At 71.1% G+C, this 57,264-nt stretch carries 56 protein-coding genes, 1 tRNA gene, 1 rRNA gene and 1 pseudogene (1 of these 59 only partly in view); 27 read left to right on the top strand and 32 right to left on the bottom strand.

Annotation, left to right across the window (positions count from 1 at the left end):
- Positions 1-538, bottom strand: the 5' portion of a protein-coding gene (locus tag MED15_RS07210) for a helix-turn-helix domain-containing protein (RefSeq protein WP_181518559.1). It extends 686 nt beyond the left edge of the window; only the first 538 of its 1,224 coding nucleotides appear in the window; it begins with the start codon at positions 536-538; its stop codon lies off the left edge, out of view.
- Between the two features lie 138 nt (positions 539-676).
- Between MED15_RS07210 and MED15_RS07205 the strand changes: the two genes are divergently transcribed.
- The 12 genes and pseudogenes from MED15_RS07205 to MED15_RS07150 all read left to right on the top strand — a co-directional run bounded on the left by MED15_RS07205 (position 677) and on the right by MED15_RS07150 (position 8,769).
- Positions 677-997, top strand: coding sequence for a hypothetical protein (locus MED15_RS07205; protein ID WP_112681382.1), 321 nt, complete (start codon positions 677-679; stop codon positions 995-997).
- A gap of 230 nt (positions 998-1,227) precedes the next feature.
- A complete protein-coding gene (locus tag MED15_RS07200) occupies positions 1,228-2,166 on the top strand; it encodes a hypothetical protein (RefSeq protein ID WP_112735099.1) in 939 nt (312 codons plus the stop codon).
- Between the two features lie 82 nt (positions 2,167-2,248).
- The gene (locus tag MED15_RS07195; RefSeq protein WP_112735097.1) at positions 2,249-3,121 is read left to right on the top strand and encodes an FtsK/SpoIIIE domain-containing protein; all 873 of its coding nucleotides are present in this window, start codon (positions 2,249-2,251) and stop codon (positions 3,119-3,121) included.
- Positions 3,118-3,327 (top strand): hypothetical protein, encoded by a 210-nt coding sequence (locus tag MED15_RS07190; RefSeq protein ID WP_112735095.1) that lies wholly within the window; start codon positions 3,118-3,120, stop codon positions 3,325-3,327. Before MED15_RS07195 ends, MED15_RS07190 begins: the two co-directional genes overlap by 4 nt.
- An 87-nt stretch (positions 3,328-3,414) precedes the next feature.
- On the top strand, positions 3,415-3,855 hold the full coding sequence (locus MED15_RS07185) for a DUF6197 family protein (RefSeq protein ID WP_112735093.1): 441 nt from the start codon (positions 3,415-3,417) through the stop codon (positions 3,853-3,855).
- Positions 3,852-4,154 carry a hypothetical protein gene (locus MED15_RS07180; RefSeq protein WP_112735091.1) on the top strand — a complete coding sequence of 101 codons (303 nt, stop codon included), beginning with the start codon at positions 3,852-3,854 and terminating at the stop codon, positions 4,152-4,154. The genes MED15_RS07185 and MED15_RS07180 overlap by 4 nt, the downstream gene beginning before the upstream one ends.
- A gap of 20 nt (positions 4,155-4,174) precedes the next feature.
- Positions 4,175-4,555, top strand: a complete 381-nt coding sequence (locus MED15_RS07175) for an RRQRL motif-containing zinc-binding protein (protein WP_112735119.1) — start codon at positions 4,175-4,177, stop codon at positions 4,553-4,555.
- A 70-nt stretch (positions 4,556-4,625) separates the two neighbouring features.
- Entirely contained in the window at positions 4,626-5,330 is a 705-nt protein-coding gene (locus MED15_RS07170; RefSeq protein ID WP_112735089.1) for a hypothetical protein, read from the top strand.
- Positions 5,327-5,593 carry a hypothetical protein gene (locus MED15_RS07165; protein ID WP_112735087.1) on the top strand — a complete coding sequence of 89 codons (267 nt, stop codon included), beginning with the start codon at positions 5,327-5,329 and terminating at the stop codon, positions 5,591-5,593. The genes MED15_RS07170 and MED15_RS07165 overlap by 4 nt, the downstream gene beginning before the upstream one ends.
- Positions 5,593-7,395 (top strand): replication initiator, encoded by a 1,803-nt coding sequence (locus tag MED15_RS07160; RefSeq protein ID WP_112735085.1) that lies wholly within the window; start codon positions 5,593-5,595, stop codon positions 7,393-7,395. The genes MED15_RS07165 and MED15_RS07160 overlap by 1 nt, the downstream gene beginning before the upstream one ends.
- Before the next feature lie 27 nt (positions 7,396-7,422).
- A complete protein-coding gene (locus MED15_RS07155; protein WP_112735083.1) occupies positions 7,423-7,641 on the top strand; it encodes a helix-turn-helix domain-containing protein in 219 nt (72 codons plus the stop codon).
- Positions 7,638-8,769, top strand: a pseudogene (locus MED15_RS07150) (site-specific integrase). Before MED15_RS07155 ends, MED15_RS07150 begins: the two are co-directional and overlap by 4 nt.
- 238 nt (positions 8,770-9,007) lie before the next feature.
- Here the strand turns inward: MED15_RS07150 and MED15_RS07145 are convergent.
- Positions 9,008-9,277, bottom strand: coding sequence for a hypothetical protein (locus MED15_RS07145; RefSeq protein ID WP_112735080.1), 270 nt, complete (start codon positions 9,275-9,277; stop codon positions 9,008-9,010).
- A gap of 476 nt (positions 9,278-9,753) precedes the next feature.
- Between MED15_RS07145 and MED15_RS07140 the strand changes: the two genes are divergently transcribed.
- Positions 9,754-10,098, top strand: a complete 345-nt coding sequence (locus tag MED15_RS07140; protein WP_112735078.1) for a hypothetical protein — start codon at positions 9,754-9,756, stop codon at positions 10,096-10,098.
- Positions 10,099-10,387: 289 nt separating this feature from the next.
- On the opposite strand, the gene MED15_RS07135 is transcribed toward MED15_RS07140, so the two are convergent.
- Together MED15_RS07135 and MED15_RS07130 are read right to left on the bottom strand one after the other, a co-directional pair.
- Positions 10,388-11,380, bottom strand: coding sequence for a reverse transcriptase family protein (locus tag MED15_RS07135; RefSeq protein WP_112735076.1), 993 nt, complete (start codon positions 11,378-11,380; stop codon positions 10,388-10,390).
- A 127-nt stretch (positions 11,381-11,507) separates the two neighbouring features.
- Complete coding sequence (locus MED15_RS07130; RefSeq protein WP_146766696.1) at positions 11,508-12,209, bottom strand: hypothetical protein; 702 nt, start codon at positions 12,207-12,209, stop codon at positions 11,508-11,510.
- 332 nt (positions 12,210-12,541) lie between these two features.
- On the opposite strand from MED15_RS07130, the gene cutA reads away from it, so the two are divergent.
- Positions 12,542-13,099: a divalent cation tolerance protein CutA gene (gene cutA, locus MED15_RS34775; protein WP_244220402.1), complete on the top strand. Its 558-nt coding sequence runs from the start codon at positions 12,542-12,544 to the stop codon at positions 13,097-13,099.
- Positions 13,100-13,102: 3 nt separating this feature from the next.
- Here the strand turns inward: cutA and MED15_RS07120 are convergent, their stop codons facing one another.
- Positions 13,103-14,407: an NsdA family TPR-like regulatory protein gene (locus MED15_RS07120; RefSeq protein ID WP_112735115.1), complete on the bottom strand. Its 1,305-nt coding sequence runs from the start codon at positions 14,405-14,407 to the stop codon at positions 13,103-13,105.
- 226 nt (positions 14,408-14,633) lie between these two features.
- On the opposite strand from MED15_RS07120, the gene MED15_RS07115 reads away from it, so the two are divergent.
- The 10 genes from MED15_RS07115 (at position 14,634) to MED15_RS07070 (ending at position 22,459) form a co-directional block, all read left to right on the top strand.
- Positions 14,634-15,485 (top strand): hypothetical protein, encoded by an 852-nt coding sequence (locus MED15_RS07115; RefSeq protein WP_146766695.1) that lies wholly within the window; start codon positions 14,634-14,636, stop codon positions 15,483-15,485.
- Between the two features lie 68 nt (positions 15,486-15,553).
- Positions 15,554-16,018 carry a single-stranded DNA-binding protein gene (locus tag MED15_RS07110; protein WP_112735113.1) on the top strand — a complete coding sequence of 155 codons (465 nt, stop codon included), beginning with the start codon at positions 15,554-15,556 and terminating at the stop codon, positions 16,016-16,018.
- A gap of 14 nt (positions 16,019-16,032) precedes the next feature.
- Positions 16,033-16,872 (top strand): FtsK/SpoIIIE domain-containing protein, encoded by an 840-nt coding sequence (locus MED15_RS07105; RefSeq protein WP_425271074.1) that lies wholly within the window; start codon positions 16,033-16,035, stop codon positions 16,870-16,872.
- Entirely contained in the window at positions 16,869-17,201 is a 333-nt protein-coding gene (locus tag MED15_RS07100; protein ID WP_244220400.1) for a hypothetical protein, read from the top strand. The genes MED15_RS07105 and MED15_RS07100 overlap by 4 nt, the downstream gene beginning before the upstream one ends.
- Positions 17,202-17,291: 90 nt before the next feature.
- On the top strand, positions 17,292-17,690 hold the full coding sequence (locus MED15_RS07095) for a DUF6197 family protein (protein WP_112735070.1): 399 nt from the start codon (positions 17,292-17,294) through the stop codon (positions 17,688-17,690).
- Positions 17,687-18,367: a hypothetical protein gene (locus MED15_RS34665; RefSeq protein ID WP_341866339.1), complete on the top strand. Its 681-nt coding sequence runs from the start codon at positions 17,687-17,689 to the stop codon at positions 18,365-18,367. Before MED15_RS07095 ends, MED15_RS34665 begins: the two co-directional genes overlap by 4 nt.
- Positions 18,364-19,413, top strand: a complete 1,050-nt coding sequence (locus MED15_RS07085; RefSeq protein WP_112735068.1) for a hypothetical protein — start codon at positions 18,364-18,366, stop codon at positions 19,411-19,413. Before MED15_RS34665 ends, MED15_RS07085 begins: the two co-directional genes overlap by 4 nt.
- Positions 19,410-20,978: a replication initiator gene (locus MED15_RS07080; RefSeq protein ID WP_244220399.1), complete on the top strand. Its 1,569-nt coding sequence runs from the start codon at positions 19,410-19,412 to the stop codon at positions 20,976-20,978. Before MED15_RS07085 ends, MED15_RS07080 begins: the two co-directional genes overlap by 4 nt.
- A 57-nt stretch (positions 20,979-21,035) precedes the next feature.
- Entirely contained in the window at positions 21,036-21,260 is a 225-nt protein-coding gene (locus MED15_RS07075) for a helix-turn-helix transcriptional regulator (RefSeq protein ID WP_112735066.1), read from the top strand.
- 173 nt (positions 21,261-21,433) lie between these two features.
- A complete protein-coding gene (locus MED15_RS07070; RefSeq protein ID WP_244220404.1) occupies positions 21,434-22,459 on the top strand; it encodes a tyrosine-type recombinase/integrase in 1,026 nt (341 codons plus the stop codon).
- Positions 22,460-22,485: 26 nt separating this feature from the next.
- Here the strand turns inward: MED15_RS07070 and MED15_RS07065 are convergent.
- The 9 genes from MED15_RS07065 to ald all read right to left on the bottom strand — a co-directional run bounded on the left by MED15_RS07065 (position 22,486) and on the right by ald (position 31,318).
- A tRNA-Pro gene (locus tag MED15_RS07065) sits at positions 22,486-22,559 on the bottom strand.
- Between the two features lie 235 nt (positions 22,560-22,794).
- A complete protein-coding gene (gene der / locus MED15_RS07060; protein WP_091407237.1) occupies positions 22,795-24,201 on the bottom strand; it encodes a ribosome biogenesis GTPase Der in 1,407 nt (468 codons plus the stop codon).
- Positions 24,198-24,878 (bottom strand): (d)CMP kinase, encoded by a 681-nt coding sequence (cmk, locus tag MED15_RS07055; protein ID WP_112697919.1) that lies wholly within the window; start codon positions 24,876-24,878, stop codon positions 24,198-24,200. The genes der and cmk overlap by 4 nt, the downstream gene beginning before the upstream one ends.
- A 198-nt stretch (positions 24,879-25,076) precedes the next feature.
- Positions 25,077-25,847 (bottom strand): pseudouridine synthase, encoded by a 771-nt coding sequence (locus MED15_RS07050; RefSeq protein WP_112584277.1) that lies wholly within the window; start codon positions 25,845-25,847, stop codon positions 25,077-25,079.
- Complete coding sequence (gene scpB / locus MED15_RS07045) at positions 25,834-26,994, bottom strand: SMC-Scp complex subunit ScpB (protein ID WP_112735105.1); 1,161 nt, start codon at positions 26,992-26,994, stop codon at positions 25,834-25,836. Before scpB ends, MED15_RS07050 begins: the two co-directional genes overlap by 14 nt.
- Positions 26,987-28,054, bottom strand: a complete 1,068-nt coding sequence (locus tag MED15_RS07040) for a segregation and condensation protein A (protein ID WP_425271073.1) — start codon at positions 28,052-28,054, stop codon at positions 26,987-26,989. Before MED15_RS07040 ends, scpB begins: the two co-directional genes overlap by 8 nt.
- 41 nt (positions 28,055-28,095) lie before the next feature.
- Positions 28,096-29,019: a ParA family protein gene (locus MED15_RS07035; protein WP_030487987.1), complete on the bottom strand. Its 924-nt coding sequence runs from the start codon at positions 29,017-29,019 to the stop codon at positions 28,096-28,098.
- Between the two features lie 179 nt (positions 29,020-29,198).
- Entirely contained in the window at positions 29,199-30,164 is a 966-nt protein-coding gene (locus MED15_RS07030) for a site-specific tyrosine recombinase XerD (protein ID WP_112735062.1), read from the bottom strand.
- Between the two features lie 38 nt (positions 30,165-30,202).
- The gene (gene ald, locus MED15_RS07025) at positions 30,203-31,318 is read right to left on the bottom strand and encodes an alanine dehydrogenase (protein WP_112584275.1); all 1,116 of its coding nucleotides are present in this window, start codon (positions 31,316-31,318) and stop codon (positions 30,203-30,205) included.
- A 292-nt stretch (positions 31,319-31,610) separates the two neighbouring features.
- Here ald and MED15_RS07020 point away from each other — a divergent pair, with 292 nt between their 5' ends.
- Positions 31,611-31,886 carry a TM2 domain-containing protein gene (locus tag MED15_RS07020; RefSeq protein ID WP_181539390.1) on the top strand — a complete coding sequence of 92 codons (276 nt, stop codon included), beginning with the start codon at positions 31,611-31,613 and terminating at the stop codon, positions 31,884-31,886.
- Positions 31,887-31,970: 84 nt separating this feature from the next.
- Here the strand turns inward: MED15_RS07020 and MED15_RS07015 are convergent, their stop codons facing one another.
- The 9 genes from MED15_RS07015 to recN all read right to left on the bottom strand — a co-directional run bounded on the left by MED15_RS07015 (position 31,971) and on the right by recN (position 44,713).
- Positions 31,971-32,576, bottom strand: coding sequence for an NUDIX domain-containing protein (locus MED15_RS07015; protein ID WP_112735060.1), 606 nt, complete (start codon positions 32,574-32,576; stop codon positions 31,971-31,973).
- A complete protein-coding gene (locus MED15_RS07010) occupies positions 32,573-34,324 on the bottom strand; it encodes a CTP synthase (RefSeq protein WP_091407255.1) in 1,752 nt (583 codons plus the stop codon). The genes MED15_RS07015 and MED15_RS07010 overlap by 4 nt, the downstream gene beginning before the upstream one ends.
- A gap of 163 nt (positions 34,325-34,487) precedes the next feature.
- Positions 34,488-36,902: a hypothetical protein gene (locus tag MED15_RS07005; RefSeq protein WP_112735103.1), complete on the bottom strand. Its 2,415-nt coding sequence runs from the start codon at positions 36,900-36,902 to the stop codon at positions 34,488-34,490.
- Positions 36,902-38,071 carry a glycosyltransferase family 4 protein gene (locus tag MED15_RS07000; protein WP_112726152.1) on the bottom strand — a complete coding sequence of 390 codons (1,170 nt, stop codon included), beginning with the start codon at positions 38,069-38,071 and terminating at the stop codon, positions 36,902-36,904. Before MED15_RS07000 ends, MED15_RS07005 begins: the two co-directional genes overlap by 1 nt.
- Complete coding sequence (gene murJ, locus MED15_RS06995) at positions 38,068-39,753, bottom strand: murein biosynthesis integral membrane protein MurJ (protein WP_112734063.1); 1,686 nt, start codon at positions 39,751-39,753, stop codon at positions 38,068-38,070. Before murJ ends, MED15_RS07000 begins: the two co-directional genes overlap by 4 nt.
- A gap of 1 nt (position 39,754) precedes the next feature.
- Positions 39,755-40,621, bottom strand: a complete 867-nt coding sequence (locus tag MED15_RS06990) for a hypothetical protein (RefSeq protein ID WP_112735058.1) — start codon at positions 40,619-40,621, stop codon at positions 39,755-39,757.
- 67 nt (positions 40,622-40,688) lie between these two features.
- Complete coding sequence (locus tag MED15_RS06985) at positions 40,689-41,630, bottom strand: copper transporter (RefSeq protein ID WP_112584269.1); 942 nt, start codon at positions 41,628-41,630, stop codon at positions 40,689-40,691.
- Between the two features lie 27 nt (positions 41,631-41,657).
- Positions 41,658-42,836 (bottom strand): putative cytokinetic ring protein SteA, encoded by a 1,179-nt coding sequence (gene steA / locus MED15_RS06980; RefSeq protein ID WP_112735056.1) that lies wholly within the window; start codon positions 42,834-42,836, stop codon positions 41,658-41,660.
- A 119-nt stretch (positions 42,837-42,955) separates the two neighbouring features.
- Positions 42,956-44,713 (bottom strand): DNA repair protein RecN, encoded by a 1,758-nt coding sequence (gene recN, locus MED15_RS06975; RefSeq protein ID WP_112700463.1) that lies wholly within the window; start codon positions 44,711-44,713, stop codon positions 42,956-42,958.
- Between the two features lie 89 nt (positions 44,714-44,802).
- Here recN and MED15_RS06970 point away from each other — a divergent pair, with 89 nt between their 5' ends.
- Positions 44,803-45,822: a helix-turn-helix domain-containing protein gene (locus tag MED15_RS06970; RefSeq protein ID WP_112601172.1), complete on the top strand. Its 1,020-nt coding sequence runs from the start codon at positions 44,803-44,805 to the stop codon at positions 45,820-45,822.
- A 79-nt stretch (positions 45,823-45,901) separates the two neighbouring features.
- On the opposite strand, the gene MED15_RS06965 is transcribed toward MED15_RS06970, so the two are convergent.
- From MED15_RS06965 to MED15_RS06940, 5 genes are all read right to left on the bottom strand, one after another.
- Positions 45,902-49,618, bottom strand: coding sequence for a S8 family serine peptidase (locus tag MED15_RS06965; protein ID WP_112735054.1), 3,717 nt, complete (start codon positions 49,616-49,618; stop codon positions 45,902-45,904).
- A gap of 158 nt (positions 49,619-49,776) precedes the next feature.
- Positions 49,777-50,661 carry an NAD kinase gene (locus MED15_RS06960; RefSeq protein WP_091407282.1) on the bottom strand — a complete coding sequence of 295 codons (885 nt, stop codon included), beginning with the start codon at positions 50,659-50,661 and terminating at the stop codon, positions 49,777-49,779.
- A gap of 109 nt (positions 50,662-50,770) precedes the next feature.
- Entirely contained in the window at positions 50,771-51,631 is an 861-nt protein-coding gene (locus tag MED15_RS06955) for a TlyA family RNA methyltransferase (RefSeq protein WP_112601174.1), read from the bottom strand.
- 38 nt (positions 51,632-51,669) lie between these two features.
- A complete protein-coding gene (locus MED15_RS06950) occupies positions 51,670-51,945 on the bottom strand; it encodes a hypothetical protein (protein ID WP_244220397.1) in 276 nt (91 codons plus the stop codon).
- Positions 51,942-52,532 (bottom strand): phasin family protein, encoded by a 591-nt coding sequence (locus tag MED15_RS06940; protein WP_112700461.1) that lies wholly within the window; start codon positions 52,530-52,532, stop codon positions 51,942-51,944. Before MED15_RS06940 ends, MED15_RS06950 begins: the two co-directional genes overlap by 4 nt.
- 110 nt (positions 52,533-52,642) lie before the next feature.
- Here MED15_RS06940 and MED15_RS06935 point away from each other — a divergent pair, with 110 nt between their 5' ends.
- Entirely contained in the window at positions 52,643-52,981 is a 339-nt protein-coding gene (locus tag MED15_RS06935; protein WP_088947517.1) for an SCP2 sterol-binding domain-containing protein, read from the top strand.
- A 12-nt stretch (positions 52,982-52,993) separates the two neighbouring features.
- Here the strand turns inward: MED15_RS06935 and MED15_RS06930 are convergent, their stop codons facing one another.
- The 4 genes from MED15_RS06930 to rrf form a co-directional block, all read right to left on the bottom strand.
- Entirely contained in the window at positions 52,994-54,025 is a 1,032-nt protein-coding gene (locus MED15_RS06930; protein WP_112735052.1) for an HAD-IIA family hydrolase, read from the bottom strand.
- The gene (locus MED15_RS06925; RefSeq protein WP_244220396.1) at positions 54,022-55,035 is read right to left on the bottom strand and encodes a tetratricopeptide repeat protein; all 1,014 of its coding nucleotides are present in this window, start codon (positions 55,033-55,035) and stop codon (positions 54,022-54,024) included. The genes MED15_RS06930 and MED15_RS06925 overlap by 4 nt, the downstream gene beginning before the upstream one ends.
- A 20-nt stretch (positions 55,036-55,055) precedes the next feature.
- A complete protein-coding gene (locus tag MED15_RS33400) occupies positions 55,056-56,774 on the bottom strand; it encodes a hypothetical protein (RefSeq protein ID WP_167457617.1) in 1,719 nt (572 codons plus the stop codon).
- 316 nt (positions 56,775-57,090) lie between these two features.
- A 5S ribosomal RNA gene (gene rrf, locus MED15_RS06920) occupies positions 57,091-57,207 on the bottom strand.
- Positions 57,208-57,264 lie beyond the last annotated feature (57 nt).

The raw sequence follows: 57,264 nt of genomic DNA, 5'->3' as shown, positions 1-57,264 counted from the left end.
GCTTGGTGAGCAGGACTGCGGTCGCCTGGTAGGTGAGCGCCAGAAGTGCGAACGACTGCTCCTGGTCCTCGCCCTCGTGAGTTTGGGTCGCGGCTTGTCCGGCTGCGAGCGCCTGCGGCAGTCGCGCGACGACGTATCCGTATCGAGAGGCTTGATACGCGTCCCACACTTGGGTGACTTCCGTACGCAGTTGGGCCACGCCTGGTGCCTCCGCAACAGGCCCCGGGACGAACGGCGAGAGCTGCCGATAGTTCAGGAGAGCATCCCGCAGAGCGGAGACCGTCTTCGTCCCGCTGTCGGCGTTCCAATCAAGGAGGGTTGGTTCTCCAACGAGATCGCCAATGCTGACGTCCAACGCACCAGCTACCGAACGAATGACAGACAGTCGGTCGAGATCAATCCGGTTGTTCTCGACCTTACTAAGCCAGTCGACGGTGCGTCCGACGATGCCTGCCAACACTTCCTGTGACATGCCCCGCCGGCGGCGGTACCACGCTATCCGTTCGCCAACCGTTAGATCCTGACCGATGCCTCGCATGCGTCCAGTGTCTCATGTCGACGGCCCTCGACCCCCGGAAAAGTATTCCGGGTTTGGCCCGCAACCTGGCCCTACCTTGGGTTCAGCACCGAGCAATCGTCCAAAGGGGACGCGCTCAACAACCCTCGGAGGTATCTCGTGAAGCTGTACGTGGACACCCAGAGCAAGCAGGTTCAGGTGACGAAGGACCCGGAGCCGAAGAACGACCAGAACGGCAACCAGCGGTCGGAGAAGAACACTGGCCGGCTCATGTGGTCGACCCAGGTCTTCGTACTCGACGAGACTGGCGGCGAGATCATCACCATCACCACGGCGGGTGAGAAGCCGGGCGTGACGGTGGGACAGCTCGTCGCTGTCGAGCAGTTGGAGGCTATTCCGTGGGCGACCAACGGGCGTAACGGCGTCGCGTTCCGTGCGATCACGCTGAAGCCGAAGGCTGGTAACTCGGCGGCTAAGTAGGTCCCTCGCTCACCGCACTGTGTGAGCCCTGGTGTCTGAGGCACGAAGCGGCCTGATGGTCCGCTGAGATTCATGGTCCGGGAGTGGTTCCGACTCCTACATTCCCGGCCCGTCACCACCAGTGGTGGTGGCATCCCCGCAAGAGCTGGCGCGGGGTCGGTCCGACTCCTACATCTGCCGACCCCGTGCCCTCCAACTCATCCAACCCAATGTGTTTGGGAGGACTCGTCATGTCCAAGTCTAGCCCCCGCCGCTTCGGCGGCAGGTCAACCGGAACGGTGACGGTCATCGAGGCCAAGGTCCACCGTTCCTCCGCACGCAACGCCCGCATGGCGTTCATCCTCACGGCGGTCATCGTCGGCCTTCTCTCGGCCGTGGTGGCCGCGTCCTCCATTCACCCGATCCTCGCCGTGTTCGTCGGCGCGCTGATCGGCGTCCCGACCGGTGGCCTCGTCTGGCTGCTTGTTCGCGTCTGGCCGGTAATCCGGCTGCTGTGGTGGTGGACCCCGGAAACCATCCTCGGCGTTCTGCTGCTCACCGCGTGGGTGCAGCTCGCCAACCACACCCCAACCCTGGTGACTCTGCTTGTGGTCGCCCTGGTCGTCGGCGTCCCCGCCGCTATCCGCCCGGTTCGCCGGCAGGTCATCGCCTGGACCTGGTGCCTCGTGGTGAGGCATCGGCTGCGCGTGTGCTTCGCGCAGTTCATCATCGCCAACCAATCCGGCAGCCTCCCGCTGATCCTCTGGGCCAAGCCCACCCCGGTCGGCGAACGGGTCTGGGTCTACCTGCGCCCCGGCCTGTCCGCCAAGGACCTGGAAGGCCGCCTCGACAAGATCGCGGTCACCTGCCACGCCTCCACCGTGCTCATCGAGCGCGCCTCGGAGAACAACGCCGCCTACCTGCGGTTCGACATCAAACGCCGTGAGGTGCTGACCGCTCACGTCGGTTCTCCACTGGTCAATGTGATCGACCCTGCGGCACCGGTTTCGGCGTCACCGCTGACGGTCCCCACCGCTCTGGACCTGCCGGACGTCGAGGCTCCGACGATCACTCTCCCGGCCCAGGGCAAGCCCGCCGGCAAGAAGCCGGCCGCGTCTACGGCCAACGGCAGCAAGCCCGCGGCTTCCTCCGCGTCGCCCGAAGCGGACGACGTCTCCGACTGGATCTGACCCCAACCCAACCCGGACGCGAGGAGCCATTACGGCTCGATCGTGTGGCTCCTCGCGCCCACAACGCCCAGGAGGGCACCTCATGACCACCACGATTCCCACCACCGCCGCTGCGGTTCCGGTGGGTCCTGGCCTGTCGATGTTCGACCCGATCTTCATCGGGATCGACGAGTTCGGCCAACCCGTCTACCTGGACGTCATCTACCGCAACCTGCTCACCGCAGGCGAACCCGGCGGCGGTAAGTCCGGCCTCATCAACAACATCTGCGGCCACGCCGCCCTGTGCGACAACACCCGCCTCGTGCTCTTCGACGCCAAACTCGTCGAACTCGGCCCCTGGCGCGACCTCGCCGACGCGTTCATCGGCCCCGACATCGACCAGGGCATCGACGTCCTACGTCGCCTCCTGGTCGTCGCCACCAACCGCTACGCCTGGCTCCTGGCCAACCGGCGCCGCAAGCTCGCCGACGGCGATGGCATGTCCGTCATCGTCACCATCATCGACGAACTCGCCATGTTCTCCACCGTGCTCGGCACCAAGCAACAGCAGGAAGAGTTCTCCACCCTCCTGCGAGGCCTCGTCTCCCTCGGCCGGGCCTGCGGCATGCCCGTCGTCGCCGCGACTCAGCGCCCGTCCTGGGACATCATCCCCGCCTCGTTGCGGGACCTGTTCGGCTACCGGGCCGCGTTCCGGTGCACCTCGCTGAACAGCTCGAACATCATCCTCGGTCAGGGCTGGGCCGAGCAGGGCTACACCGCCTCCGACATCTCACCCACCAACCAAGGCGCGGCCTACCTCCTGGCCGAAGGCGGCGTTCCCCGCCGCATCAAGGCCGCCTACCTCACCGACACCGACATCTACAACATCGCTGATTACGCCGCCTGGACCCGCCGCCCCACCACCGGCACCAGCACCCCGGCGGTCAACCCCACCGAGTGGGAGATGGCGGCATGACCACCCGCGAGCGCACCTACGCCAAGGCCAACAACCAACGCGCCGCGCAATTCACCGAGATGTGGATCGTCGGCTCCCCCGAGGACCTGGCCGCGATGCTCCACGCCGCCGCCCAGACCGGGCGACTCGTCTACGTCTCCGCTCCGCGCCTCATGGGCGGCGACGACACCCGCCACCGCCGCTACCTGCGGCTGCGCACTCACTAATCGGCCGACAGGACCAGGTCACCGCCTGCCAGCAGAGCTGGTCCTGCCGACCACCAACCGACAGCCCCCCGAAAGGACGTGGTTGCCATGAAGGCTACCCAAAACCCACCCACACAGATCCAGGTCACACCTGCTGATCTGCTGCGGATGGCTGCCCTCTACTTGCGCCGGCACGGCTGGCACCAGGGCACCTACTACGCCAAGAACCCCGACACCCTCACCCCGCCGGCCTGCGCCGCCGGGGCCATCGGAATCGCCTGCTCCGGACACACCGTCGAGCACTTCTCCCAGCTCGACCCCGACGCCCTCGCCGACTACCTCGCCACCCTCGGCGCGTTCGTCGACTACCTCGACACCACCGCTCCGATCTTCCACATCGATGAGGACGGCTACCTCCTCGACGAGCACACCTCCCCCTACTCGTGGAACGACGACCCGACCCGCACCGCCGAGCAGGTCATCACCGCCCTTACGGCGGCTGCCAACGAGTGGGACTCCCTCCGCAACGCGGAAGGGGAGACGCGATGAACACCGCCAAGAAGTCCTTGACGCCGAACCTGCCCCGGCAGCGGCGTCGGGACGTCGTTGAGAACGACCAGTTCGCCGGCTTCGCCAGGCGCATCATCCGCGCTCACGGCCGACGAGTCGCCACCGGAGACGTCGAAGCACTCCGCGACCTCATCGCCCTCTCCACCGTCATCGACGACGCCATCGGGGAAGCCGTGATCGGCCTACGGGCCTTCGGCTACTCCTGGGCCGAAATCGGCTCCCGCCTCGGCATTACCCGCCAAGCCGCCCAACAGCGCTGGGGCGGTGACAAGCCATGACCGACCTCCGCGCTGTCGACCTGGACAACCTGGCCGAGCGCACCGGCATTCGAGTCGAGTTCTACGACCCGCTCGGCACCCGCTACGGGTTCCCCACCTTCCCCTACCACTGCGCCCCTCATGGCCTGGCCACCCTGCGGCAACTCCGCGCCGCCGGCCTCCGCCCCGGAGGACACGACCCGGTCGCCCAGATCTATTGGCGACACCGCAAAAACCGGCGGGTCGCCTACCTCTACCGCACCGACCTCGCCAAGGCGAAGCGCACCGCCACGCCCGCGCAGCGGGAAGCCATCGCCAAAGCCCTGCTCGCCCGCCGGACCTGCCGGCACTGCGGGCAGGTGAAGCCCTACTACATCCCCCGCCGCTACGGCTGCTGCCTCGACTGCCACGGAGGCCACTAATGGCTGTCCTGATCACCTTCGCCGTCATCCTGCTCATCGGCATCGCCATGGCCTACATGGGCGGAATCCGATGAACCGCGAACCGGCCGGCACCCGCCTTGAGGGCCTGGTCCTGGTCCTCATCCTCATCATCGTCGGCGGCTCCGCCGGGGCCGCCTCGTTCACCCACGTCCACGACTGGACCATGGCCAACAGCCCCGACAACACCCCGGGATGGTTCGGCTGGGCCAACGCCGTCATCTCCGAACTCGTCCCCATCGCCGCCCTCCTCACCATCCGCCGACGCCGCCGCACCGGCGCTCCTATCGGCTACCCAATGGTCCTGCTCATCGCCGCCGCCGGCCTCTCCCTGGCCGCACAGTTGGCGGTTGCCAAACCCGGCCCGTCCGGGTGGCTCCTCTCGGCGGTTCCCGCGCTGGCGTTCATGGCCCTGGTCAAACTCGTCCTCGCCCCCGCACCCACCACGCAACCCATGGCACCGGCTCCTGAGCCGATGGAGCCGATCCGCGTCCAGGCGGCCGAGCAGGCCACCACCGAGCCGACACCACCGGCCGCCATCACCCCGGCACCCGAGCCAACCCCGGCCGTCACCGCACCGGCCTCGGAGCCGGTCGACGTCCCCGCCCACCTGCTGCCTACCGCCCGCTTCGCGGCCGTGCAGCACGAACAGGCCACCGGTCAACCCATCACGCCCGCCGAGCTGGCCGACCGCCTCGACGTCAGCACGGTCGTCGCCGGGAAGCTGCTTGCCACCATCCCCCGGGGTGCCCGATGACCATCGTCTTGGTCGACATCGAGCAGGTCACCCACACCTGCCCCGCCTACCCCGACGCCCACCCGTTCGACACCCGCCGAACCCTCATCGACGTCATCCCCGGCGGCCCCTGCCGGGCACCGGTCACCATCCACTGCGGCGACACCACCGCCCTGATCCCGTGCCGCCGGCACGAACCGGCCAAGCGCCAGTGCGGCGCCTGCCGGGTCATCGTCACCGAACACACCATCACCACCCGCCACCTCACCGAGGTACGCGGCTGATGGCCTCGACGCTGGACCTCACACCCCGGACCGCTCTGGCCCGGGGTGTGGGCTCGAACGCCGACACCATCCCCATCCACGACTACACCGCCACTGGTTCCGCCTTCACCCGCGCCACCCAACCCGACTACTTCGGTTGGCTGGAACACGTCCGCGCCGCCGCTGGCTGCACCCGCCCCATCCGCCTCGCCGGCCAGCTGCTCACCGTCGACTCGTCAACGGGCAGGGTCCTGGACCAGCGGCACACCGACGCCATGCCCGATGCCGCGATCTACACCGCCTGCGGCAACCGCCGCGCCACTGTCTGCCCCGCCTGCGCTGGCGTCTACCAGCGCGACGCCTACCAACTCCTGCGGGCCGGCCTCATCGGCGGCAAAGGCGTCCCCGACACCGTCGCGCAGCATCCGGCGGTGTTCGCCACCTTCACCGCACCGTCCTTCGGGACCGTGCACACCCGGGCGGTCAAGCGGCACACCTGCGGCAACCGCAAACGCTGCGACTGCCGGGCCGACCCGTGCCACGCCCGCCGCGACACCGGTCTCTGTGAGCACGGCCAACCGGCCGTTTGCTGGGCCAGGCACGAGACCGGGGACCAGGTGCTCGGGCAGCCGTTGTGCCTGGACTGCTACGACCACACCCACCAGGTCGTGTGGAACCTCTTCTCGGGCGAGCTGTGGCACCGCACCAAGCAAGCCGCGGACCGCTGGCTGGCAAAACTCGCCCGCCGTCGGGGCATTCCCCGCGTCCACGTCGTCACCGCCTCCGGCAACATTCGCACAGTCCCACCGGTCCGCCTGTCGCACGGAAAGGTAGCCGAGTTTCAGGCACGCGGGGCGGTGCACTTCCACGCCCTGGTGCGCCTCGATGGCGTCCACCCCGACGATTCGACCGCCGTCATCCCACCACCCGCCGGGTTCACCGTCGCCGACCTCGACGACGCGATCCGGGCCGCCGTCGAGCAGGTCGCCTTCACCACCCCGGCCCATCCCGACCGGCCCGACGGTTGGCCGATCGCGTGGGGTGACCCGGGTAAGGGCCTCGACATCCGACCCATCAGCCTCACCGGAGACGGGGAGGTCACCGACAGCATGGTCGCGGGCTACCTTGCCAAGTACGCCACCAAAAGCACCGAGGTAACCGGGCACCGCTCCGTCAGGCTCGACGCCGATTCCATCGGCGACTACGCCGACCCCGACGGCGACCACACCGCCCGCCTCATCAACGCCTGCTGGCACACCGGCCGACCCACCGGAACACCCGTCCCCCTCTCACAGAGGCCCCGGGACCACCGGCCACGGCCCGGCTTCGTCGACCGCTGGGAGTGCCCCGACTGCGGCACCCACACCCGCTACGCCGCCTGCCCCGTCTGCATCGCAGCGCGTCAATCCGCCCTTGACACCCAACCGGCCAGCAGACCACAGGCCACCAATCCCTACGCCCGGCTGCGCCGCTGGGCGCACATGCTCGGCTTCGGCGGCCACTTCCTCACCAAAGCCCGCCGCTACTCCGTCACCTTCCAACTCCTGCGCGACACCCGCGTCACCTACCGACGCCACGAGCACGAGGACCACGCCGACGAGCAACCCGGCACCCTCCGCGCCGTCGACCACCTCGACCAGGACAACACCACGCTCATCGTCGGCACCCTCACCTTCGCCGGCGTCGGCTGGCACACCACCGGAGACGCCCTCCTCGCCAACACCGCCGCCGCCCTCGCCCGCGAGCGACGAACCACCGGCCGCGAAGAAATCGCCCACGAACTCGAGGGCGACCCCGCTGGCACCGTGTCAGCCGCCGCTTGAGCGGCACCAACCAAACGGAGGATTCATTTGACCGCAACTACCATCCCCGCGCCTAGCAAGGCGCTCTACCGCATCCCGGAGGCTATGCGGCTGCTCAGCCTAAGCCGCTCGGTGATCTACGAGCAGATTCGCGCCAAGCGGCTTCGCACGGTTACCCAGGGCCGCACTCGCCTCGTACCTGCCGCTGCGATCACCGCCTATGTCGCCCTGCTCGAACACGAAGCCCAGAAAGGAGGCACCCGATGACCACCCGCCGCGCCAGAGGAGAAGGCGGCCTGCACTGGGACGAAGCCCGGCAACGCTGGATCGCCACCATCACCGTCGGCTACACCCCAGCCGGCAAACGCATCGTCCGCAAAGGCAGCGGCAAAACCAAGACCGAAGCCCGCACCAAACTGCGGGAGAAGATCCGCGACTACGAAGACGGCCTCGCCCTGGTCCAAGACGGACACACCGTGGCCGACGCTCTCGCCGACTGGCTCACCTATGGCCTGAGCAACCAGTCCGAGAGCACGAAGGCCAACTACACCACCCTTGTGCGCTCCCACATCATCAGCGACCTCGGCGCGAGGAAGCTGCGGGATCTCAGCGCGACCGATGTCGACCGCTGGCTCATGGGCAAAGCCCAACGACTGAGCACCCGCACCCTGCGGCTCCTGCACTCGCTGCTCAACTGCGGTCAATCGAGCCATGGCGCGAGACAGGGTCAAGCGCAACGTTGTGGCACTCTGCGAAGTGCCCACAGGTCGCGGCGGCCGTCCCTCGAAGTCGCTGACGCTCGACCATGCCAAGGCGCTTCTGATCGCTGCCGAGAGCAGCTCGTTGCACGCCTACATCGTCGTCTCATTGCTGACCGGCGCTCGCACCGAGGAACTGCGAGCCCTCACCTGGTCACACGTCGACCTCGCCGGCAAGCCGGACACCGATCCCCCGGTGCCGCCATCCATTCAGGTCTGGCGCTCCGTCCGCGCCGACGGAGACACCAAGACCAAGAAATCGCGCCGCACCCTGGCTCTGCCGGCCCGGTGCGTCACCGCGCTCACCACCCACCACAAGCGCCAAGGCCAGCCCACCGCTGACCGTCTCGTCTTCGCCTCTACCGCCGGCACGGCCCTCGATCGGCACAACGTGCTTCGGGCCTTCCGCCCCGTCGTCGCCAAAGCGGACCTCGACCCGCGCGATTGGACTCCCCGCGAACTGCGGCACAGCTTCGTGTCCCTACTGTCGGACAGCGGCATGAGCCTTGAACAGATCGCGGACCTCTGCGGCCACTCCGGCACGACGGTCACCGAGAGCGTCTACCGGCACCAACTACGGCCGGTGCTCCTGGGCGGTGCTGTCGCCATGGATCGGATCTTCGACGCTGAGGCGTAGTCACTCAGTTAGTCACCCAGGTACGACAAAGGGGCCGTCTCGATCTTCCGAGATGGCCCCTCACCTGCGTCGGGACGGCCGGATTCGAACCGACGACCCCTTGACCCCCAGGACGTCGCGGTACGCATCCACGCACGTCAGCAACGGTGCGCGCGGCGGCATGATGTCTGCGCGGACGCTGTCCGTGTCCGTCCGGGTTGGACGTGTGGTCCCCTGCTGGTCCCCGGCCGTCGTCTGTCTACCGGTCGCCGTCGGCGCAGCCATCGGTCATGGAGTGGAACGGCCCTGAGTAGTCGTTGCCGATCGGAACATCCCGGAGCGGCGCGAGCCCTCCAACTCGGTAACGGGTCGTGTCACCTTCGGCCTTCGCCTTCGCGTTCAAGCAGTCGACGTACGCCTGCGTCTGTTCGCGGTCGGAGTAGAAGGTGTCTCCTGACGGCACTGCCAGCCCATTGTCGTAGACCTTCACGGGTACGTATGCCACGCAGCCATCGTCCTCGTAGCTCACGCCTCGTCCTCCTCCGGTTCAACTTCACGGGTCGGCATGCCGCTGCTTACTGGCTGTGGATTCTACGGGTGACCGGCGCGACGGGCTGTCGCTCAGACAGTAGGCCGCCCTGTATGGATCTAAAGTCTCCTATGCTCCGCTACAAGCCGGATCCGGCATCCCGTCGCGCAGGCTCCGCCCTGCCGGGCCGCGCCGACCTGGTCCAGGTGGAGCGCCCCACTGGACGAACGACCTGGACCAGGTCGGCGCGGTCTGGTGGCCTCTGGTGGGCGACGGGCCCCCGGTCGCGGCCGAGGCATCCCAGAGTCGCCGAGGGTCCGGGGCGAGTAGCCCCGGCCGCCGGAGGCCATCCCCGGGTCGTAGGGCCGGAGGCCCTGCCCGCCGGAGGCGAGGCTCTCGCCGGGCGGGACGTCCAGGTGAGCTCACGTCACGATCTGTGCTTTCCTGCTCACGGTAGCGTCGTTACCTTGATACGCATGGATGAACCGGACTGGGACGAGCAGGAGCGGAGTGAGCCCGATTGGGTCTACGACCCGCCGGCCGAGGAGGACGGGTACGACTTGGCGGACGCGGGTACCGTCCCCGAGAGCCACCCGCCTAAGATCGCCGGGATCCGGCAGCGTCACCCGCAGGCGTACGACCGATGGACGCGTCAGGCTGACTCGGACCTAGTGAAGGGCTACCTGGCCGGCCGCAGCATTGACGAGCTGGCGGTGTCATTCGAGCGGCAGCCGAGCGCGATCCAGCGACGCCTTGAGCGGCTGGCCTTCGCCGAGATGAGTCGGCATCGCGCTGAGCCGGGTGCGCCTGAGGCGGGCTGACCCGACCGATCCCCCATGCCCTGCGCTGAGTTCCAAGCGGCGCAGGGCATCTTTGCGTCCGACTGCCGGTCCGCCGTTGCCGCAGGCATAAGGCGGAACCGGCAGGGGTCGGACGACGCGGCCCGAAGGGCCGCCTTGAAAGACGTATGGAAAGTTCTCACCGGGACTGCACTTAGCTGCACTCAACATGGTTCCGCGTTGGGTGACAGTGAACCGGCCCCACAACGCATCAAGTGAAGCTGGGCAACGAAGCCCGGAACAGACGCATGCGAGTAGGATTGCCGTGGCGCTAGGGAAGGTCGTCTATGTCGTTTATGACGTGGAGCAAGCCAGCCATGTCGGCATATCCGTTCGAGTAGTACCCCTCCGGAATCAGGTCATCGAACTTCCGCAGAAGATCGAAACCTAGGTCTGGTTCGACGGCTGCGATATAACACGCCCAACCTAGTAGGCGATTTCGGTACATCACCTGATCCTCGCCGCCGAAGTCTTCCATATAGGTCTCGTAACCGAATTTCGAAATTTTGTGCAGGATCCATCGCATCCGGCGCTTAGCCTTTCGCGGGATTCGTGGTCCGTCCGCTTCTCCGACGTATAGGCCGGTGACATACTGCGGCCCACCTCGGCGCATGAAGGCCGTCTTGCGTGTATTCACAGACCAGCCAGCATCGTCGAGGATGCGCGTGATTTCTGCCAAATGACGGTCAACAACCATGCCGGAGAAGGTCAGGTCATCCACATATCGCGTGAATGACAGGCCCTCCCTTTGCGCATATTCTGCAAGGGAGCGGTCTGTGTCCCAGAAGACCAAATTCGACAAGAATGGAGATGTGCTTATCCCGACCGGCAGCTTGCCGGCGATGGTCACGATACCTACAGCAACGTCCGCAGCCTTTTCACCATAGCCCTGGGCTTGCAGAGAAGCTTTCACCATCGCAGCTCTAATCGACGGATAGAAGTCTTCTAGGTCTACCCGTAGCACGCACGCTTTTCCAAGATGCTGACTCGCATTGGTTATCGTGGAGCGCCCTCGAACAAATCCATGAACATGGTCGGGCGCTTTGTATGGCAAAAGATCAGTAAAACTTCGGTGCAGGTTCTTCGTAATAGCGTCGAACGGAGAAAGCGGCTTGAAGACTTCGCGTATGCCGCCGTGTTTCTTACGCGATGTCCACGCCCGGTAGAGTGGTCCCTCGCCGAGCGGTAGCGCCGACGATAGCACTTCTAGAACCTCTGCGGATACGCCCGCGTGTTGCGCGAGATCCTCAACCGAGAATGGCACCTGTCACTCCGGGCGTGAAAATTTGGCGGTGGGGTCGCACTCGCTGTCCTAGGGCTATCAAGCAACGCGTGCGAACTCGCACACAGGGCTGACTGCGGCCCCACCTTGAATGACAGTCTAGCATGCGTCAATGAAGCGGCTCTTTTCGGCTGGAGATGCGGCCCTGCTCGAACGAATAGAGCAAAGAGACAAAGGGTTCGATTTCGCGGAACCCCCTATAAGGCCAATCTTTCGGGCTCGTGGGACGGCCCGCTTGGAGCCACCTAGTTGTGGCTGACATTACGTAGTCAATTATCGCCATAGACATGCAGTCCGACTTGGCGACCATCACGATCTTTAGCTGCGGTAAGGATGCCACCTTCCCCAGCGTTTTGAACGCCTGCCTGCTAGCGCTGTCAGGAAGCCGGCGGCTAATAGCACTCATACCTTCACTCTGCTCTATCTTGCAAAGCAGCTCTGTTTCATTTCGATGTCGGATCAAGAGGTCGCTGAGCAACTTCACGTACATGAACTCAATCCGCTCAGCTTCAGTATTGCCAGAAACGCCCGTGCGGTTCGTCTGAACCATGTACGCCCTGAAGAAAAGGCCCCGGATCAATTCTAGGAATGGTGCCGAGACATCCAATGGGTCAGTCGAGCTATGGAATCCACTCTTGCGAAATTCGTCAAAGCCTGGATGTCCGACGAAACTACTCTTAGCGGATAGGCGCTCATACAGATTTCGGACTCGTTGCTCTACGTCATCTGCGTCGTCGCCCAGTTCAACCGCTCCGACGATCAGTGGCTGGGAAGCATTTCCGTTCCCCGACTCGTCCATGAGTAGCCTCATCGCGGCAATCCTTTCACGATGTCCGGTCGTCTCACCGCAACCACCATTTTGCGGCACCAGCAGTTGCGGGCTTGCATCCTCAATTACGTCAGCTCAAGTTCTGGCGTCGGTCACGTTCCGCCGATCGCAGACAAGTTCTACTCCGTCTTTCATCCGGTCATTTCGGGCAACTTTGGGGCAGACCCTTCAGGAGAACCTCGCCTCGGTCGAGCATCGCCACTCCACGAGTTCAGCATCATGGGAGACCAAGCGTCTGAGCGCCGGCAAGCGCCTCCAAGGTGCCACGGGATGCGCAGGTGCGTTGATCGCCCAACACGGGCAGAATGGCATACGTGACGAGCCCTGATCCAGACGCGGAGTGGTGGACGACGTCGGAGGTCGCCGAGTACCTCGGCGTCCAGGTCGGCACCGTGAGTTCCTACCGGAACCGCGGCCAGATGCCGGAGCCTGACAAGACGTTCGGCCGCACCCATCTATGGCGCCCGCGAACCATCGTGTCCTGGCACGAGGGTCGCCCCCGGCTCGGAAGTCGCGCCGCTGACGCGAGCCACGATCAACCCTGGACCGTCTTGCAGGTCTCCACAGCCGTTGAGACGCGTGAGGCGGCCGTCGAGCTGGCGCGCCTCGTTGTGGAAGCGAGGCTTGCGGCTGGCGCGCAAATCGCCGGGCCTGTCGTCTCGGCCTTCTGGCACCAGGGTGAGTTCGGCACCGGCGAAGAGTGGCAGCTTCTCCTGAAGACGCATGCCCAGCGCTTCGAGGATCTACGAGCCTTCCTCCAAGACCATCACCCTTGGCAGAACCCCGAGATCGCGGCCGTGCCGATCGTGATGAGTTCGGACGAGTATGCCGCTTGGGTTAGCGGGACCCTCCTGCTGGACGTGGAGCCGTAAGGGCTACGCCCTGGCGCGCTCCAACACCTCTCGCACCCCTGGCACGGCCGCGTGGTCCCTCAGTCGTTCTAGGACCGGGCTGAGACGTTGGCGCGGTCGCACGGAGGCGACACCTTCGGAGAGGTCCAGCACACGACCAGCGACCCGCGCGGCCTCCTCCGGCTCCCCCGCCGTGGCGTAGGCGTCCGCCAGCCAGCACGAGTACAGGGCCTTGTCTCGGGCGTGGGCGTCGTCGAAGCCCGCTAGTACGTCCTCCAGGAGAGGAACGGCGCGCAGCGGCCGGCCAAGCTCTGCCCAGCATCGGCCGGTCATGATGGTCACCTCCTGGTCGTCAACCCACGTCGACCAATCGGGTTCCTCGGTCGCGTTGCGACGCTCCAAGGCGGCGCGCGCCGTTGCGAGTGCCACGTCAGTCTCACGGGCGTTGCCGACGACAGCATGCGCCCACGCTCGACGCTCGTGCAGCAGAGCGGTGACGGTGGCCGGGGAGTCGTCGCCGGCTGCGGCGCAAGAAGCCTCTGCGATCGCCACGGCTTCGCGGGGGTCGCCGCCGACTGTCTGATATGCCAGGAACGCCAGAGCGTTTCCAGCGAGGTGAGGCGCGTGCGCTTGATTCGCGATCCCGTGGCTTTCGCCGTATAGCCGCTTCGATAGGTCCAGGTTCCCCGCGTCGAATGCAGCCCATCCAGCTTGCTGCGCCTGTTCCGCAAGAATTGCGAGCAGTCGCTGTTGAATCGTCTCGGTGTAGGTGCCGCCCGCCACGAGTTTCTTGGTCATCTCGTATTCGGATAGATACAGGCGAACGGTGTCGCCTCCTCCAAGGACGTCATCGAGGCGACGGAGCCTCGCAGTCCGTCGCGCGAGTACCTTCGGCAGTCCCTCGCCGAGGCGTCGTCCGGAGGACAGGTCTACGACGTCAACAGCACCGAGCAGGGTGCCGGCACCGACGGCAGATACGCGCAGGAAATCACGCCGATTCACGGTCTCACCTCGGGCATCTTGGGCCATCGCTTGGCTGGCCTCCCAGTCTCGGGGAGCCAAGCCCAGCATATGCCCCGGAATTCGCATCGCATCCGCGATTAGGCTGATCTTTTCGTATGTTGCGATACTGCCCTGTCCACGGGCAAGCGCGCCGACTCTTTCAGGCTTTATCGAGCATGCTTCCGCAATTCTCGAATAGCTGATACCAGCCCATTTTCGAGCCAGCATGAACACTGTCCCGAAGTCATGCCGCGCGAGTGCGGCGCGCATATCCTCGCGCTCCAAGAGATGACGCGGGATAGCAATCCGGCTGACTCGCTGCGACATGTACGCCTCCACCCCGTCGGTCGCTCCCCATCCACATCCGTCAGTGGCATACCCATCATGGGTACCCCCTTCGGAGGGTCGAAAGAGCACTTACCAGCCTCGCACTCTTACACCCAGGGATCAACACAGCGCGATGCGTCATCTCCTTGATCTGTACCGAGTGACTCAGTACAGTCAAGTCGGTACAGAGTCGCACGGCTGTCCCACAGACAAGGGGAGGTTGGGCATGGCGAAGTCAGGGATGTTCGGGGAGCGCCCGGTGGGCGCGGTGACGCTGGTGGAGACGCCGGTGTCGCGGTCGTACGCGCAGAAGGCTCGGGTGGCGTTCCTCGTCGTGGCGGCGTCCGTCGCCCTGGTGGTGGCCGCTACCGCGTCGGTGGCGCTGCCGCTGGCGCTCGCGGTGGTGGTCGGGCTGTTGTCCGGCGGGGTGTGCGGCTTGGTGGTCGCATGCCTGGTGCGGGTGTGGCCGGCGCTGCGGGTGCTGTGGTGGTGGGCGTTCGAGATCGTCGCTGCGGTCACGGTGTTCGTGGGCATGGCGTACCTGTCCCACGGGACGTACCCGGCGGTCCCGTTGGTGCTCCTGGCCCTGGTGCTGGGCGTGGTCTTCGGTGTCGGCCGGCTTCGTCGGCGGGTGTCGGCGTGGGTGTGGTGCGTGGTGGTGCGGCACCGGCTGCGGTTGTGCTTCGCGGAGTTCATTCGGTCCGCGTCGCGGCTGCACCCGGGTCGGTTGCCGCTGATCCTGTGGGCGCGGCCGACGCCGGCCGGTGAGCGGGTGTGGGTGTGGCTGCGGCCGGGCCTGGATCTGACGGACCTGGACGGTAAGGCGGACAAGCTCGCGGTGGCCTGCTGGGCGGGTGAGGCGCGGATGGTCCGCGCGTCGGCCAAGCATGCCGCGCTGGTGCGGGTCGACATCACCCGTCGTGACCCGCTGACCGGTCTGGTGGCGTCGCCGCTGTCGGCCTGGGTGGCGTGGATGCGCGACGAGGACGCCCCGGTGTCGCCGGCCGTGCCGCCGTTGGGCTTGGACCTGCTCGACGTGCCGGAGCCGGCACCGGAGCAGCGCAACCCGCGCCGCTGAAACCAAGGCTCACACGCCCTGACCGGGGTGTGTGCGGTGACCGCCAACAGGGCGGTTCACCTCCAACAATCTCGAAGGAGATCGCAATGGCAAACGACACGACCGTGACGGTGGTCGGCAACCTGACCGCCGACCCGGAGCTGCGGTTCACCCCGGCGGGGGTGGCGCTGGTGAAGTTCACCGTGGCGTCCACGCCTCGTGTGTTCGACCGCAACTCGGGTGAGTACCGCGACGGTGACCCGCTGTTCCTGACCTGCACCGCGTGGCGGGACCTGGCGGAGCACATCGCCGAATCGCTGGCCAAGGGCACCCGTGTGGTGGTGGCCGGCCGGCTGCGGCTGTCGCGGTGGGAGAACGAGGAGGGCGAGAAGCGCTCCGCGTACGGCCTGGACGTCGACGAGGTCGGCCCGTCGCTGCGGTTCGCCACGGCGACGGTGAAGAAGATGGCCCGCACCCGCAACGGGGACGGGTTCACTCCGGAGACGCCGGCGGATGACCCGTGGTCGACCGCCGCGCCCGCGTCGGCGGCCTGAGCGGCGGTGCGCTGATGTCGACGCTGACCGTGCCCGCCGTACCGGGTGGCATGCCCGCTGACCCGTCCGTGTCGATCTTCGACCCGGTGCATGTCGGGGTGGACGAGTTCGGCCACCCGGTGCGGGTCCCGCTGATCTACCGCAACTTGTTGATCGGTGGGGAACCGGGCGGCGGCAAGTCGACCCTGCTGAACCTGATCGTGGCTCACGCCGCCCTGTCCCTGGACTGCCGGCTGTGCCTGCTCGATGGCAAGCAGGTCGAGTTGGGCCAGTGGAAGAGCTGCGCTGACGTGTTCGTCGGCCCGGACATCATGCATGCCCTGGCCACGTTGCGGCGGATGCAGATCGTGATGGACAACCGGTACGCCTACCTGGAAGTCGCTGGCCGCCGGAAGACCCAACGCGATGACGTGTTCAGCCCGATCCTGGTCGCCATCGATGAGATCGCCTACTTCTCGGCCACCGTAGGGGACAAGAAGACCCGGGAGGAATTCGCGGGTCTGCTGCGGGACCTGGTAGCTCGGGGCCGGGCGGTCGGCATCATCGTCGTCGCGGCGACGCAACGCCCCTCGTCGGACATCATCCCGACGAGCCTGCGGGACCTGTTTGCCTGGCGGTGCGCCTTCCGGTGCACCACCAACGTGTCCTCCGACATCGTGTTGGGGCACGGGTGGGCGGACCGTGGCTGGTCGTCCAACACGATCAGCCCGACCAACCCCGGCGTGGGACTGCTCATCGCCGAGGGTGGCACGCCGCAACTGATCAAAGCCGCGTACCTCGATGACGCGGCCTGCGCCCGCATCGCCATCCACGCCGCCCGCTTGCGGGCTGACCGCAAGGAGCGTGCGGCGTGAGTATCCGTATCCGACCCCGGCCGGCCACGTCGCCCACCTGGCCGACCGCTACCGATGACCACCTGACTCATCCGGAGTGGTGCGCCCGAGGGCACGCCTGCGGCCTGGGCGAGCACCGGGCGCAGCCGGTGACCCTGCGGGTTCCCGGTCGCGGTGTGGTGGTCCTGACCCGGGTGCTGGCCGCCGACGGTAGCCAGCACGCCGAGATCCGCACCCGCATCAGCCTCGCGGCCGGCGACACCAACGCCCGGTCGCACCTGATGCGGATCGTCACCGAGTTCGACGCGGCCCTGCGGCGGATGGTCCGCCCTCAGCGCCGAACGCCATAGAAACGGGCCGGCAGCACCGGGATCAGCCCTAGGAAAGCAACCCGGACGGCGCCGACCCGCCCCATCAACAGCCCGGAAGGAGCTGCCGTCATGCACGCTACCCAAAACACGGTCGCCGAGCAGGTGACCACCCCGGCCCGCACGCTGCGGGACGCCGCCCTGTACCTGTCCCGCCACGGCTGGACGCAGGGCGCCTACTACGACGCCACGTCGGGGTCGTTCACGCCCCCGGCCTGTTTGGTCGGCGCGGTCGGCATGGTCTGCTACGGCGGCCCGGTCGACGCCCCGGCGCAGATGTTCGACGCCCCGGAGTTCGTTGACTTCGACGCGGCGGTGACGCTCCTCGACGTCTACCTGCGCGAGATCCACCCGTGCGACATCGGTGTGTACAGCTTCAACGACACGCCGGGCCGTACCCGTGACGAGGCCATCGCCGCGCTGAACGCGGCGGCCGACGCGTGGGACCGCGCCAACGGTGGTGCGGTATGAACACGAACACCGTCAAGCCCGGCTTGACGCGCACTCGCACCAAGCGCGCCAAGCGGTCGGTCGAAATCACCGAGTTCGACGCGTTCGTGCGGCGCATCTTGCGGGCGTATGCCCGTCGGGTCGCTGCCGGCGACATCGAGGCGCTGCGGTCGCTCGCGGCGCTGTCCACCGATGTGGACGCCATGACCCGGCTCGCTGTCACCGGCCTGCGTCAGCCTCCGTACCGGTACTCCTGGGCGGAGATCGCCGATCGGCTGGGCGTGTCTCGGCAGGCGGTGCAGATGCGCTACGGCGACCGCGCCGACCGGATTGCCCTGGACGAGCGGCTGATCCGCGCCGGCCTCGGCGTCACGGTGGCGACCCTCGCGCAGGTGTTCGCCGATCACCACCCTGGTAGCCCGGCACGGTCACTGTGCCCGGGCTGCGGCTTCCGCTACCCCGACGGGGTCACGGACTGCCCGACCAACGCCACCGTCCGCCCGCTGCTCTACCGGCGGCGCGGCGAGGACAAGCAGGCGCTCAGCGTCCTGACGCCTGACCAGTTCGCCGACCTGCACAACCTCAAGACCGCCCGGTCCAACCGGACGGCATCCCGCAGGGCGGCCCAACCCACGCCGCTGCCTTCCGGTGAGGAACCGACCCTGTTCGGCCTCGCTGAGGGGAGGGCCACGGCATGACCACCAACCCGACCAACCTTCGACCGGCGGCCGGGGAGCCCCGGTTGGCGTCGATCGCCTCGTGGGCGGTGCTGGCCGCGTCGTTCGGCCTGTCCGCCTCCACCTGGATCGCGCTGGCCGAACTCGCCGGCTTCACCGCCCGTATCAAGGTCCCCGGCACCTCGGTCAGCCTCGCCCTGGCCTGGCTGATGCCTATCGCGGTCGACGGCTACGTGGTCGTCGCCCTGGTGCTGTGGATGGCTCCCGTGCCCGCACGGGTCGCCGCATTCGCCAAGAAGAACACATACGGTGCGGCCGGCATCGGCATCGCTGCCCAGTCGGCGTACCACCTGCTAGACACCATGTCCACCAACGTCGAACCCTGGCGCGTGGTCCTGGCCGCGATCGTCGGGGCACTGCCGCCGGCCGTCGCCGGCCTGGCCGTGCACATGCGTGCCCTGCTCCGCCGGGAAAGCGGCCGAACCCTGACCGCCGCCACCGGCACCCTCCCGGCACCCGCCGAGACGCCGACCCCAACCGTGACCGTTTCCGCCGTCCCGGCACCGACGCCGGTCCGGCCCGAGCTGTCCACCGTCCCCGACATCGAACCCGCCGCACCGGCACCGACGCCGGCCCGGCCCGAGATCCCGACCCCGGCGCAACTGGTCGACCGGATCACCACACCGCGACCGGCCCCGACCCCGGAGCCGTCGACGCCCCGGCCCGCTGCCACTGCCCGCCCCGCCCGTCCCCGACCGAGCAAGCCCGAGACCGCCCCGGCACCGACGTTGGCACCGTCCACCACTGACACTCCTGTCACCGCGTCTGACGCTGCCCAACTTCCGCTGCCGATCGTGGCCCCGGACCTGCTCGCCCGAGCGACCCGCGTCGCGAAGCAGTACCGCACCGAGCACGGCACGCCGATCACCCCGGGCCAACTGGCCGTCCGCCTCAAGGTGACCTCCGACGAGGCCACGCAAGCCCTCGCGGTCCTGGACCTCGACCCCAACACCGACAACCGCCCCGTCCGATCCGCCAACGGCCACCCTGTGAAGGCGACCCGTTGACTGTCTCGACGCTGACCGTCGTACCCGAAGCCTTTGCTTCGGGTACGGCCCCGTGCGCCGAGCCGACCGCCCCGCCCTGGTACGCCACCTCCGCCGACCTCCGACGGCAGGCCGCTGCCCGGCTGACCCAACCCGACTTCGCCGGCTGGCTGCGCCATGTCCGCCCGGCCGCCGGCTGCACGCGCCCGGTCCGCCTGGTCGGCACCATGGCCACCGTCGAGGCCGCCACCGGCCGTCTGCTCACGGAGCGGTCGACGGCTGACATGCCCGACGGTGTCATCTACAAGCCGTGCGGCAACCGCCGCGCCGCTGTGTGCCCGACCTGCTCCAAGCTCTACCAACGCGACGCCTACCAGGTCGTCCGCGCCGGCCTCGTCGGCGGCAAAGGCGTACCCGAGCAGGTCGCGCACCACCCGGCGGTGTTCCCGACCTTCACCGCCCCGTCCTTCGGCGAGGTCCACACCCGCTACGTCAAGCGGCACACCTGCACCCGGCGCACCTCGTGCGACTGCCGGCCCGAACCCTGCCACCCCCGCCGGGAGTCGACCATGTGCCCGCACGGCGTGCGGCTTGTCTGCTTCGCCCGCCACGAGGAGACGGACGCCCGGTTGGGCACGCCGTTGTGCCTGGACTGCTACGGCCACGACGCGCAGGCGGTCTGGAACCTCTCGGCCGGGGAGCTGTGGCGGCGCACCACCATCGCGATCAACCGTTACATGCACCGGTTGGCCACCGCTCGTGGCATTCCCGACATCCCCGTGACCTCGCCGCGTACCGGTAAGACCCGGTGGGTGTCCCCGGTGCGGCTGTCGTTCGGGAAGGCCGCCGAGATGCAACGACGCGGCGTCGTGCACTTCCACGCCATCATCCGGCTCGACGGCCGCGACGCGGGCGACCCGGACGCCATCGTGCCGGCCCCGCCGCAGCTCGACGCCGCCGACCTGGTCGCCGCCGTCGACCACGCCGCCGCCACCGTCGGCTTCACCACCGCCGATCACCCCGCCCGCCCCGGCGGCTGGCCGATCACTTGGGGCACGCAGGTGCTCACCAAGGTAATCACGGTGGCCGGCCGGGGCGAGGTGACCGACGCGCAGGTCGCGGCGTACCTGGCCAAGTACGCCACCAAGTCGACCGAGGTCACCGGCCATGCGTCCAACCGGCTGACCGGCGACACCATCGACATCTACGCCGACCCGGCCGGCAGCCACGCCGAACGCCTGATAGACGCGTGCTGGATGCTCGGCACGCCCCGGGACTGGCGGCGGCTGCGCCGCTGGGCGCACATGCTCGGCTTCGGCGGCCACTTCCTCACCAAGTCCCGCCGCTACTCGATCACCTTCGCCCTGTTGCGCAACCAACGCATCGTGTTCCGCCGTGCCCAGAGCAGCGGCCCGCAGGAAGCCGCGGCCGGCACCGAGCCGACCACGCTGGTGGTCAATTTCCTGCAATTCGTGGGCGCCGGCTGGCACACCACCGCTGACGCAATGCTCGCCAACGCATCCGCCGCGATGGCCCGAGAGCACCAGGACGCGGCGCGCGAGTACCTACAGACCCTCGTCGCCTGACGCGCGATTCAGCGTCAAGCCCGCCTTGACAGTGAAACCGACAACCATGGGGATCCGATGAGCATTGATGTACCGGCAGCGTCGGGCGCGCTGCTGACCACAGAGGAGCTTGCCCGGCTCGTGAAGGTCGACCCGTCCACCGTGCGGCGGTGGCGCACCGCCAGCCCCGTCCAGGGGCCGGCGTTCATCCGGCTGTCCGCCCGGGTCGTCAAGTACGACCCGGAAGACGTGCGGGCGTGGCTGGGGCGGCACCGCACTGATCCCGAGGAATCGGCTCGGTGACCACTCCCCTGCTCCCGATCGGCGTCGGCGTCTCCACCGACGTCGAGCACCGACCCGGCCGGCCGAACCCGTACCGTGCCCGGGTCCGGTGGGTCGATCCGGCGTCGGGCCGACGCCGCTCCAAGTCGCAGGCGTTCGCGGACGTCGAGCAGGCGCAAGCCTGGCTCGACGCCATGCAGCGCGCGGCGAAGGGCGGCGTCGACCCCGACGCGGCGTCGATGCGGCTGGCGCAGTACGGCGAGAGCGTGATGCGCCTGGCCCTGCGTGGCCTGGAGGGCAAGACGCTCGACCCGTACTTGGCGGGGTGGCGTAGGCGGGTGGTGCCGACGCTCGGCCACCTGCCGGTCCGGCTCATCACCAATGGTGCGGTGGACCGGGCCGCGCACGGCTGGATCGCCGAGGGCTGCGGCCGGTCGACGGTGAAGAACAGCCTCGCCGTCCTGGTGCGGGTCATGGAGCAGGCGGTGCGGGACGGTCTGATCGACCGCAATCCGGCGCGGCTGACCGGGTGGCAGCGGGAGTACCAGCGGGCCGAGGACGAGTTGGACAACCCGCGTTCCCTGGCGCTGCCGGACTGGACCGCGCTGGCCACCCTGGCGGCGGCGTTGGTCGAGCGATCGCACGGCCGCTACCCGGGCTGGGGTGAGGTGGTGATGTTCGCGGCCGGCACAGCGGCCCGGATCGGCGAGGTGTCCGGCGTGCGTAAGGGCGACATCGATCGAGACTCGTGGTTGTGGACGGTGCGCCGGCAGACGACCACCGGGCTGGGCGGCCTGGTCGACAAGGGAACCAAGGGCAAGCGGGCTCGGCAGGTGCCCATCATCGAGGAGTTGCGGCCGATGGTGTCCGCGAAGCTCGACCGGATCGCCGAGGATAACGGCCGGCTCTTCGTTGGCCCTCGCGGCGGTCGGATCAGCACGGCGGTGCTGCGTGACGCGACGCACTGGGATGAGGTGGTCGGATCGCTGGGCTTTGAGTACCTGCGGCGGCACGACCTGCGGCACACCGGCCTGACCTGGATGGCGGATGCTGGCGTGCCGGTGCACGTCCTACGAAAGATCGCCGGCCACGGCTCGCTGATGACGACTCAGCGGTATCTGCATCCGGATCGTCAGTCGATCCGGGCCGCCGGTGAGGCGCTGTCTTCGCACCTCACCGGCCTGAGGTCCCCAAATGGTCCCCAGGAGGGCATCGCATGATCGCGAGAAATGCCCCTCTACCTCTGTCGGGACGGCCGGATTCGAACCGACGACCCCTTGACCCCCAGTCAAGTGCGCTACCAAGCTGCGCCACGTCCCGCCCCCGCGCGGTTTCCCCCGCGGCAGCCGGTACAGCTTAGCGCAGCAGCTCCAAGTCCTCCGCACAGGCCCCACCGGCGTCGCGACGCGACCGAACCACCCAGTGAGCAACCCCCGCCGACGACCATAAGGAGTCACCGCACATCCCCTAAAGCGTCCTAGGAGGGTGGCGTCGGATAGGGAAATGCCGGATGGGCACAGGTGCCCATCCGGCATTTCGGCAGAACTGGACCGCGTCAGCCGTGCGCCTTGCCTCGGCCGCCGGGGCCGAGCTTCTTGCGCGGGCGGACCGAGATCTCGATCGGGCTGCCCTCGTACCCGAATTCCTCGCGGAGCTTGCGCTCGACGAAGCGCTGGTAGCCGGCGTCGAGCGGGCCGGTGGTGAAGAGCACGAACCGTGGCGGTGCGACACCGGCCTGCGTCGCGAACAGGATCCGCGGCGCGCGCCCACCACGTACCGGGTGAGGGGTGGCCTGCACCAGCGCGGTCAGCCACTGGTTGAGGTGCGCGGTCGGCACGCGGGTTTCCCAGCTGGCCAGCGCCTTGTTCAGGGCCGGGGCCAGCTTGTCCACGGCACGGCCGGTCATCGCCGACAGGTTCAGCCGGATCGCCCAGGGGATGCGGCGCAACTCCCGGTCGATCTCCTTGTCCAGGTAGTACCGGCGGTCGGCGTCGACCAGGTCCCACTTGTTGAACGCGATGACCAGCGCCCGGCCCGACTCGGTCACCATCGACAGGATCCGCTGGTCCTGCTCGCTGATCGGTTCGCTGGAGTCCAGCAGCACCACTGCCACCTCGGCGGCCTCGATCGCGCCGGCGGTACGCAGGCTGGCGTAGTACTCGGTGCCGCTGGCCTTGCCGACCCGCTTGCGCAGCCCGGCCGTGTCGACCAGTTGCCAGGTCTGACCGCCGATCTCGACCAGGCTGTCCACCGGGTCCACAGTGGTGCCCGCCACCGAGTCGACGACCGCCCGCTCCTCGCCGGAGAACCGGTTGAGCAGGCTCGACTTACCGACGTTCGGCCGCCCGACCAGCGCCACCCGACGCGGCCCGCGCGGACGGTTCTCCACGATCGCCGGTGCCTCCGGCAGCGCGGCGAGGATGGCGTCCAGCAGGTCGCCGGAGCCGCGTCCGTGCAGCGCCGACACCGGGAACGGCTCACCGAGACCGAGCGACCACAGCGAGGTGGCCTCCATCTCGATGGAGTTGTTGTCGGCCTTGTTGGCCACCAGGATCACCGGCTTGGCGCTGCGCCGCAGCATCTTCACCGCGGCCTCGTCCACATCGGTGGAGCCCACCATCGCGTCGACCACGAAGAGCACCACGTCGGCGGTGACGACCGCCGTCTCGGCCTGCGCCGCGATGGCCGCGGCCCGGTCCTTCGCGTCCGGCTCCCAGCCACCGGTGTCCACCACTGTGAACGCCCGGCCGTTCCACTGCGCGTCGTACGGGACCCGGTCGCGGGTCACGCCAGGGACGTCCTCGACGACCGCCTGCCGGCGGCCGATGATCCGGTTGACCAGCGTCGACTTGCCCACGTTGGGGCGGCCGACCACGGCCACCACCGGCTGCGGGCCGGTCGGTTCCTCGACGGCGACGTCGGGCTCACGCAGCTCGACCCAGCCACCACCATCGCTACTCATGCCACACCTCGCTCGGTGAGCAGGTCGCGCATCCGCGCCACGACCTCGTCGATGCCCAGCTCGGTGGTGTCCAGCACCACCGCGTCGGGCGCCTGGGCCAGCGGGTTGACCTTGCGGGTCGAGTCGAGGCGGTCCCGCCGGGCCAGGTCGGCGGCCGTGGCCGCCACGTCGGCGGCGTCCTCGGCGCTGCGCCGGGCGGCACGGGCCGCCTCGGAAGCGGTCAGGAAGACCTTCAGGTCGGCGTCCGGCGCCACGACAGAGCCGATGTCACGACCCTCGACCACCATCCGACCAGCGTTGGCGATCATCTCGCGCTGCCGGGCGACGAGCAGCTCACGGACAGCCGGCACGGCGGCGACGGCGGAAACCGCGCCGGTCACCTCGGTGCCACGGATGTCGGCGTCCACGCCGACCCCGTCGATGGTCACGGCGTACCCCTGCGGGTGGGTGCCGATGCGCAGGTTGACCTCGCCGGCGACCTTGGCCACCGACGCGGTGTCGGTGAGATCCACGCCGGAGCGCAGCACGGCCCACGTGATCGCCCGGTACATCGCCCCGGTGTCCAGGTAGCGCGCACCGATGCTCGCGGCGAGCCGCCGCGACACGGTGGACTTACCCGATCCGGACGGCCCGTCCACAGCGACCACACATCGCCCGGTCCGTACGTTTTCCTCCACCGTGTCCTCCTCAGCCCGTACCTCACGGATCGCCCGGTGATCTGGCGCCGCAAGCGGTTGTCAATCGTCATCAATCATGCCCGGGTGCGTTAACGAACCCGCGCGCGACGCCGCCGGAGGCGACCCACGCCACCACCCGGGCGGCCGCGTCCCGGCCATCGGTGGAGCCTACCGGCTGCCGTACCCCGAACTCGGGGGTCAGTCACCCACCACGTTGAACAGGGCGGCGACCTCGGCGTTGGTCAACCGCCGGATACGCCCGGTCCGCAGGTCACCGAGCCGGATCGGCCCGATCGAGGTACGCACCAGCCGGGTGACCGGGTGACCGACCTCATCCATCAGCCGCCGGACGATGTGCTTGCGGCCCTCGTGCAGGCTCAGCTCCACCTGGGCGGATTTGCCGAGAGTGTCCACCACCTTGAACGAGTCGACCTTGACCGGCCCGTCCTCCAGCTCGACGCCGGCCAGCAGCCGCTTGCTCAGGTTGCGCGGGATCGGCCCGACCACCTCGGCGAGGTAGGTCTTCAGCACCTGGTACGAGGGGTGCATGAGCTTGTGCGCGAGGGTGCCGTCGTTGGTGAGCAGCAGCAGGCCCTCGCTGTCCGCGTCCAGCCGCCCGACGTGGTAGACCCGCTGCTCCAGCCGGGCGCCGATGAAGTCGGCCAGCTCGTTGCGTCCCTTTTCGTCCGCCATGGTGGTAACCACCCCACGCGGCTTGTTCATCGCCACGTAGACCAGGCGAATGTCGACCTGGAGGCGCTCCCCGTCCACGTGGATCACGGAGGTTGCCGGGTCGACCTTGTCGCCGAGCTTGGCGACCCGCCCGTCCACCGTGACCCGGCGGCGGAAGATCAGGTCTTCGCAGGCACGCCGGGAACCCACGCCGGCGGCGGCGAGCACCTTCTGCAGGCGCTCAGCCCCCTCGTAGACGGGCGCGTCGGGTTTCGGGGAACGGTTATCGGGTCGCATCAGCAAGCTCTTCTACGTCGTCGGGCAGGAAGGGTGCGAGGGGCGGCAGCTCGTCGACGGTGTTCAGCCCGAGCTTCTCCAGGAACAACGTGGTGGTCCGGTAGAGGAACGCCCCGCTGTCCGTTTCGGTGCCGCACTCCTCGATGAGGCCGCGGGTGACCAGCGTACGGATGACCCCGTCGCAGTTCACACCCCGGATGGCTGAGATTCGTGAACGGGTCACCGGCTGCTTGTAGGCGACCACGGCGAGCGTCTCCAGCGCCGCCTGGGTCAGCCGCACGGACTGCCCGTCCAACACGAACCGCTCAACGTACGTAGCGTATTCCGGGCGGGTGTACAGCCGCCACCCGCCGGCTGCCCGGCGCAGCTCGAACCCGTGCCCGGCCGCTGTGTAACCGGCGGCGATCTCGTCGAGCATCGGCCCGACCCGTTCGGCGGGCTGTTCCAGCACCTGGGCCAGCACGAGCTCGCTGACGGGCTCGTCGACGACCAGCAGGATCGCCTCCAACGCGCCGCGCAGCTCGGCGTCGGACAGCTCGGGCGCGGGCTCCGGGGCGACCGTCGCCCGCCGCCGCCCCGCCAGCTGCCGCCGGGGTACGTCCCCAGCGCCACCCGACTCCCCCGCCGTGGCCTGCGTCACGGCACCGAGGTCCGGCCCCGCCGAGCCCACCTCGTCCGCAGCCGCCTCAACGCGGTCCGGCTCACCCGGGCCCGCCTCGTCCGAGGCCACCTCAAGGGGATCGGGCCCACCCGGGCCGACTTCGACAGGGGCTGGCCCACCCGAGGCCGCCTCGACAGAGGCTGGTCCACCTGCGGCCACCTCACCAGGGCCTGATCCACCCGGGCCCAGGTCGACCGGGCTCGGCCCATCCGGGTCAACCCGCACCGAGCCCGACGCGGCCACGTCCGACTCGGCGGAATCGGCGGCAGCGTGAGGTTCCGGTCGGCGCGCCGCCGCTTCGGGCGACGCCTCGGCCAACGCGGCCCGATCGGTGGTCGGCTCGGCCAGCTCTTCGGTGTCCGGTGGTGCGGCTGAGTCGTCCGGCGGTGTGGGGGTGTCGGCGGCGGGCGGGCGGGGGCGGTCCCACGGGGGAACCCAGGCGGCGGCCTGGTCGGCCAGCGAGTCCCGACGTTGCTCGTCACTCATCCCGCGCACCCTCCGTCGTTCCCGTCCCGTCCGGCCCGCCGGCCTTCCCGGTCGGCACAAGGTCAGCCCCCGCCAGCTCAGGCCCCGCCAGCTCAGGCCCAGCCCTCGCAGGTTCTGCCCCCGCCGGCTCAAGCTCAGCCCCCGCCGGCTCAGGCTCAGTCCCCGCTGGCCCAGGCCCAGGCCCCGCCAGTTCAAGCTCAGACGACTCCGGGTCGGCCGGGGTGCCGGCGTACTCGTCGACGTGCAGCTCGGTGTCGCCGTCGGTCGGGCCGGTCCAGCGCACGGTCAGCTCCTCCAGGGCCTGCTCCTGCACGAACGACACCAGGCCCTCCCGGTACAGCTCCAGCAGCGCGAGGAACCGGGCCACCACCTCCAGGGTGGCCTCGCAGTCGGCGCAGAGCAGCGAGAACGTGGCGGTGCCGGCCCGGCGCAGCCGGGCCGCGAGGATCGCCGCGTGCTCCCGGACACTGACCCGGACCATGTGCACGTGGGCGATGGAGACCTCCGGCACCGGCTTCGGGGTCATCGCCTTCACGGCCAGCTTCAGCAGCCGCTGGGGGCCGATGCCGAGCACCAGGTCGGGCAGCGCCTCGGCGTAGCGGGGCTCCAGGCTGACGGCACGCGGATAGCGTCGGCCGCCGACGGCCTCCAGCTCGGCGATGTGCGCCGCCGCCTCCTTGTACGCCTTGTACTGCAACAGCCGGGCGAAGAGCAGGTCCCGGGCCTCCAGCAGGGCGAGGTCGGCTTCGTCCTCCACCTCGGCGGCGGGTAGCAGCCGGGCCGCCTTCAAGTCGAGCAGGGTCGCGGCGATGAGCAGGAACTCGCTGGCCTCGTCCAGGTCCCAGTTGTCGCCCATCGCCCTGATGTAGGCGATGAACTCGTCGGTGACCGTGTGCAGGGCCACCTCGGTGACGTCGAGTTTGTGCTTGCCGATCAGTTGCAGCAGCAGGTCGAACGGGCCGGTGAAGTTGGCCAGCCGAACCGTGAACCCGGCGGGCTGCACACCGTCGACCACGGCCGCAGCAGCGGTCTCGGGTGGGTCGAGGGGTGGCGCGGTCACCGGACGACCGTAGTCCACGAGGCGGGCACCGGGCGTTCCGGCTACCGCTCCGACTGGGCGGCGATCACCTCGCGGGCCAGCTGACGGTAGTTACGTGCCCCGGAGGAGGCCGGGTCCATCGTCGTGATGGGGGCACCGGCCACGGTGGACTCGGGGAACTTCACCGTCTTGGTGATGACCGTCTGGTAGACCTTGTCGCCGAACGCCTCCACCACCCGCTGGAGGACCTGGCGGCAGTGCGTGGTGCGGCTGTCGTACATGGTGGCGAGGATGCCTTCGAGTTCCAGGTCGAAGTTGAGTCGCTCGCGCACCTTGTCGATGGTGTCCAGCAGCAGTGCCACACCGCGCAGGCTGAAGAACTCGCATTCGAGGGGGATGAGCACGCCGTGGGCGACGGTCAGCGCGTTGATCGCCAGCAGGCCGAGTGACGGCTGGCAGTCGATCAGGATGTAGTCGTACTCCTTGCGGACGGTGCGCAGGACCCGGGCCAGGGCCATCTCCCGGGCGACCTCGTTGACGAGCTGGATCTCGGCGGCGGAGAGGTCGATGTTGGCCGGCAGCAGGTGCAGCCCCGCGACGTCGGTCTTGATGACGACGTCCTCGGCGATGATGTCGTCCTGCATGAGCAGGTTGTAGATGGACAGGTCGAGGTTGTGCGGGTTGACGCCCAGGCCCACCGAGAGGGCGCCCTGCGGGTCGAAGTCGACGAGCAGCACCTTGCGGCCGTACTCGGCGAGGGCGGCGCCCAGGTTGATGGTGGTCGTGGTCTTGCCGACGCCACCCTTCTGGTTGGCCATCGCGATGATGCGCGCGGGGCCGTGCCGGTCGGTGGGCATCGGCTCGGGAATGGGCTTGCGCATCGTGTAGGCAGCCGGGTCCGCAGGACCCAGGTCCGCGCCGAGCGTCGCCTGCTGCTCGCGGAGCTCCGACGTCCAGGTCTCGGCACGGTCACCGTTGCCAGCCATGTGCTCGTTGCCCCCTCCCGACGACCCACCCGGCGTCGGAGCCGTCCGACGTCCTTCGCGGCGCCGCTGCGCACCCCGGTCGTGTCGCTCCAGGAGGTCCGCGCCGATGCCGACTGTACGCCACCGACCAGCAGGGGGTTCGGCACCGGCCCGGCGTGTCGGCGTCGACCGCGACCGGTTCAGCCCTGGGCGCGCGGATGCGCGGTGGCGTACACCTCGCGCAACCGCTCCACGGTGACCAACGTGTAGACCTGGGTGGTGGTCACCGACGCGTGGCCGAGCAGCTCCTGGACCACCCGGACGTCGGCGCCGCCGTCGAGCAGATGGGTGGCGTAGGAGTGGCGCAGGGTGTGCGGGGAGACCGCGGCCGGCCCGTCGACGGGCAGCCCGGCCCGGTCGGCGGCGCGGCGCAGGATGCCCCAGGCGCCCTGGCGGGACAGCGCGCCGCCGCGGGCGTTGAGGAACACCGCAGGGGTGCCCCGGCCGGCGGCGGCCAGCCCGGGGCGGGCCCGGACCAGGTAGGCGCGCACGGCGTCGACGGCGTACCCGCCGATGGGCACCAGCCGCACCCGGCCGCCCTTGCCGCGCAGCAGCACCGTGCCGTCGTCGGTGTCGAGGTCGTCCACGGCGGCGCCGACCGCTTCGGAGATGCGCGCGCCGGTGCCGTACAGGAACTCCAGCAGCGCCCGGTCGCGCAGCGCGAGGGGCGCGTCGTCGCCGGTCGCGGTGATCGGGCCGGCGGTCTCCAGCAGCCGCACCACGTCGTCGACAGGTAGCGCCCGCGGCAGCCGCCGCGGCGGCGTGGGCGGGCGGACGTCGCGGCTCGGATCGGCGCCGGCCAGGCCCTCGCGCAGCGCGAAACGGTGCAGGCCCCGTACCGCGCTGGCCGCGCGGGCGGCGGAGGAGACGGCGAGGGGCGGGTGCGCGTCGTCGCCGGCGCGCAGCCGCGCCAGGTGCGACTCGACGAGGCCGGCGCCGACCGACGCGAGGTCGGTGACGCCGGCATCGGCCAGGGTGGCGAGATAACGGTCCAGGTCCCGACGGTACGAGGCGAGCGTGTTCGCGGAGAGGCCACGTTCGACGGTCAGGTGGTCGAGGTAACCGCGAACGGCACGGCGCAGCGCCGGCGTGGGCGATGTGCCCACGCCGGCGGAGTCCGTGCCGCCGCTCAGCCCGCCACCGTTCAGGCCAGCGCGTCGGCCAGCGGGAGCACGTCCATGCCGTGCGCCTCGGCGACCGGGCCGTAGGTGACCTGCCCGGCGTGGGTGTTGAGGCCCAGCGCCAGCGCCGGGTCGTTGCGCAGCGCCTCGCGCCAGCCCTGGTTGGCCAGCTCCAGGGCGTACGGCAGGGTGACGTTGGTCAGGGCGTAGGTGCTGGTGTTGGGCACCGCGCCGGGCATGTTCGCGACGCAGTAGAAGATCGACTCGTGCACCTTGTAGACCGGGTCGGCGTGCGTGGTGGGGCGCGAGTCCTCGAAGCAGCCGCCCTGGTCGATGGCGATGTCGACCAGCACGCTGCCCGGCTTCATCCGGGAGACCAGTTCGTTGGAGATCAGCGTCGGGGCCTTCGCGCCGGGCACCAGCACCGCGCCGATGACCAGGTCGGCGTCGAGCACCGCGCGCTCGACCTCGTACGCGTTGGAGGCGACGGTCTGCAGGTGGCCCCGGTAGATCGCGTCGGCCTGCCGCAGCCGGGCGACGTTCTTGTCCAGCAGCAGCACCTCGGACTGCAGACCCAGCGCGATCGCTGCGGCGTTCATGCCGGAGACGCCGGCGCCGATGACCACGGTCTTGGCCGCGTACACGCCGGAGACACCGCCGGGCAGCACACCGCGCCCACCACCGGTACGCATCATGTAGAAGGCGCCCACCTGCGGGGCGAGCCGGCCGGCCACCTCGGACATCGGGGCGAGCAGCGGCAGCGACCGGTCGGGCAGCTCGACGGTCTCGTACGCGATGCCGGTGACCCGGCGGTCGATCAGCGCGTCGGTGCACTCCTTGGAGGCGGCCAGGTGCAGGTAGGTGAAGAGCACCTGCCCCTCGCGCATCCGGTGGTACTCCTCGGCGATCGGCTCCTTGACCTTGAGCACCAGCTCGGCGGTCTCCCACACCTCGTCGGCGGTGGCGAGGATCTTCGCGCCGGCGGCGGCGAACTCCTCGTCGGTGATGCTGGAGCCAACCCCGGCGCCGGACTCGACGAAGACCTGGTGGCCGCTGCGGGTGAATTCGTTGACACCCGCTGGCGTGATCGCCACGCGGTACTCGTGGTTCTTGACCTCGCGTGGGATTCCGACCTTCACGATGCAGACACCTCTCTTCGGGGCTGCTCTCCCCCGACTGCTCGGTGCCACGACGGCCCCTTTGCCATCGCGGTACACCGGTCCTGCGGCGGCAGTCTAGGCGCGCCCGGTGCCGCCGCGAGCCAGCACAGTGCCACCCGGTGCCCGGGTGTCCTGACGAAGTGTCAGGGCACCGCCGACATTCGGCGGTCGACCGTCACCTCAGCCAACAGGACAGTGTTTCACCATTATCGTCCCATCTGCCGGGCGGCGGTGCGGACAGCCGGCGAGTGGATCACTAATGTGTCGGCCCATGACCACTCCTCCTTACCAGCCCGGGTACCCCCAGCCGGGGTATCCCCAGGGCGTCTCCGACAAGAGCAAGATCGTCGCGGGCATCCTCGGCATCCTGCTCGGCACCTTCGGTGCCGGTCGGTTCTACACCGGACACACCAAGATCGCCGTTCTCCAGCTCGTCGTGAGCCTGGTGACCTGCGGCGTCGGCGCTCTCTGGGGCGTCGTCGACGGCATCCTCATCCTGGTCAACGGCGGCACGGACGCGCAGGGCCGTCCGTTGCGCGACTCCTAGACCAACAAGTGAAAGGGGCCCCGCGGCTGACCGCGGGGCCCCTTCCGTGCGTACTCCCCCACCGGGCTGGACCGGCGGCGACGCTCAGCGCGGCAGCGGCGCGTCCGCCCGACGCAGCTGCGTGAAGCCGGTGTCCCGGGCGCGGGCCGCGGCCAGCAGCCCGGCCACCGCGGACGCGTTGGTGATCTCACCGGCCAGGACCATGGCGACCGCCTCGTCCAGGTCGATCCGGACGACCTGGAGGTCGGCCTCCTCGTCGTGGCGCTCGTGCCGCTCGTCGGCCGGCACGTCGCCGAGGTCGCGGGCCAGGAACACCCGGACGATCTCGTTGGTGAACCCCGGCGAGCTGTGCAGGTCGACAAGCACGTCGACCCGCCCGGCGGTGAGGTCGGCCTCCTCGGCCAGCTCCCGCAGCGCGGCCACCGGCAACTCCTCGCCGGAGACGTCCATCAGACCCGCCGGCAGCTCCCACAGGTGCCGCCCGACCGGGTGCCGGTACTGCCGGATCAGCACCACCTGGCCGGCGTCGTCGAGCGCCACCACCGCCACCGCCCCGACGTGCCGGACGAGGTCCCGCAGCCCGGTCCCACCGCCCGGCATGGTCACCTCCTCGGTGACCACGTCGAAGATCCGCCCCCGGTACCGCTCCTCCCGGGAACGCACCTCGTAGCGGTGCTCCAGCTCGCTCACGAGGCCGACGACGCCTTCGTCGCGGCGCCGTTGCGGGCGGCCTTGCGCGTCGTCGGGGCCTCCGCCGCCGCGTCCAGGTCGACCGGCAGCTGGTCCGCCTGCGAGTACGCCACCGCGGCCTTGACGAACGAGGCGAACAGCGGGTGCGGGCGGGTCGGGCGGCTCTTCAACTCGGGGTGCGCCTGGGTGGCCACGAAGAACGGGTGCAGGCTCCGGTCCAGTTCGATGAACTCGACCAGCCGGCCGTCCGGCGAGGTGCCGGAAATGTGCAGGCCCGCCTTGGTCAGCGCGTCCCGGTAGGCGTTGTTCACCTCGTACCGGTGCCGGTGCCGCTCACTGATCTCGGTGCTGCCGTACGCCTCGGCGACGATCGAGCCCTCGGTCAGCGTCGCCGGGTACGCGCCCAGCCGCATGGTGCCGCCCAGGTCACCCCGACCCGCGACGATGTCCTCCTGGTCGGCCATCGTGGCGATGACCGGGTGGGCCGCCTGCTCGTCGAACTCCAACGAGTTGGCGCCGTCCAGGTCGGCCAGGTGCCGGGCCACCTCGATGGTCATGCACTGCAGGCCGAGGCAGAGGCCGAGCAGCGGGATGCCGGCCTCGCGGGCGTACCGGGCGGTGCCGATCTTGCCCTCGATGCCGCGTACGCCGAAGCCGCCGGGGATGAGGATGCCGTCCACGCCGGCCAACGCCGCGGCGGCACCGGCCGGGGTGACGCACTCGTCGCTGGGAACCCAACGCAGCTGCACCCGGGCCCGGTGACCGAAGCCCGCCGCCCGGATCGCCTCACTCACCGACAGGTACGCGTCGGGCAGGTCGACGTACTTGCCGACCACCGCGACGGTGACGGTGTGCCGGGGGCGGTGCACCCGCTCCAGCAGGTCGTCCCAGCTGGCCCAGTCCACGTCCCGGAAGGAGAGGCCGAGCCGGCGCACCACGTACGCGTCGAGCCCCTCCCGGTGCAGCACCTTCGGGATGTCGTAGATGCTCGGGGCGTCCGGGGCGGCGACGACCGCCTCGGCGTCCACGTCGCAGTAGAGCGACAGCTTCTCCTTGAGCTTCACCGGGATCTCCCGGTCACAGCGCAGCACGATCGCGTCCGGCTGGATACCGATGTTGCGCAGCTGCGCAACCGAGTGCTGGGTCGGCTTGGTCTTCAGCTCACCCGAGGGCGCCAGGTACGGCACCAGCGACACGTGCAGGTAGAAGCAGTTGTCGCGGCCCAGGTCGTGGCGGACCTGACGGATCGCCTCCAAGAACGGCAGCGACTCGATGTCGCCGACAGTGCCACCGACCTCGGTGATCACCACGTCGGGGACCTGGCCGTCCTCGTCCGGGTCGGCCATCGCCAGGATCCGCGACTTGATCTCGTTGGTGATGTGCGGGATGACCTGGACGGTGTCGCCCAGGTACTCGCCGCGCCGTTCCTTGGCGATCACGTCGGAGTAGATCTGGCCGGTGGTGACGTTCGCCTTACCGGACAGCGCCCGGTCGAGGAACCGCTCGTAGTGCCCGACGTCGAGGTCGGTCTCGGCGCCGTCCTCGGTGACGAAGACCTCACCGTGCTGGAACGGGTTCATCGTCCCCGGGTCGACGTTCAGGTAGGGGTCGAGCTTCTGCATCACCACGCGCAGCCCGCGCGCGGTCAGCAGGTTGCCGAGGCTGGAGGCGGTGAGGCCCTTACCCAGCGAGGAGGCGACGCCCCCGGTGACGAAAATGTGCCTGGTCGTCCGTGCTGATGGGGCCAAGGCCTGCTCCCGTGTCGTCTGTCGCGGTCATGCAGACCGCCGTGCTTGATCAGCAAAGTGATCACGCGATCCACGGGATTCGACGGTAACACCTCCCGGGCGGGTACCCGCAGGCCGCACCCCGGCTGCGACACCTCCGGGCCATCCGGACGAGGCCCGGCGCTCAGGGCGCGGCAACCTCCGTCGATGACCGGGAGACCTGCCGCGGCGGTACGGGCACCGCCGCATCGGCGTCCGGCGTCGACCCGCTCGCGGTCGGCTCGGGCGGTTCGTCGGCGTCCCCGCGACGCTCGCCCGCAGTGTCCGACGCCGGTTGGGTGACCTTCGCCGGTGCGCTCGGGGGCGGGCCGGCGATCGGACGGGGATGCACGGCACCCAGTGGCCCACCGCCGCCGGTCGGACCGTCACCCCCACCGACCGGGCCGACCCCGCCGGACCCCGAGTCGTCGTCGGCGCCGTTGGCTCGGGAGCGGCCCGCTGCCGGGCGGGTCCGGTCCGCGGCGTGCCCGAGCACCCGTAGCGACGCCAGGGCCGCCATCGGCACCACCAGGGCGGCGGCAGCGCCCATCACGTCCAGGGCCGCGCCGTCGAGCACACCACCGAGCACCGCGGCGACCACAGTGCCGGCCAGCGCGGCCCGGACCGCCGGGTAGATGCCGAACAGCCGCATCAGCCCACCCCACGGCTGCAACAGGGCGAACCACACCAGCAACCCGCCGGCCAGCGCCAGCACCGTCAGCGGGCTGTTGACCAACGTCTCGAAGTTCTCCGTGCTGGACCGGTGCACCGCGAACCCGCCGGTGCCGTCGCCGAGCGCGGAGAGGAACCGGCCCAGGCTGCCCCGCTCCCCCGGCGGACGCCGCAGGTCCACCACAGCGAACCCGATACCGACCGCCAGCGCTGCCATGGTGGCCCAGGCCAGCCGGCTGATCGTCAACCAGCCGCCGGCGCTGATCACGGCGGCGACGCTCACCCCGGCGGTGAGCGCGATCGCGCCGACCGGGTCGGCGCCCAGGTACGGGCTGCCGACCACCACCACGGCGAGGCCACCCACCGCCACCATCACCGCCGGCCGCCAGCCCCGGTGCACCCGTTGGGCGAACCAGCCGCCGGTGACCAGCGCACCGGCGAGGAACACTCCCAACCCCACAGTGCTCAGCCCGGCGTACCGGCCCCCCTGCAACGCGGAGTAGCCGACCACGCTGTTGAGCTGGAGGCGGGCCCCGGTGAGCACGTCCAGCCCGACCACGAGCGTGGTGAGGCCGGCCACTGCTCCGAGCGGCCCGAGGGTGTTCGCGTACCCGGGGGCGAACCGCACCGCCGCGGTGCCGGCCGCCACCAGCAGCGCTGTCGCCCCGGCGAAGATCCACCCGGGGTGCTCGCCGCGCCACCAGGGCACCGCGTCGGCCAGCAGCGCCGCCGGCACTGTCAACGCCACGGCGACCAGCAGCAGCTCCATCACCGCCACGATCCGCCCGGAGACGGGCGTCGGGCCTGCCGGGCCGGCGTGCGGACGGGCCCGGCGCAGCAGCGGCAGCATCGCGATCGCCAGCAGCACCTGAGCCCCGGCGAGCAGCGCGAAGAACGCCCCAGAGACGGAGCGCTGCGCGGCCGCCTCCCGGTCGGCGTTCGCCGGCGCGTTGATGGCCTCGGTCAGGTCGGCGGGGCGGCCGCCGGTGCTGATCGCCGGGCGGCCGAGGAAGAGCCGCTCCGGCATGGGCCGGCCCAACGCGGCCAGGGCGGTCGGCGCGAGGTCGACAAGTTGCAGGTACCCGTCCCGGCCGGTGCTGGCCGAGGTGAGCCACCCCCGTTCCCAGCCCGGCCCGTCGGCGACCGCCACGTGCAGCCGGGCCGGCTGGGTGGTGTCGGAGATCCCCGCGACCATCACCAACGACCGTGGGGGGCGTGCCGCCAGCACCCGGGCCAGCTCGGCGTCCGCCGCGCGGGCCTCCTCGGCGCGGGTGGCCGGGTCGGCCCCCTCGACAGTGCCGAGGTCGACGATGCTCAGCACACACGAGCCGAGCAGCGGCCGCGGGTCGGCCGGCAGCCCCGAGGCGTACCGGTCGACGCGGCCGAACGGTCGGGCGGCGGCCACTGCCGCGCCCGGGCCGACGGCGACGGAGCACCGCACCGACTCGGACAACGAGCCGGGCAGGGCGCCCCAGGGCAGCCGCTGCTGGTTGTACTGGACCACGCCCTCCTGGTCGGGCAGGTTCGCGCCGATGCCGTCCGGTTGTTCCACTGTCACCCCCGCCGACGGGCAACCGTCGACCGACCGGCTGCCGTTCCACGCGGCGAAGCTGCCCGCGCCGAGGGTCAGCCAGCCGTCCACCGGGCAGGTGGGCCGGTGCGCGGAACGCACCGACAGTGAGCCGATCGAGCCGTCCTGGGCCATCCGCCACAGCGTCGGGGTGCTCTGCGGATCCACGTCCTCCCAGCGCAGCCCGGCGATCCCGGCGAGCACCACGAAGTCGGCGGTGCGTTGCGGGGTGCCCTGGGGTGGGCGGGCGGCGAGCGCGGTGACTCCCAGCGCCACCACGAGCACTGTCAACAGGGCGGGGGCGATTCGGCGCAGCATCACCGGTGTCCCGTTCTCGGGGCGTCGGAGCCCGGGGCGGCCGCCGGACCGCCGGGATTCCCGGCCAACTCGGCGTAGAGGGCGGCAAGCGTGGCGACGGTGTCCGCCTCGGTCGGCCACGTCGCCGCCCGTTCGGCGCCACGCCGGCCCAACTCCGCCCGCGCCGCCGGGTCGTCCAGCAACGCGCGTACGGCCGCGTCGACCGCGTCCACGTCACCGGCGGGAACCAGCGTGGCGGCGTCGCCGACCAGGTCCGGCAGCCCACCGACAGCGGTGGCCACCAGCGGCACGCCGGCGCGCAACGCCTCCTGGGCGAAGAGCTGTCGCGCCTCCCAGTCGCTGGTCACCACCGCCAGGTCGGCGCCGGCGAGGAGGTCGGCCACGTCGGTGCGGTGCCCCAGCAGGGTCACCGGGGCGCGGGCGGCCGACGTCCGCGCGGCGAGCGGCAGATACGCCGGCCCGCTGCCCGCGATCACCACGACCGGCGGCGGGGTACGCGTACGCCACCGGGCCGCCGCGTCGATCAGCACGTCGTAGCGCTTCTGCGGGTGCAACCGACCGACCGAGACGATCAACGGCTGGTCCGGGCGGACGCCGAACTCGGCGCGTACCGCCGCCGGGCGTCGACGCGGCGCGGGCAGCGTCGGCGCGGCGACCGGGGCGAGCCGGGCGTCGACGGCACCCACCTCGGCGGCCCGTCGCACCAGGTCCGCGGAGGCGCCGAGCGCCACCCGGACGCCCCGGGCCACCACCCGTTCGACGAGCCGGGACACGCCGCCCCGCAGTCCCCCCGCGAGCACCGCGTTGTGCCAGGTGACGATCAGCGGGGCGGCCGGACGGGCCAGCACGGCGACCAACCCGGCCCGCAGGCCGTGCGCGTGCACCACGTCGACGTGAGCGGCGGCGAGCGCCCGGCGCAGCGCGAGCACCGCCCGCGCGTCGGCCGGAGTCGGGCTGGCCGGGATCTCCACCGGCTCGAACCGCGCACCGACACCGGTGAAGTCGAACTGCTCCTGAGTGGCGGCGGGCCCGCAGACCAGAACGGTGGCGCCGCCCGCGACGAGACCCCGGGCCACCGAACGGACGTGCTGGCCGACCCCGCCGGTGCTGGACGCGAGCACCAACGCGACGGTGCCCGACCAGTTGGCAGGTTGAGCTGGCTCAGTCATCGCGTCGCCGTCTCCTTCCCGTCGCCCCGCTCCGCGGAGCCCGCGCCCGGTGTCGGCGCACCGCCGGACGGCCCCCGCCGGCCCAGACGCCGCAGCACCCCGGCGAGCAGTGGCTGTACGTCCCGCCGGTCGACGAACCAGACCACGGCGAGGAACACAACCCCAACCAGAACCCCGGACAGCATGCCCTGACCGAACGCCGCCGCCGTCGTCGGGGTGCCGCCGCCCGACTGGTCGAGCCAACGGCTGAGGCCCAGCCCGGCGAGCCCGGCGAGCACACCGGCGAGGCCACCGGCCGCTCCGGCCCGTGCCGCTCCCGCGAGGGCGGGACGGCCGGCGCTGCGCAGCACCGCCACGAGCAGCAGGGCGCCGAGCACCAGCATCCCCACCGAGTTCGCGGACGTCACCGCGAGCACCCGGTCGGCGGTGGGGAGCAGCGCCGTCAACGGCAGCGCCGCAGCCGGAACAACCAGCCAGCCGAGGGTGATCGCCACTGTCGCCGACCGGGTGTCGCCGCGCGCGTACAACGCGCGGGACAGGATCGCGAACAAGCCGTAGCCGAGCAGGCCCGGCGCGAATCCGCTGATGGCCGCCGCGGTGGACGCCGGATTGTCCGGGTAGAAGAGCGCAGCGATCGTCTGCGCGGTACCGATCAACGCCGCGGCGCCCAGGCAGCTGAAGAGCAGCACACCACGCACCGCGCTGGAGAGGGTCCGTCGGTAACCGTCCTCGTCACCGGCGGCGCTGGCGGTGGCCAGAGTGGGGTAGGACGCCACCGCCAGCGGCACGGCGAGGACCGCCCACGGCAGCAGGTAGATCGCCTGGGCCAGGTTGAACACCTGCGGGGACCCGGTGGGGCCACCGGAGACCCGGTTCAGCACCACCAGGAGCGCGACCTGCTGTGCCGCCACCGTCACCGCGCCGGCCGTGGCGAGCCCGCCGATCCGGGCCCGCGCGTCAGCGGTGAAGGAGTAGCCGAACCGGGGCTGTATCCGCAGCCGCCGCAGCGGGATCAGCAGCGAGAGCGACAACACGACCACGCCCAGGGTGGTGCCGCCGGAGAGGAGCAGTTCGCCGCTGCGACCGACCTGGGCCACGGACACGCCCCGACCCTGGGCGGCGCCGAAGGCCACGTAGACGACGACCACTGTGAGGCTGGACAGCAGCGGCGCGATGACGGGCCAGGCGAAGCGTCGGTGTGCCTGGAGGACGCCGGTGAGCACGATGCCGATCCCGTAGAGCGGCAACTGCGGGGCGAACACGCGCAGCATCCGGGCGCCGGCGGCGAGTTCCGACGCCGATCGTCCCTCGCTGATCACCGAGATGATCGGGTCGGCGAACAGGGCGACGAGCACGGCGAGGGGAACCAGCAGGCTCACCGTCCAGGTGAGCAGGGCGCCGGTGGTCGCCGCCACCGTCCGCCGGTCCTCCGCCGCGACCGCCCCGGCCAGCAGTGGCACGACCAGGCTGGCCAACGCCCCGCCGGCGACGATCTCGAAGACGATGTTCGGCACCGTGTTGGCGATGACGTACATGCCGCCCAGGTCGCTCTGCTCGACCACCCAGGTGAACACGGCGGTGCGGCCGAAGCCGGCGAGTCGGCTGGCCACGGTGAGGACGGCGATGAGCGCGGCTGCCCCGGCCAGCCGGCCGGCGCCGGCGAGGGGTGCCGGTCTGTTCACGTCAGTCGGCGCGTCGGCCCAGTGCGTCGAGTTCGCGGAGCCCCGGGGTCCGCTGGATCACCGCGGTGAAGCTGACCTTCTCGCTGGCGGCGGTGAGCCCGGCGAGGACGGCGAGCAGACCGGCCCGGCCGAGCGGGCCGGTACGGGCGGCGAGCGCGACGCCGAGCACCGCCCCGAGCGCGTTCGCGCCACTGTCGCCGAGCATCACGTCCTCGGCCAGGTCGTCGCGGAGCAGGCCGGCGGCGGCGCCGGCCGCGCCCGCGGCGATCCCGCCCTGCGGGCCGCCGGTCAGCGGCGCCGCGAGCAGCAGCCCGGACTTGAGGGCGCGGCCCGGCCGCAGGTCGAGCAGGTTGAGCAGGTTGGCCGTGCCGGCGATCACGCCGGCGCCGAGCAGCACGTCGACACCCCGGCCGAACGCACCGTGCCGCTGCCGGCGCGGGTGCGCGGCGACCCGGGAGTCGGCGGCGAGCAGCGCGGCAGCGCCCAGCCCGGCGGCGCCCACCCCGACGACCTTGACCAGACCGGCGGTGACCCGCCCCTCACGCAGCGCGGCGAGGTGCCCGGCGAAGCCCTTGGCCGCCTTCTGCTCCGGCCGCGCGCCGACCACGTCGTCGTACAGCCCGACGCCGCCCGCGCCGAGACCGGCGACCAGGGCGGCCCCACCGGCGGCGCCGCCGGTGGCACCGAACGCGCCGGCGGCGGCCGCGCCGGCGGCGAGCGCCGGCCCGGCGGCCAGGCTCACCGTGCGGCCACGGAAGTTGGTGCGCTCCAACGCGGGCCCAGCCGGCGAGGTGCGCGCCTCACGCAGCGCGTAGCGGGCCGCCGCGGCGCCCGCGCCGGCGATCAACAGCCGGCCCAGGGTGCTCACGCCGTCACCTCGCTGGCTCGGTCACGCGCCACCTGGTCGGATCCGGACACGGGGGTACGTCGTTCGCTCACTGGGGCAGTCTAGGCAGCAGCGACGCGGCGTTGTCGCCGACGCCGTACTGCCCGGCCTTCTTCTCGGTGAGTTGCTGCACCAGAGCGAGGGTCGTGACCACCTGGCCCTGCACGGTGTTGGCGTTGTCGACCGTGGAAATGGTCTGGGCGAGCACCGGGTCGCCGCGCACCACGCCGACCAGGTTGCCGCCGACGGAACCGTTGCCGGCCACCACGATCGCCCCGGTGCGGTCGAACTGCTCGGCGATCTTGACCACCGACTCGTCCCGCTTGTCGGAGTCCTTGTCGACGTACGGCTGACCGCTGACCACGACGACCGCCTCCGCCGAGGCGGTGACCTTGTTGCTGTCGGTGGTCAGGTAGCCGGCGTTGTTGTAGGCGGCGAGCACCGCCCGCCGGTCGGCGTCACTGACCGGCGCGACGCCCTGGGGCCGGTCCAGCAGGACGCTGGCCAGCAGCGCGCTGGAGGTCTCCACGCCGTGCCCGTTGCCCGGCAGGCCGGTGGTCTGCGCGGTCGGGCGGGCGGCGGTGACGGCCAACTCCAGCAGGTTGGAGTTGTTGTCCGGGTTGATGAACTTGTCCTGCAGGTCGACCTGGCCGGTGATGGTGGCTCCGGCCTGCTGGAGCTTCTTGAGCACGCTCTCGGTGTGGTCGCGGCCGTTGGGCAGGCTGAGAACCGCGACCCGACGGGCGGTGAGGGTGCCGGGCAGGAGAATCTGGGAGGTCTCCTCGGCGAACTCCTCTTCCAGCGCGAGTTGCTTCTCCATGTTGCTGACCGTCTGACGCCACTGCTGGTTGTCCTTGCGTAGCCCGGTGACCTGCTCCTTGAGCGAGTCGGCGACCGGGCCGTTGAGGGCGGCTGTGCCGACCACCAGGCCGATCGCCAGAGCCAGGAAGACCGCGGTGAGGGACACCACGTGGTAGCGGAAGTTGATCACGCTTGCAGCCTCTTGATCGGTCGGGAACTAGAAAAGCCGGTACAGCTGGAACACGAAATTGTCCCACCACTCGGCGACCACGCCCAGGTACGCCTTCCCGACTGTCGACACGGCCACCGCGGACGCCATCGCCGCGATCGCCGACAGCACCAGCAGCAGCAGCGACGAGCCGGAGATGCTCTGCCGGTAGAGCCGGCTCACCCCCTTGGCGTCGACCAGCTTGCCGCCGACCTTCAGCCGGGTCAGGAACGTCGAGGCCATCCCGCCGCGGCCCTTGTCGAGGAACTCGACGAGGGTGGCGTGGGTGCCGACCGCGACCAGCAGCGAGGCACCCTTCTCGTCGGCGAGAAGCATGGCCAGGTCCTCGCTGGTCGCCGCGGCCGGGAAGGTGATCGCCGGCACACCGAGGCCGTTGACCCGGGGCAGGCCGGGCGCGCGCCCGTCCGGGTACGCGTGCACGATCACCTCGGCGCCGCAGCGCAGCACGTCGTCGGTGACCGAATCCATGTCGCCGATGATCATGTCGGGGGTGTAGCCGGCCTCGACCAGGGCGTCCGCGCCGCCGTCAACGCCGATGAGCACCGGCTTGAACTCCCGGATGTACGGGCGCAGCACGTCCAGGTCGGCCTTGTAGTCGTAGCCGCGCACCACGATCAGGCAGTGCCGACCCTGCATCTGGGTCTCGATGTCCGGCACTCCGACACCGTCGAGCAGCAGGTCGCGTTCCTGGCGCAGGTAGTCCATCGTGTTGGCGGCGAACGCCTCCAACTGCACCGACAGACCCTCCCGGGCGTCCGCCATCGCCTTGCCGACCGACTCGGCATCCTGAAGGTTGCCGTGGGCCACCGGCTCGTCACCGGCGAAGACCGTGTTGCCCTCGATGCGCACCTGGTCGCCCTCGCGGATGCGCTCGAAAACGCCCTCCCCCAGGTCGTCGAGGAGCGGAATGCCGGCGGCGATCAACACCTCCGGGCCGAGGTTCGGGTAACGGCCGGAGACCGAGGGCTTGGCGTTGAGCACCGCCGCGACCCCGACGGCGACGAGCGAGTCGGCCGCCACCCGGTCCAGGTCGACGTGGTCGATGACCGCGACGTCACCGGGGCGCAGCCGACCGACCAGGCGTTTCGTCCGGCGATCAAGGCGCGCGGTGCCGAGGACTCTGCCCGGTTCGGAGTTCCGGTTCCGGCGCAACGTGGGTAGACGCATCGTGACCATCCTGGCATGTGAGGCAGGCTTTTCTGTCGCGACATGCCTGAGCAGGGCCGCCTACCCAGGGAAGCACACACCGGCACAAGCCGGTGTGCTTGCGCTCACAATACGCGGCGTCACAACCGCCTTTCCTTGGCGGCCACTGCCAAAAGCTCCTCGGCGTGGGCGATACCCAGATCCGAATCGGGCAAACCCGCCAGCATGCGCGCCAACTCCCGAGCCCGCTCGGTGTCCTCCACCACCCGCACCCCGCTGGTCGTCACCGCGCCGCCGGTGTCCTTCGCCACCACCAGGTGCCGGTCGGCGAACGCGGCCACCTGCGGCAGGTGCGTGACCACCAGCACCTGGTGACTGCGGGCCAGCCGGGCCAACCGGCGGCCGATCTCCACCGCCGCCTGCCCACCGACCCCCGCGTCGACCTCGTCGAAGACCAACGTCGGCGGGCCACCGGAGCCGGCGAACACGACCTCGATGGCGAGCATCACCCGGGACAGCTCACCGCCGGAGGCACCGCGCTGCAACGGCAGCGACGGCGCGCCCGGGTGGGCCAGCAACCGCAGCTCCACCTCGTCACCGCCGTCCGAGGTGACACCCACCTCGACGCCGTTGACCGCAAGCGTCGGCTCGGCACGCCCGACCGGACGGGGCAACACCGCCACCTCGATCCGCGCGTGCGGCATCGCCAGCCCGGCCAGCTCGACGGTGACCTGGTCGGCGAAGCGGACCGCCGCCTCCTGCCGGGAGGTAGACACCCGCCCGGCCAGGTCGGCCACCTCGACGGCGAGCCGCTGGCCCTCCCTCTCCAACTCGTCGAGCACGTCGTCGGACATGTCCAGGTCGGACAGTCGGGTGCGCGCCCGATCGGCCCAGGCGATCACCCCGTCGACGTCGTCGGCGTACTTGCGGGTCAACGCGCGCAGCGCCGCCCGCCGCTCGTAGACGTGCTGCAACCGGGCCGGGTCCGCGTCCAACGTCGCCAGGTACGCCGACAGCTCCGCGGACACGTCGGTGACCAGCGTGGCCGCCTCCTCCAGGCGGGCCGCCAGCTCACCGAGCGCCGGGTCGGTGCCGGACTGCGCCTCCAGGGTCCGCCGGGCGGTGCCGAGCAGCGCCGCCGCGTCCGGGGTCTCCTCGGCGGCCTCCGCGCCACCGGCCACGCACTGCTGGGCGATCTGCGCGGCCGTCCGCAGGCCCTCGGCGTGCTCCAGCCGCTGCGCCTCGGTCTTCAGCTCGTCGTCCTCACCGGGCTGCGGATCGACCCGGGTGATTTCGTCGAGGCCCAACCGCAGCAGGTCGGCCTCCTGGTTGCGCTCGCGGGCGTTGCGCCGACGGTCGGCCAGGTCGTCGACGACCCGACGCCACCCCGTGTACGCCTCACGCAGCGCGTCGAGCAGCTTCTCGTGCGCGGGGCCGGCGAACCGGTCCAGTGCGGCCCGCTGCTCGGCCGGGCGCAGCAGCCGCAGCTGGTCGGACTGGCCGTGCACGGCGACCGCCTGCTCGCCGACCTCACCGAGCATCGACACCGGCATGCTCCGGCCGCCGACGTGGGCGCGTGAGCGCCCCTCCACCGTCACCGTGCGGCTCAGTAGCACCGAGCCGTCCTCGTCGGGTTCGCCGCCGGCCTCGATGATCCGCGCGTGCACGGCGTCGGCGACCCGCCCGTGCAGCCGCAGCCGCCCCTCCACCACCGCACGGCCGGGTTGGGCGCGGACCCGCCCGGCGTCGGCCCGGCCGCCGAAGAGCAGGCCGAGGCCGGTGACCACCATCGTCTTGCCCGCACCGGTCTCGCCGGTGATGACGTTCATGCCGCCGGTCAACGGCAGCGTGGTGTCTTCGATGACGCCCAGTCCGGTGATGCGCAGCTCTTCCAGCACAGCCACCGACAGTAGACGCGAGGCCCGACAATTGACCAGCCGACGGGCCCGGGTACGGCCCGTACCCGGCCGACGTACAGTTCTGCCCCGTGTTGGACGTGATCGGCCTGACCTCGGCTGAGGAGGAGCTCTACCGCTGCCTGCTCCAGCTCACCACGGCCCGCATCGACGAGTTGGCCAGTCGCCTGCACCGGCCCCGTGAGCAGGTCGTCGCCCAGGTCGAGGCGCTGCGCGGCAAGGGCCTGGTGCAGCGCAGCGACAACGACCCGGACGCCCCGCTGCGCCCGACCGCCCCGGACGTCGCCCTCGGCGGGACGCTGCTGCGACGTCAGGAGGACCTGGAGTCGGCCCGCCGACTGGTCACCCAACTGGCCGAGGAGTACCGCTCCGGGCTGCGCCGACACCACGTCGACCACCTGGTCGAGGTGATCACCGGCGCCCGGGTGCTTCGGGACCGCCTGCGCGACCTGCAGAACTCGGCGCGTACCGAGGTGCTCTGGTTCTGCCGGGCCAATCCCCTCGCCATGGCCGGCCCGGAGAATGTCGAGGAGTTCGACGCGCTGGCCCGTGGGGTGAGCTACCGGGCCATCTACGAGCGTGACCTGCTGCTGGAGCCGGGCGCGTTGGCCGACCTGGCCAAGGGGGTCGCCGCCGGGGAGCAGGCCCGCGTCCTGGACCGGCTGCCGGTCCGACTGGCCATCGTGGACGCCCGCACGGCCATCTGCCCGTTGGTGCCCGACCGCGACGGCGGCGAACCGAGCGCCGCCGTGATCGGCCGCAGTCAACTGCTCGACGCGCTGCTCGCCCTCTTCGAGAGCCACTGGCGGGTGGCCACCCGGCTGCGCCTCGACGACCCCCTCGCCGTCACGGCTCCCGAGGCTCGACGACCGGAGCCCGCCGACCAGCCGGGCGACGGGTACCAACCCGACGCCGACGAGGCCCGGCTGCTGTCGCTGTTCGTGGCGGGCGTACCGGACAAGTCCATCGCCTCCCAGCTCGGGGTGAGCCGGCGGACCGTGCAACGGCGGATCGCCGACCTGATGGCCGCCGCCGGCGTGGACACCCGGCCGGGGTTGGCGTTCCAGGTGGCCCGACGCGGCTGGCTCTGACGCGTGAGGGTCCGCCGTCGACCGACGGCGGACCCTCACCCGGCGGGGCGGGACGGCCAGGCCGCCCCTCCCCGCCCGATCAGCGCAGCCCGTACGCCTGCAGCACCGTCTGGTCGACGGTGTTCCCGGCCCGGTCGGCGGCGTGCACCCGCAGCGACACCGTTCCGCGCCCCGCCGGCACTGTCGCGGTGTACCGGGTGCCCGACCCCGTGGTCGGCGCGTTGCGCCAGGTCACGCCCCCGTCGAAGGAGACCTGCACCCGGACGCCGGCACCGGTCGGCGCCGGCACCCCGGTCGGCTGCCGCAGGGTCAGCCCCAGCTGGTGCGGCCGGTTGCCGCGCACCGTGCCGCGCAGGTCGGCCGGCACCCGGTAGTCCACCTGGAGCAGCGACAACGCCTTGGCGGCGTCGCCCGCCGGTCGGGCCGAGGTGAACTCCCAGGCCGTGTCGGTCCGCGTGCCGTAACGCCACTCGGCCGAGGACCGCTGGGTGGTCACGTCCAGGCGGTAGCGGGCGGCCCCGGCGGTCGTGGGCACCGACGCCCAGCCCTCGGAGAGGTCCGCGATCTGCTGCCCGTTGCGGCTGACCCGCGCCGTGACGGTGTCCGACTCCTCGCTCTCGCCGGCCACGCTGTAGTGCCCCTCGGCGTCGACGAACTCGGGCACCCGCAACTCCAGGTTGTCACCGGTGCGGGTGGGCACCGGCGCCCCGCTGGCCGGGACGGCCGGACGGAGCACCGGCGCGTGCCAGGTCTCGGTCACCCGGTCGTCGGCGGCGTAACGCCGGGGCTGCTGGGTCAGGCCACCGGCCAGCTGCCCCCACTGCATGAACATCTGCTTGTGCAGCACCCGTTGCTGCCACCAGGAGTCCCCAGCGCTGACGAACTCCTGCCGGGTGGTGCCGTTGCGGACCATGCGCTGGTCGTCATTCCAGGCGTACTCCTGCCACGGACGCCAGCCGAACCGCTCCTCGGTGGCCCAGCCCGCACCCATGTCGCCGTAGCTCGCGGTCACCTCGGCGGTGTTCCTGGCGGTCACCGTGTGCACGACACGCTCCGGCACCCGACCCTTCGACACCTGCCACACGTCGTACAGGTACGGGCTGTCCACGGTCAGCGTCAGGTCCAGCGTCGCCCGACCCTTGCGCGCCGCCGCGATCAGCCGCTGCCCGTCGTCGTACGCGACCACCATCGACGGGATCGGCAGCCGCTCTCCGGTGGGCCGCCAGACCGTCCACGCGCTCTGGTCCTCCGGCCGGACGATCAGCACCGCGGCGGCACCGGCTGCCGCGGCGACGGCCACCTGCTCCTCCTCCGAGCGGTTCGGGTCGGCGCCGAGCAGCACGGCGGCGCCCCGCACCCGGGTCAGCTCGGCGGGGGTGCCGGTGCCGGCCCAGACCAGCGGCAGCTTCCGCCGACCGGTCGGCGCCGGCGACGTGCCCAGCAGGTTGATGTCCGACGGACCGGACACCCCGCTGATCGTCGCGTCCACCATGGGCGCGACGAGCTGCCACCGGGACGCGAACTCGAACTCGCCCTGGCGCACCTGGCGGGTCGGCGTGACGTTGACCTGCTGAACGGTGCTGTAGGCCATCACGCCGTGGTCGATCTGCCGGCCGTTGCCCAGCACCCGGTGCACGTAGTAGCTGAGCGTGGCCTGCTGCTCGCTGGGCTTCGGCGTCTCGATCCGCACCGGCGTGCCCTTGCGCGCGTCGAGCACCACGGTCAGGTCCCGGTCGACGGTCACCTCTGGCTCGATGATCTGGGTCATCTGCTCGTCCAGGGGGACGCCGTGCGTCATCAGCGCGGTCAGCACGTACGTGCCCTCCTCGACCTCCAGAGTGCCCTCGCCACCCCACATGCCCCAGAAGTCCGACTCGGGCTGCTCACCGAAGACGGTCAACCCCGGCGAGAGGCCCGGCTGACCCTGCCGGTCCAGCAGCTTGATGGTGAGTTGGTGCACGGGACCGCTGACGGTGAGCCCGACCGGGGTGCGTACCGCGACGCCGTCCGTGCCTGTCGCCACCAGCCAGCCACCATGCGGGCCCCGGCCCAGCTTCGCCGGGTCGGCGCGCAGCGGCACGGCCACGCTGCCACCCGCCGGCACTGTCACCTCGGAGCCGACGGCGACCCCGTCGGGCTCTGCCACGCCGGTGTCCACGTTGCGCAGTTCCAGGGCCAGTCGCAGGGTCTGCGCGGCCTGCGTGCCGTTGGTGTACGTCACGGTCCGCTCGACCGCCGCACCGCCGGTGGAGATCCGACCGAAGTCTGCGGTGGCCGAGGCGTACACCTGCTGGCCGAGCGCCCGCGCCACGTCGACCCGACCGCCGCCCTGCTCGAAGACGGTCAGCGCCGGGTTCGCCTTCGTGGTGCTGACCAGCGCGTCCTTGAGCTTCGCGGCGGCCCAGTCGGGGTGTTCCTGGGCGAGGATCGCCGCCGCTCCGGCCACGTGCGGAGTGGCCATCGAGGTGCCGGACGCGCTCGTGTACGCGTCGTCCACCGGCGTACCCATGGCGGTGCCGGCGGCCCGGGCGGCGACGATGCCGACGCCCGGCGCGGTGATCTCGGGCTTGAGGCCGTTGTCGCCGAGGCGCGGGCCCCGGCTGGAGAACTCCGCCAGGTTGTCGGCACGGTCCACCGCGCCGACGGTGAGCGCCGCCGCGGCCGCGCCGGGCGCGCCGACGGTACGCGCGGCGCCCGAGTTGCCGGCGGCGACCACGAACAGCGCGCCGGTCTCGGCGGTCAGGTCGTTCACCGCCTGGCTCATCGGGTCGGTGCCGTCGGTCGGGTCGCCACCGAGGCTCATGCTGACCACCTTCGCGCCGGAGTGGGCGGCCCACTCCATGCCCGCGATGATGGACGAGCTGTAGCCGGAGCCCCCGTCGTCGAGCACCTTGCCGACCAGCAACCGCGCGCCCGGGGCGACGCCCTTGCGTAGCCCGTCGGACGCCGCACCGCTGCCAGCGATGGTGGCGGCCACGTGGGTGCCGTGGCCGTGCCCGTCGCGGGCGCTGCCGCTGCCGGAGAAGTCCTGCGCCTCGGCGATCCGACCGGCCAGGTCGGGGTGGGTGGCGTCGACACCGGTGTCGAGCACCGCCACCTTCACGCCGGCACCGTCGCGCCCGGCCGCCCAGGCCGTCGGGGCGCCGATCTGCGGCACGCTGTGCTCCAGCGCCGGGCGGACTCGCCCGTCCAACCAGATACGGGCGATGCCAGCACCCAGCCGGGGCGCGGCGGCAGTCGTGGTCCGGCTGGCCGGCGTACCGGCGAGCGCGGTCCACAGATCGCCGAGGGCCCCCTTGCCGACCCGCAGCGCCGCGCCGTTGATGCTCTCCAGCGGCCGGGCGTCGGTGGCACCGGCAAGCGGCTTGACCCGCCCGGCCGCCTGCTCCTGGTAGCGCACGATCAGTGGCAACGCGCCCTGCGCGGCGTCGCCGTATCCGTCGGCGGCCAACTCCTGCACGTCGAACAGGTTGGCGTCGAGGACCCCGCTCGAAACGTAGGGCAGGGCGTCGCTGGGCAGCACCCGCAGCCGGCCGTCGACCTCCAGGGTCTGGAAGATGACGCGCTCGCGCCCGGGTCCCGGGCGGACAGTGGCGGCGACCCGGCCCGGCGCCGCGGGCGCGAGCTCGACCTGGTCGCCGGTGATCAGGGTGATGCGGACGGGTGCGTGCTGGGCGGGCGTGCCCGACGTCGGGCCGGTGGGCCGGGCGGGCGGGTCGGCGGACGCCGGTGCGGCGACTCCGACCACCAACGCGCCGACCGCGCCGACGGCGAGCCAGCGTGGGGACCAGTGCATGCGATGTGCTCCTCTACTCCTCCAGGCCCGCCATCCGTAGATGAGGGCCGATCGGAGTCTGCGTCGGAGCGTGTCACCAGGTCACTAGTCGCCCGCCGCCGCAGCGGCGACATGTCGTCAGGTGGACAACTGACATCCACCGACCGTGTGCGCCACGGTCACCGGCGGCTGCCACGCCAACCGTGCACGGGAAGGCCGAACTTGGCCACCAGCCGGTCGGTGAACGGGCGGGGCCGCAGCCGCACGATGCGTACCGGCAGGGCGCCCCGACGCACCGTCACCCGCGCGCCGGGCGGCAGGTCGTAGACGCGCCGGCCGTCGCAGGAGAGCACGGCGAGGGTGGTGAACGGGTCGACGGTGATCACGAAGGTGGACGTCGGGGCCGTGACCAACGGCCGGCTGAACAACGCGTGCGCGCTGATCGGCACCAGCAGCAGCGCCTCCACCTCCGGCCAGACCACCGGCCCGCCACCGGAGAACGCGTACGCGGTGGAACCGGTGGGGGTGGCGCAGACGACACCGTCGCAGCCGTAACGCGACAGCGGCCGGCCGTCCACGTCGACGAGCAGCTCGAGCATCTGGGCCCGCTCGCCCTTCTCGATGCTGATCTCGTTGAGCGCCCAGGACTCGATGGTCGGCCCACCGTCGAACTCGGCCGTGACGTCCAGGGTCAGCCGCTCGTCGACCGTGTAGTTGCGGCCGACGACGTCCCGGACGGCCGTGTCCAGGTCGTCGATCTCCGCCTCCGCCAGGAAGCCCACCTTGCCGAGGTTGATGCCGAGCAGCGGCGCCTTCGCGGGCCGGGCCAGCTCGGCGGCACGCAGGAAGGTGCCGTCCCCACCGAGCGCGAAGACGATCTCGGCGCCCTCGGCGGCCTGCGGGCCGGCGACCGGCACCACGCCGGGCAGGTCGAGGTCGTCGGCCTCGTCGGCGACCACCCGTACCTCGAAACCGGCGTCGATCAGGTCGGCGGCGACCGACCGGGCGTGCTCCGTGCTGCGCCGACGGCCGGTGTGGGTCACCAGCAGCGCGGTCCGGCTCATCGGGCCGCCCGCCCACGCCGGACCGGGCGGCGTCGCGCCACCGGCGCCGTCGCCTCGGCACGGCCGCGTGTCACCGCGCGACCCGTTGCGCCACCCTCACTGCGCGCATTCACCCTGCGACCTCCTCCGCCGCCACGTCCGGCACCCCGCCGGCCGTCGTCGAGCCGTCCGGCCCGGCCGCCACCACGGCCCGCACCCGCTCCGGGTCGGCCGCTGGTGCGCCCCGGCGCAACCATACGAAGAACTCCACGTTGCCGCTCGGCCCGGGCAGCGGGCTGGCCGCCACGTCGGCCAGTCCGAGGCCGAGCCGCGCGGCCGCCGCAGCCACGTCCAGCACCGCTTCGGCGCGCAGCTCCGGATCGCGGACCACACCGCCGGCGCCGACCCGGTCCTTGCCGACCTCGAACTGCGGCTTGACCATCAGTGCCAGGTCACCGTCGTCGCGGGTGCAGCCGGCCAGCGCCGGCAGCACCAGTCGCAGCGAGATGAACGACAGGTCGGCCACCGTGAGGTCGACCTGGCCGCCGATCGCGTCCGCATCGAGGGTACGGACATTCGTGCGCTCCAGGACGCGGACCCGCTCGTTGGTACGCAGCGGCCAGGCGAGCTGCCCGTACCCGACGTCCACGGCCACCACCTCGGCCGCGTCGGCGCGCAGCAGCACGTCGGTGAACCCACCGGTCGACGCTCCCGCGTCCAGGCAACGCCGCCCGGCCACGTGCAGCCCACCGGCGGCGAACGCGGCCAGCGCGCCGGCGAGCTTGTGCCCGCCCCGGGAGACGTACTCTTCAGCCGGGTCCGCACCGGTCACCAGGAGCGGGTCGGCGGGGTCGACCATCGCGGCCACCTTGCGGGCGACCACGCCCCGCAGTTGGACCCGGCCGGCCTCCACCAACGCGGCGGCCTGCTCACGGGAGCGGGCCAGACCGCGGCGGACGAGTTCGGCGTCCAGCCGGTTACGACGTGCCATGGGTGGTTCTCCGGTCTGCTCAGGCCTGGTCGTCCCGCTCAGGTCTGGTCGATGGTGGCGAGGGTTTCCCGCAGCGTCTCGTAGGCCGCCTCGTACTGGGCGATCTGGTCGGCGGGGGCGAGCGTCGCCGCGTTTGCGATGGCCCGCACGGCGGCGTCCACCGCCGGATGCCGTGTCTCGTCGTCCCCGAGATCCGGCGGCGGCCCGGGGCGGGCACCCACCGGCGGGCCGGGCCGGGCCGGGAACGAACCGCCAGCCGGCGGACCGGGCCGGGCCGGGAACGACCCGCCGGGCGGTGGACCGGGCCGGGTCATTCGGCGTCGTCCGGCCGCTGCCTGCGAACCGCCGCTTTCTTGGCGGGCATCACGGCCGGCGTCGGGACGTCCTCGTCGGCCGTCCGGCTGATCGTCGCCGGCGGCTTCTTGGCGATGGCCTTCTTGGCGACCGCCTTCTTCGCGACGGCCTTCTTCGCCACCGGCGCGGAGACCGGGGCACCGGCCGACGCGTCGGACGGCACGAGAGCGGTGCCGGGCTGCGCGGCGACGGTCGGGTCGGGTTGTGGCATGGGGCCAGCGGTCGGCGCGTCGGCCGACTCGGCGGACCGCGCCTCCCGCAGCTGCCGTTCCAGGTCGTGCACCCGCCGGGTCAGCTCGGCCACCTCGTCGGCGGTGGCCAGACCGACCGCGCCGAGGGCCCGGTCGACCTCGAAGCGGACCAGCTTGGTCAGCGCCTCCCGGTTGGCGGCGCCGGTGGTGACCAGTTCCTCGCCGAGGGCCTGGAGTTGGGCGGCGGTCGCGCCGCCGGAGCCGACGAGGCGACGTGCCACGTCCTGGGCCTTCTTCCGGGGCGCCTCCGCAAGGCCCATGGCCAGCTCGAGGTAGGCGCGCCACGCGTCCTGCATGCCTGAGTCCTTCCACGGGGCGGGGTGTGCAGGTGTCACGCTACCGGGCACCCCGGACCGACCCGTGCGGTACGGTGCCGAGGACGGCGTGGCGATCACAAGGGGGAGATGTGGCCAGCGTGGACGAGTGCCGGCAGGCGTTGCAGGAGCTGGCCGCCCGGTTGGATCGCAACGCCGAGACGGTACGCGAACGGATCGACCTGGACCGGACGCTGGCCTGCCGGATCACCGACCTGGACACCGCGTTCCACGGCCGGATCACCGGCGGCCGACTGGTCGAGCTGACCGACGGCGACGACCCCAAGGCCAAGATCGCGCTGAGCACGTCCAGCGACGACCTGCTCGCCCTGGTCCGGGGCGACCTGGACGTCACCAGCGCGGTGACGTCCCGCCGGGTGTCGATCAAGGCCAACCCGTTCGACCTGCTCAAACTGCGCAAGCTGCTCTGACGGCCGCCCGGCTCACGCCACCGCGGTCAGACCGAAACTCTCCACCGCGTGGGCCGCGTCCGGGCCCACCGGACGGATCTTCGGCAGCGCCGGCACCGACGCCGACCAGGCCACCGCGCAGAGCGCCGCCAGGGCGTCCAGTGGCCGACCGGCCCCGGCCAGCTCCAGCACGCCGTCCCGGTCGGTCACGGACCAGCCGCCGGCGTCCGCCGGGCCCGGGACCCGCACGGCGGCAGCCGGGTCGAAGAGCCCCGCCAGGTCTTTCGCGACGTACGTGGGACGTCGCCGCGGCTCGGCGGCCAGCAGCTCCGGTACGCCGCTGACGCCGGTGAGCACGAGCAGGCTGTCCAGCCCGGCCCGGCGGGCGCCCTCGATGTCGGTGTCCAGCCGGTCACCCACCACCAGGCTCCGCCCACCGCCACTGCGCTTGGCGGCGGTCTCGAACAGCGCCGGCTCCGGCTTGCCGACCACCACGTCGGGATCCCGCTCCAGTGCCGTACGCAGCACGGCGACCAACGAACCGTTGCCGGGCAGTGGCCCCCGCCCACTGGGCAGGGTCCGATCGGTGTTGGTGGCGATCCAGATGGCACCCGCCCGCACCGCTACCGACGCTTCGGCCAGCTCGGCCCAGCCGACCTGCGGGCCGTACCCCTGCACCACCGCGGCTGGCTTCTCATCGGCCTGGGTGACCGGGTTCAGACCGACCGCGCGCAGCTCCGCGCGCAGCGCCTCCGCGCCGACCACCAGCACCGACGCGCCGACGGGCAGCCGGTCGCGCAGCAACTCGGCCGAGGCGGCCGCGGAGGTGAGGACCTCCTCCGGCCGGGCCGGCACGCCCATCCCGGTCAGCAGGTCGGCGACCTCACTGGACCGGCGGGACGCGTTGTTGGTGGCGTACGCGACCGCCCGCCCCTCGGCGTGCAGCCGGGCCACCGCATCGACGGCGCCGGGGATCGGCCGGTCGATCAGGTAGATCACGCCGTCCAGGTCGAAGACGACCAGGGTGTACCCGTCGACCAGCCGCTCCCCCACGCCCGCGCTCACCGCTGCGTCGACCCCGACTCGTCGTCCCGGGCCGGCACGGTCCCGTCGGCGTTCGCCGCGTCGCCGTGCGCCGTGTCCCCGTCGGTCACGCCGCTGTCGCCAGTGGTGGCCGCGTCGGGGTTGCCGCTCTCGGTGGGGTGACGGTCCTCGTCCTCGCCGTCGAAGCCTTCGTCGTCAGCGGGGCGGCCGACAGCGTCGTCCTCCTCGTCGTCGTCGAAGTCCTCGTCGTCGTCGTCAACGTCATCGTCGTCATCGTCGTCATCGTCGTCGTCGTCGTCGTCGTCGTCGTCATCGTCGTCGTCGTCGACATCGTCGTCGACATCGTCGTCGTCGTTCGCCTCGCCGGCCAGGTCGGCGTCGGGTCGGGCCGGCACCGCGCCGGGAGCGCCCGGGCCCGCGGCGATCTCCTCGGCGGCCTCGTCCTCGTCGTCACCCTCGATGACAACGCCGTCGAGTTCGAGCAGCCGCTCGGCGGCGTCGGTCTCGCCCTCGGTGTCCACGTCGGCAGCGCGGGAGAACCATTCGCGGGCCTCCTCGCGCCGGCCCACCGCGAGCAGCGCGTCGGCGTACGCGTACCGCAGCCGGGCCGTCCACGGCACGGTGGCCTCGTTGGTGAGGTCCGGAACCTGGAGCATCGCGACCGCGGCGTCCTTCTGCCCGAGGTCACCCCGCGCGCCGGCGGCGACGATCAGCAGTTCGATCGCCACGGCCTGGTCCAGCTTCTCCCGGTCCGCGCCACGGAACAGGTCAATGGCCCGCTCCGGCCGGCCGAGAGCCCGCTCGCAGTCCGCGAGCACGGCCAGGTGGCTCTGCAATCCGCTCATCCGGTGGTACGTGCGCAGCTCGGCGATCGCCGACTGCCACTCCCCCGCGCGGTACGCGGCCAGGCCGACCGCCTCACGGACAGCGGAGATGCGCGACGCGAGCCGCCGGGCGGCCAGCGCGTGCGCCAACGCCTCGGCCGGGTCCTCGTCGATCAGCTGCCCAGTGGCGACCAGGTGCCGGGCCACAGTCTCGGCGACCGGCTTGTTCAGCGAGAGCAGCTCAGCGCGGACGTCCTTGTCGAGGTCGGTCGCGACAATGTCGTCCGGTAGCGCCGGGGCCGAGCTACGCCCACCCTCGGACGACTCGGAGCCACCCGTGCGGTCATCGCGACGGAACTCCCCGTCGCGGCGCGGCCGCTCGTCGGACCGGAAACCGCCGGTACGCTCTCCGCCCCGGTAACCGCCCTCGCGGTCACCGCCCCGGAAACCACCCTCACGCGGGGCGCCCGAGCGCGAACCATCACGGTCCCCGCCCCGGAAGCCGCCTTCACGACGGTCGCCGCCCCGGAAGCCGCCCTCACGGGGAGCGCTGGAACGCGAACCGTCCCGGTCGCCGCCCCGGAAACCACCCTCACGGGGAGCACCCGAGCGCGAACCGTCCCGGTCGCCGCCCCGGAAACCACCTTCACGACGGTCGCCGCCCCGGAAGCCGCCCTCGCGGTCGCCACCACGGAAACCACCCTCACGCGGCGGGCCGGAACGAGTGCGGTCGCCGCCCTGGTAACCGCCCTCACGACGGTCACCACCACGGAAACCACCCTCGCGGTCACCACCGCGGAAACCACCCTCACGCGGAGCGCTGGAACGCGAGCCATCACGGTCGCCGCCCCGGAAACCACCCTCACGGGGAGCACCCGAGCGCGAACCGTCCCGGTCGCCGCCCCGGAAACCACCTTCACGACGGTCGCCGCCCCGGAAGCCGCCCTCGCGGTCACCGCCACGGAAACCACCCTCACGCGGCGGGCCGGAACGAGTGCGGTCGCCGCCCTGGTAACCGCCCTCACGACGGTCACCACCACGGAAACCACCCTCACGGTCACCACCGCGGAAACCACCCTCACGCGGAGCGCCCGAACGCGAACCGTCGCGGTCGCCACCGCGGAAGCCGCCCTCGCGGCGGTCGCCGCCCCGGAAACCACCGTCGCGGTCACCACCGCGGAAGCCACCCTCACGCGGAGCGCTGGAACGCGAACCGTCGCGGTCGCCGCCACGGAAGCCACCCTCACGCGGAGCGCTGGAACGCGAACCGTCGCGGTCGCCACCGCGGAAGCCGCCCTCGCGGCGGTCGCCGCCCCGGAAACCACCGTCGCGGTCACCACCGCGGAAGCCACCCTCACGCGGAGCGCTGGAACGCGAACCGTCCCGGTCGCCGCCCCGGAAGCCACCTTCACGACGGTCGCCGCCACGGAAGCCACCCTCGCGGTCGCCACCGCGGAAACCACCCTCACGCGGCGGGCCGGAACGAGTGCGGTCGCCGCCCTGGTAACCACCCTCACGACGGTCACCACCACGGAAACCACCCTCACGGTCACCACCGCGGAAGCCACCCTCACGGGGAGCGCCCGAACGCGAACCGTCGCGGTCACCACCGCGGAAGCCACCCTCACGGGGAGCGCCCGAACGCGAACCGTCGCGGTCACCACCGCGGAAACCACCCTCACGGCGATCGCCGCCACGGAAACCACCGTCGCGGTCGCCACCACGGTAGCCACCTTCGCGCGGAGCGCTGGAACGCGAACTGTCGCGGTCGCCGCCGCGGTAACCACCCTCACGGGGAGCGCCGGACCGGAACCCGCCCTCACGCGGAGCACCCGAGCGTGACCCATCACGGTCGCCGCCACGGTAGCCACCCTCGCGCGGAGCGCTGGAACGCGAACCGTCGCGGTCGCCGCCCCGGAAACCACCTTCACGGCGATCGCCGCCACGGTAGCCGCCCTCGCGGGGGGCGCTGGAGCGCGAGCTGTCCCGGTCACCACCACGGGAGCCAGAGTCGCGGCCGCCGGCGTATCCGCCTCGGGCGCCGCCGCTGTCGCGGTCTCCCCGATACGGGGGCCGGCCTTGGTCATCGCGGCGCGGGCCGCGGTCGCTTCCGCCCGCACCGTCAGTACGGTCTTCGTAACGACGGGGACGGTCTCCGCCCTGCGGTCCTGAACTCACAGGTACATCCTTCCTGATTGCGCCACCAATGGCGCTACGCAGTCGAGGGCCGACCCTGATGGGGCGGCCCTCGACTGGAAGATTGTCCGGCGGCGTCCTACTCTCCCACACCCTCACGAGTGCAGTACCATCGGCGCTGGAGGGCTTAGCTTCCGGGTTCGGAATGTAACCGGGCGTTTCCCCTCCGCCATGACCGCCGTAACTCTATGAACATATCAAACAACCCCGGCACAAAGTCACGGGTGTTCGCTTGTTCAG

Origin of the sequence: Micromonospora noduli (genome assembly GCF_003264475.1) — a bacterium.
In the GTDB taxonomy this organism is placed as follows: Bacteria; Actinomycetota; Actinomycetes; order Mycobacteriales; family Micromonosporaceae; genus Micromonospora; species Micromonospora noduli.
This window is presented reverse-complemented; position numbering and strand designations above follow the sequence as displayed.

Coding starts and splice junctions, on each gene's coding strand:
- MED15_RS07200 (WP_112735099.1), top strand. CDS start 1,228: ATGTCCAAGTCTAGCCCCCGCCGCTTCGGCGGCAGGTCAACCGGAACG.
- MED15_RS07195 (WP_112735097.1), top strand. CDS start 2,249: ATGACCACCACGATTCCCACCACCGCCGCTGCGGTTCCGGTGGGTCCT.
- MED15_RS07190 (WP_112735095.1), top strand. CDS start 3,118: ATGACCACCCGCGAGCGCACCTACGCCAAGGCCAACAACCAACGCGCC.
- MED15_RS07185 (WP_112735093.1), top strand. CDS start 3,415: ATGAAGGCTACCCAAAACCCACCCACACAGATCCAGGTCACACCTGCT.
- MED15_RS07180 (WP_112735091.1), top strand. CDS start 3,852: ATGAACACCGCCAAGAAGTCCTTGACGCCGAACCTGCCCCGGCAGCGG.
- MED15_RS07170 (WP_112735089.1), top strand. CDS start 4,626: ATGAACCGCGAACCGGCCGGCACCCGCCTTGAGGGCCTGGTCCTGGTC.
- MED15_RS07165 (WP_112735087.1), top strand. CDS start 5,327: ATGACCATCGTCTTGGTCGACATCGAGCAGGTCACCCACACCTGCCCC.
- MED15_RS07160 (WP_112735085.1), top strand. CDS start 5,593: ATGGCCTCGACGCTGGACCTCACACCCCGGACCGCTCTGGCCCGGGGT.
- MED15_RS07140 (WP_112735078.1), top strand. CDS start 9,754: ATGGATGAACCGGACTGGGACGAGCAGGAGCGGAGTGAGCCCGATTGG.
- MED15_RS07130 (WP_146766696.1), bottom strand. CDS start 12,209: ATGAGGCTACTCATGGACGAGTCGGGGAACGGAAATGCTTCCCAGCCA.
- MED15_RS07120 (WP_112735115.1), bottom strand. CDS start 14,407: ATGTCGCAGCGAGTCAGCCGGATTGCTATCCCGCGTCATCTCTTGGAG.
- MED15_RS07115 (WP_146766695.1), top strand. CDS start 14,634: ATGGCGAAGTCAGGGATGTTCGGGGAGCGCCCGGTGGGCGCGGTGACG.
- MED15_RS07105 (WP_425271074.1), top strand. CDS start 16,033: ATGTCGACGCTGACCGTGCCCGCCGTACCGGGTGGCATGCCCGCTGAC.
- MED15_RS07095 (WP_112735070.1), top strand. CDS start 17,292: ATGCACGCTACCCAAAACACGGTCGCCGAGCAGGTGACCACCCCGGCC.
- MED15_RS34665 (WP_341866339.1), top strand. CDS start 17,687: ATGAACACGAACACCGTCAAGCCCGGCTTGACGCGCACTCGCACCAAG.
- MED15_RS07085 (WP_112735068.1), top strand. CDS start 18,364: ATGACCACCAACCCGACCAACCTTCGACCGGCGGCCGGGGAGCCCCGG.
- MED15_RS07075 (WP_112735066.1), top strand. CDS start 21,036: ATGAGCATTGATGTACCGGCAGCGTCGGGCGCGCTGCTGACCACAGAG.
- MED15_RS07070 (WP_244220404.1), top strand. CDS start 21,434: ATGCAGCGCGCGGCGAAGGGCGGCGTCGACCCCGACGCGGCGTCGATG.
- der (WP_091407237.1), bottom strand. CDS start 24,201: ATGAGTAGCGATGGTGGTGGCTGGGTCGAGCTGCGTGAGCCCGACGTC.
- MED15_RS07050 (WP_112584277.1), bottom strand. CDS start 25,847: ATGCGACCCGATAACCGTTCCCCGAAACCCGACGCGCCCGTCTACGAG.
- scpB (WP_112735105.1), bottom strand. CDS start 26,994: ATGAGTGACGAGCAACGTCGGGACTCGCTGGCCGACCAGGCCGCCGCC.
- MED15_RS07035 (WP_030487987.1), bottom strand. CDS start 29,019: ATGGCTGGCAACGGTGACCGTGCCGAGACCTGGACGTCGGAGCTCCGC.
- MED15_RS07020 (WP_181539390.1), top strand. CDS start 31,611: ATGACCACTCCTCCTTACCAGCCCGGGTACCCCCAGCCGGGGTATCCC.
- MED15_RS07005 (WP_112735103.1), bottom strand. CDS start 36,902: ATGCTGCGCCGAATCGCCCCCGCCCTGTTGACAGTGCTCGTGGTGGCG.
- MED15_RS07000 (WP_112726152.1), bottom strand. CDS start 38,071: ATGACTGAGCCAGCTCAACCTGCCAACTGGTCGGGCACCGTCGCGTTG.
- steA (WP_112735056.1), bottom strand. CDS start 42,836: ATGCGTCTACCCACGTTGCGCCGGAACCGGAACTCCGAACCGGGCAGA.
- MED15_RS06965 (WP_112735054.1), bottom strand. CDS start 49,618: ATGCACTGGTCCCCACGCTGGCTCGCCGTCGGCGCGGTCGGCGCGTTG.
- MED15_RS06960 (WP_091407282.1), bottom strand. CDS start 50,661: ATGAGCCGGACCGCGCTGCTGGTGACCCACACCGGCCGTCGGCGCAGC.
- MED15_RS06955 (WP_112601174.1), bottom strand. CDS start 51,631: ATGGCACGTCGTAACCGGCTGGACGCCGAACTCGTCCGCCGCGGTCTG.
- MED15_RS06950 (WP_244220397.1), bottom strand. CDS start 51,945: ATGACCCGGCCCGGTCCACCGCCCGGCGGGTCGTTCCCGGCCCGGCCC.
- MED15_RS06940 (WP_112700461.1), bottom strand. CDS start 52,532: ATGCAGGACGCGTGGCGCGCCTACCTCGAGCTGGCCATGGGCCTTGCG.